This is a genomic window from Nonomuraea sp. NPDC049421 (assembly GCF_040677005.1).
GTDB lineage: Bacteria > Actinomycetota > Actinomycetes > Streptosporangiales > Streptosporangiaceae > Nonomuraea > Nonomuraea salmonea.
Window position 1 is genome coordinate 57,672 of the sequence record NZ_JBFAQA010000023.1, and the last position, 56,988, is coordinate 114,659.

Here is a 56,988-nt window from a genome sequence, read left to right on the forward strand (position 1 = left end):
GTACGCGCCTCAGGCGAACGACCAGGCGTATCCCACGGGCGACACCGCGCCCAACGTCTCGTACCAGGGGCAGAGCGCCTTCGACCAGCAGCAGGGCGGGCAGCCGTTCACCGGCTACTCGGGCCACGAGTTCGCCCAGCCCGCCTACCAGGAGCCCGACCCGCCCGTGGACCCGCGCTCCCAGCAGCTCATGGACGCCTACCAGCAGGCGGACACGTACCAGTCGAACGCCGGTGCCCCGCAGCCCCGCCCGTACGACGACCCGTTCGGCCACCCCCAGGGCGCCGGGTACGAGCCGCAGCAGGGCCAGTACCAGCCCACCCACCAGGCCCCTGCGGGCCAGCAGGGCCAGTGGGAGGGCGCACCTGCGGACTCCACGATGCGGCTGGACCAGTTCCAGCAGGGCGCGTTCGGCGATCAGCGCGGGCCGGGGGACGACCCCATCGACCCGACCGCCATATACACCCCCAACGAGCCACGCAGGTAACGGACCGGCAATGAAGGACTAGAGAGAAGGTGGGCCACGGGCGGGCGTCTTTCCCGCCCTGGTACGGTTCCGACCGCTGAGAGTGTTGCACGAGCCAGGACGACGCCACGCGCACGGTGTCAGTCCGGCTTCGAACATGACATGCCGAGCACACCGGGGCGAGACCTGGTCTTTCCCCGGATACCTGCATGCCGCTTGACGCCGCGTACAGCACACGCGTGTAATTACAACCATGTTGTTACGCCTTCCCGTGGGTGGGTAATAAGGAAGGCGTCCATGGGGGGCTCCATTGCGGGCGGGCGGCAGGGAGGTGTGCAGTGACCGATCCGGTCATCGCACAGGAACAGCTTGACGCTGAAGAACTCGGCTGGCAGGAACGCGCCTTGTGCGCGCAGACGGATCCGGAGGCGTTCTTCCCGGAGAAGGGCGGCTCCACCCGAGAGGCCAAGAAGGTCTGCCGATCGTGCGAGGTGCGTGCCGAGTGCCTGGAATACGCACTCGAGCACGATGAGCGCTTCGGCATCTGGGGTGGGCTGTCCGAGCGGGAGCGCAGACGGATCAAGCGCCAAGCCGTATAGGACGACAAGGGGGGAAGGGGTCACGCGGAACGCCGTGTGACCCTTTTCGCATCTCTTGATCGGCTTGTCACTGTATGGTGGGCGCGCCTGATCATCCCCCCAGGAGCCCCAGCGATGTCACGTCCCTACGTCACCGCGATCGTCGTCGCCCATGACGGCGCGCGCTGGCTGGGGGAGACCCTGCGTTCGCTGATCAACCAGAGCCGCAGGCCGGACCGCGTGGCCGGCGTCGACAACGGCAGCAGGGACGGCTCCGCCGACCTGCTGGCCCAGGCGCTCGGCCCCGGCAACGTGCTCTCCCTGCCCCGTTCGACCGGTTTCGGCGAGGCGGTCGCCGAGGTGGTGGCGAAGCTGCCGCCCGCCGGGCGCGAGGAGTGGATCTGGCTGCTCCACGACGACTGCGCCCCCGACAGGCGCGCGCTGGAACAGCTGCTCACCGCCGCCGCCCAGGATCCGAAGGCCGCCGTGCTCGGCCCCAAGCTGCGCGACTGGCTCGACCGGCGGCGGCTGCTGGAGATCGGCGTGACCGTGGGCCGCACCGGGCGCAGGGACACCGGGCTCGAACCGCTGGAGTTCGACCAGGGGCAGCACGACGGGACGCGGGAGGTGCTGTCGGTCTCCACGGCCGGCATGCTCATCAGACGGGACGTCTGGGAGCGTACCGGCGGGCTCGACCCGTTTTTGCCGATCTTCCGCGACGACCTCGACCTGTGCTGGCGGGTCCGCAACGCCGGGCACAAGGTGCTCAACGTCACCTCCGCCGTCGCCTGGCACGCCGAGGCGGCGGCCCGCAGGCGGCGCCGCATCACGGTCAGCGGCGACCACCCGCGCAGGCTCGACCGGCGCAACGCGATCTTCGTGGTGATGGCCAACCTCCCGTTCCGCGCCATGCTCTGGGCCCTGCTGCGCAACCTGCTCGGCTCGGCCTTCCGCACGCTGCTGTTCATCGTCAGCAAACAACCCGCGAACGCCCTGGACGAGGTGGTCGCGCTCGGCTCGGTGCTGGCGCATCCGTTCCGGCTGATGCGCGCGCGGCGGACCCGCCGAAACGGGCGCAAGAAGGGGTACGGGCGCATCAAACGGCTGATGACGCCCCGTGGCGCCACCTGGCGCCGGCTCACCGACATGGTGCAGAGCTTCCTCGCCGGCCAGGCGCCCGTGGACTCGGCCGGGCGGCACCACGTCGCCGCCGCCGACCCCGATCAGGAGATCGTGCCGCCGCCCGACACCGGGGCCTTCCAACGGTTCATCGGCCGGCCAGGCGTCATCCTCATGGTCGCGCTCACGCTCGTGACGCTGGTGGCCGAGCGCTCGCTGCTCGGCGGCGAACGGCTCGGCGGCGGCGCGCTGGTCCCGGTGATCGGCGGGGCCCGCGACCTCTGGGAGTTCTCCACCGAGGGGTTCCACGACATCGGGCTCGGCTCGACCGCCCCTGCTCCTCCCTACGTGGCCGTGCTCGCCGCCCTGTCCACGCCGGCGTTCGGCAAGACGTGGGTCGCCGTGTCCGTGCTGCTGCTGGGGTCGGTGCCGCTGGCCGGGGCGACGGCGTACCTGGCCACCCGGCACCTCATCCCCGGGGTGCCGGCGCGGGCGTGGGCGGCGGGCACGTACGCGCTGCTGCCCGTCGCCACCGGCGCCATCGCGGCCGGGCGGCTGGGGACGGCGGTGGTGTTCGTGCTCGTCCCCGTGTACGCGTGGCTGCTCGGCATCACCCTGCTCGCCGCCGATCGGCGCAGGGCGCGGCGGGCCGCGTGGGCGCTCGGGTTGTGGCTGGCGGTCGGGACGGCGTTCGTGCCGCTGGTGTATCCGCTGTTCGCGGTGCTGGGCGTGCTCGGCGCCGTGGCCTTCGGCGGCACCGGCCGATCGCCGGCCGGCCGTCAGGTGGGCGGGCGGCTTCGCGGCGGTGCCGGGCCTGACGGCGGTGGGCGCGGGAGTGGGCGCGGTGGTTCTGGGCGTGGCTCCAAGCGCGGCGGTTCTGGTCGGGATGGCTCTGGACGGAATGGCTCTGGCCGGAACGGCTCTGGGCGTGGGCGTTTGGGGCGCGGCTCGGGTGTGCGGGGTGGGATCGCGGTGTCGATGGGCATCGCGCTCGCCGTGCCGCCCGCGCTGCTGCTGCCCTGGCTGGCGAGCCTGGTGACCGACCCCGGCAGGCTGCTGCTGGAGGCGGGGCTGCACGACCCCGCGCTGGTGGACCAGGCGCTCGCCCCCGAGTCGCTGCTGGCCCTCAGCCCCGGAGGTCCCGGACTGCCGCCGTACTGGGTGACGGCCGGGCTCGTCCTGACCGCGCTGGCCGCGCTGCTCATGCGCCGCCAGCGGATGATCGTCGCCATCGGCTGGGCCGTCGCCCTGTACGGCGTGCTGGCCGCCATCCTGGTCAGCCGCATCACCGTCGAAGGGACCCGGGTCTGGCCAGGGGTGCCGCTGGCGTTCGCGGGGACCGGGCTCGTGGTGCTCGTGGGCCTGACCGCGCACCGGCTGCCCGAACTGCGCGCCTCGGGCGGGCTGCGGCGGCTGGGCGCGGGCGCGGTGGCGGCCGTGGCGTTCAGCACGCCGCTGCTGGCCGCCGGGTTCTGGATCACCACCGGCGTACGCGGGCCGCTGGTCGGCGACGCCCCCGACGTCATGCCTGCCCTGGCCGCCGCCCGTACCGTGAACGGCGAGCGCACCCTCGTGCTCAAGGGCTCGTCGTTCACCCTGCTGCACGGGCGCGGCCCGCTGCTCGGCGAGTCCGAGTTACCCGTCGGCTCCCAGGAGCGCGCCCGCGTGGGCAACGCCGTGCGCGGCCTGGTCGGCGGCCGGGGCGGCGACGCGGCCACGCTCGCCCAGCAGGGCATCGGGATGGTCGCCGTCGCGCCGCCCGTACCGGCCGCGCTGGCCGCGACGCTCGACTCGCAACCGTCGCTCGAACGCATGAGCCTGTCGGCGACGGGCGGCGGGTTGTGGCGGCTGGCCGAGCCGGTGACCCGCGTGCCGGCCCAGCCGGTCGGCGTCCTGCACACCATGTACCTGTACGTCCAGGGCGCGATGGTGCTGGTCGTGGCCCTCCTCGCGGCTCCCGGCCGGCGCCGGGAGGAAGGCGCGGAGGCGGGCGCCGTGGCACTGGCGGGGGCGTGATGAAAACGTTCGTGGAGAACAGGTTCGGCCTGCTGACCCTCGTCGTGATCTCGTTGGCCGCCATGTACGGCATCGCGTACGTCACCAGACCCGCGCCCCTCCCGCCCCCGCCCACCGGCCCCACCAAGGTGGCCGTCGAGTCCGTCACCACCGTCTGCCCCGGCGCCAAGGGCCGCCGCGTGGACGTCTACCTGCCCGGCTCCCTCACCACCGAGACCATGGAGAGCGGCGGCCCGTACGTCACCAAGGGCCCAGGCGGCCTGGAGGCCGGCCACCTCACCCGCGCCACCTCAGGCGCCGCCCGCGGCCTGGCCGGAGTCCGGTGCACCGAGCCCGCTCCCGCCACCTGGCTGCTCGGCCCCGGCCCGGCCGACGCCGACGTACGCCTGCACCTCACCAACGCCGACAAGGCGCCCGCCATGGCCGACGTGCAGGTCTACGCCGTAGAAGGGCTCGTCTCCGGCGACGCGGGGATCGGCCTGGAGATCAAGCCGGGCGAGCACCGCGAGATCGACCTCAAGACCCTCGCGCCGTCGGCCGACGTGATGGCGGTCAGCGTCACCACCACGTTCGGGCGGGTGGCCGTGGCCGCCAGGACGGTCCTGGAGCGCGGGGGCGTGGACTGGCTCCCCGCGGCCGGTACGCCCGCCACCCGCGTCGTCGTCCCCGGCATCCCGAAGGGCGGCGGCCTGCGCCGGCTTCTCGTCGCGGCCCCCGGCGAGACGGACGCCGCCGTGCAGATCAGGGCGGTCAGCGAGGACGCCGAGTACGCGATGAAGGGCCGCGAGACCCTCGACGTACCGGCCGGCACCGTCGCGGCCCTCGACGTCACGACCGGCATCGCCGGCTCCGCCGCGGCCCTCGTCCTCACCTCACCGACCCCCATAGTGGCCGGCGTGACGATCATCGGGACGGGCGAGAAGCCGGACGTCGCGTACACGGCCGGCACCCCCTCACTCGCCCTGGGCAGCGCCGTCGCCCGCAACACCACGGGCGCCCGCCTGCTCCTGACCGCGCTGGGCACGCCGGGCAAGGTGCAGGTGCAGGTGGTGGGAGCCAAGGGCAAGGCGGAGTCGCCGTACGAGCTGGAGATCCCAGCGAACAGAACCCGAGACGTCCGCGTGAAGGCGAAGGGCGACTTCGCCGTGGTGCTCACCCCGATCGCCGGCGAGGTCTACGGCAGCCGCCTCCAGGAGGAACGCCACAAATCCGGCACCCTCCTCACCACCCAACCCCTCTTCCCAGCCCGCACCTGGACCATGCTCCCCGCCCTCACGGACAACCCCCGCGTGGTCCTGCCGTAACGGCGCTTCACCTGAAGGGGGCGGGGGGGTCGCCTCGGTGGGAGCAGCTGACGTGCAGTTCGGGGTGGTACGGGACGACCCCGCAGGCCCAGTGGCCGACGGCCGTGTAGTCGGCGTGGGGGATGTTGCGGGTGCTGTAGGTGGGAGGGGTGGTCAGGGGGCCGGCGTCGCCCGGCCACACGCCCCACCACGCGACCCGCCACAGCATCTCGTCGCACACGGTGACGAACCACGCCCGCGATATGCGAAGCCGATCGAGCGGGCGGGCGGGACACTCCCAGCGCCGACCGGGCAACGCCTGTAGGTGCCCGCGGACACCCAGGTCAGCGGCGGTCGTCGTAGCCGGGGTCCACCGTTTCCGGGGCCAGGCCGAGCAAGGTGGCGACCTGTTCGACGACCGTGTCGTGGACCATGGCGCCCAAAGTGTCGCGGTCTCGGGCCCTCGCCTCCAGCGGGCGGCGGTAGATCACGATCGAGGCAGGGGAGTGGCCGGTGGCGGCGTCGGCGCGGCCGAAGGGGATGGGGTCGGAGTCGAGCCCGGGCCCGTCGCCCAGCTCGCTCAGCGGCGGCACCTCCTCCACCGCGAACTCCACCGCCGACAGTTGCCGCTCCCACCGGGGACGCAGCCGGTCGACGGCGTCGAGCACGAGGTCGTCGAAGCGTTCGCTGCGCGACTTGGCCATGGGGACGTGGGAGGGGGCGAGTGGGCCGCGGAGGCCGCGACCGTGGCGATCGCGCCGTCTGGGACCGCGCTTCTGAGTCACGTGTGCCAGTGTACGGGCCCGTTCAGCCGATGCCCGGGAGCGGTCACGTGGTGTCCGAAAGGTGGGGGTGCCAACCGCGACAAAAGCGATCTTCAGTGAAGATCGGAAGGGCGGGATTGGGCTGGTGGCGAGGTGGGGAAAGGCGGGAATGGAAGCGCGGGCGAAGGGCCGGAGGTCTCGGGGCATGTGGGTGGAAACGCTGCGACAGGTGTCCGAATTGTGGCGACACGCTCGTTAAGAGCGCTCAGGTAGTGGCGCCTCGCACTCTTACCAGATACGGTCCCTCCGTGAGCCCCGTCCGCCGCTGTTCCCGCACCGCCTGCAGCCAGCCTGCCGTCTTCACGCTCACGTACGTGTACGCCGACTCGACCGCTGTCCTCGGCCCCCTGGCGACGTACGCGGAGCCACACTGTTATGACCTGTGCGCCGAACACGCCGAGCGACTGACCGCCCCCCGCGGCTGGGAGGTGGTGCGGCTGCCCACCGACGGCGCCTCGCCCAGCTCCGACGATCTCGAAGCGCTGGCCAACGCGGTCAGGGAGGCCGCGCGACCGACGCCGTCGGGCGGTGGCGAGCCGGTCGGTCAGGGCGTCGAGGTCGGCCGGCGCGGGCACCTGCGCGTTCTGAGATCGGCCCAGCAGCACCGTGACCGGTAGGCTCCTTCTGTAAGGCGGAAACGACCTAGGGGCGGAGCTGGAGAGTGGGCGACCTCGCCAAGATCTTCAAAGCGTATGACGTTCGCGGGGTGGTGCCCGACGAGCTTGACGAGCAGACCGCCGAGGCCGTGGGGGCGGCGTTCGTCGAGGTGACCGGGGCCGGCTCGATCGTGGTCGCGCACGACATGCGCGAGTCGTCGCCGGTGCTGGCCGAGGCGTTCATCCGCGGCGCGCGTTCGCGCAGGGCCGACGTCGTGCACGCGGGCCTGGGCTCCACCGACCTGCTCTACTACGCCAGCGGCAGCCTGGGGCTGCCCGGCGTGATGTTCACCGCCAGCCACAACCCGGCCCGCTACAACGGCATGAAGATGTGCCGCGCGGGCGCGGTGCCGATCGGCGGCGACACCGGCCTGACGGAGATCCGCGACAGGGCGTCCGAGCTGCTCGCGACGGTCGCGCAGGACACGAAGGCCGGCTCGGTGATCGAGAAGGACCTGCTGTCCGGCTACGCCCACCACCTGCGCACGCTCGTCGAGCTGAGCGGCATCCGCCCGCTGAAGGTGGTCGTCGACGCGGGCAACGGCATGGGCGGCCACACGGTGCCCGCGGTGTTCGACGGCCTGCCGATCGAGCTGGTGCCCCTCTACTTCGAGCTCGACGGCAGCTTCCCCAACCACGAGGCCAACCCGCTGGAGCCGCAGAACCTGCTCGACCTGCAGCGGGCGGTCGTCGAGAGCGGCGCCGACATCGGGCTCGCCTTCGACGGCGACGCCGACCGCTGCTGGGTGATCGACGAGCGCGGCGCCTCGGTCTCGCCGTCGGCGATCACGGCGCTGGTGGCCGTACGCGAGCTGGCCAAGGACCCCGGCGCGACGATCATCCACAACCTGATCACGTCGCTGGGCGTGCCGGAGATCGTCCGCGAGCACGGCGGCGTGCCGGTGCGCACCCGGGTCGGCCACTCCTTCATCAAGGCCGAGATGGCCCGCACCGGCGCGGTGTTCGGCGGCGAGCACTCCGCCCACTACTACTTCAGGGACTTCTGGTTCGCCGACTCCGGCCTGCTGGCGGCGATGCACGTGCTGGCCGCGCTCGGCGAGCAGGACAGGCCGCTGTCGGAGGTGGCCGCCGCCTACTCCCGCTACCACGCCTCGGGCGAGGTCAACAGCGCGGTGTCCGACCAGGACGAGGCGCTGCGGCGGGTGCGTGCGGCGTTCGCGGACCGGGGCGAGTTCGACGAGGTCGACGGGCTGACCGTGACGGGGTCGGGCTGGTGGTTCAATCTGCGTCCCTCCAACACCGAGCCGCTGCTCAGGCTGAACGCCGAGGCGGCCGACGAGAGCAAGATGACGGCGATCAGGGACGAGGTCCTCGCCATCGTGGGAAAGGTGTCAGAGTGAAGATCGACGACTGGCTGCTGGAGATCCTGGCCTGCCCGGCGTGCAAGGCTCCGCTGCGTGCCGAGCACGAGGCGGAGGAGCTGGCCTGCACGGGCTGCGGGCTGATCTACCCGGTCAGGGACGACATCCCGGTCCTGCTCGTCGACGAGGCCAGGAAGCCGTGACCTGGGAGCCGGAGCGGCTCGACGACCAGGGACACCTCACCGAGGCCGACCCCGGCGGCATGCTTCCGGCGGTGGCCGCGTCCGCGGCCCACATCCGCACCGGCCACCGCGTCGCGATCGAGGCGGGCGTCGAAAGGCTGGCAGGCCATGGGCGTCCTCGGGCCATCGTGGTCGCGGGCATGGGCGCCGCCGGCCTGGCCGGCGACATCCTGGCGGCCGTCGTCGGCAACGGCGCACCGCTGCCGATCGTGACCGTGCGCTCCTACCAGCTCCCCGGCTGGGTGGGGGCCACCGACCTGGTCATCGCCGTCTCCGGCTCAGGCGACACGGAAGAGACGCTGGCCCTGGCCACCCAGGCGGTGCGCCGGGGCTGCTCGCTGCTCGGCGTGGGTCCGGCGGGCTCCCCGCTGGAGGCCGTGGCGCTGCAGGCGTCGGCCGTCTACGTGCCGGTGCCGGTCACCGGGCAGTCGCGGTCCAACCTGTGGCTGCTGAGCGTCCCGCTCATCGTGGCGGCCGCGGCGCTGCGGCTGGTGCAGGCCGACGCCGACCTGTTCGAGGGGGTGTCGAGGTCGCTCGAGGACATCGCGCACCGGTGCCGGCCCTCCAGCGAGTCGTTCATCAACCCCGGCAAGTCGCTGGCGCTCGACCTGGCCGAGACCGTGCCGATGGTCTGGGGGTCGTCGCAGGTGGCGGGGGTGGCGGCGTACCGGATGGTCTGTCAGCTCGCGGCGAGCGCGAAATATCCCGCCGTGCACGGCGAGCTGCCCGAGGCCGGCCATCACCAGGTGGCGGCGCTCGACGGGCCGCTGGCCGAGCGCGACATCTTCGCCGACACCTCGGGCCGCACGCTGAGGCTGGTCGTGCTGCGCGACGTCGAGGAGCATCCGCAGGTGACGCGGCGGCGCGAGGCGGCGCTGCGGCTGGCGGGCGAGCGCGACGTCCCGGTCACCGAACTGGCCGCCGAGGGCGTGCATCCGCTCGAACGTCTGGCCTCTCTCATCGCACTCGGCGACTACGCCAGCACCTATCTGGCGCTGGGATATGACGTCGATCCCGCGGCCGTATCCGCAATCACTGAGGTCAAAGCAAGAATTACCCCATAGGATCCTCTTTCAAGAGTTTGACGTGATCTTATGAGTGGAGAAGATCGGTGAGTGCGAGCGGCGGAACTAAAGCAATCATCGCGGCATTGTCCGCGAACTTGGCGATCGCCGTGGCCAAGTTCGTGGCCGCGGTCTTCACCGGTTCCTCGTCGATGCTGGCCGAGGGCATCCACTCGGTCGCCGACTCGGGCAACCAGGTGCTGCTGCTGGTCGGCGGCAAGCGGGCGGCCAGGGCCAGCACCCGCGAGCATCCCTTCGGCTACGGCCGCGAGCGTTACTTCTACGCGTTCGTGGTGGCCGTGGTGCTGTTCACGATCGGCGCGGCGTTCTCCCTGTACGAAGGCATCCACAAGATCTCCGACCCGCACCAGGTCGAGTCGCCGATCTGGGCGTTCGCGGTGCTGATCTTCGCGATCATCGCCGAGACGCTCTCCTTCCGTACGGCGGTCAAGGAGTCCAACCCGCTGCGCGGAAGCCAGTCCTGGATCAGCTTCATCCGGCGCTCCAAGTCGCCCGAGCTGCCCGTCATCCTGCTCGAAGACCTGGGCGCGCTGCTCGGTCTGATCTTCGCGCTGTTCGGCGTCACGATGGCGGTGGTCACCGGCGACGGCGTCTGGGACGGCATCGGCACCCTCATGATCGGCGTGCTGCTCGCCATCATCGCGGTCGTGCTGGCCATCGAGACCAAGTCGCTGCTCGTCGGCGAGGGCGCGTCCCCCGAGATGGAGACCCGGATCAGGGCCGCACTGGAGAGCGCGCCCGAGGTGGAGCGGGTCATCCACATGCGTACGCTGCACCTCGGCCCCGAGGAGCTGCTGGTGGCCGCCAAGATCGCGGTCGAGCACAACGACACGGCGGCCGAAGTGGCGCGCGGCATCGACGAGGCCGAGCGGCGCATCCGCGACGCGGTGCCGATCGCCCGGGTGATCTACCTCGAGCCCGACCTCGACCGGCTCCGCAGCACGAGCGGCTCCGCCGGCTAGCCGCAGGTCAGCGCCGGGGCCTGGGGCCGAGCAGGCGCAGGGCCTTCTCCTTCTCGAAGTCGAGGGCCCGGCGCGGCGCCTGGATGCGCCCGATCCGCACCCCCAGGTCCCGTACGGCCGCCGCCACCGCGGGCTCGCTCAGCACCCGCAGTGCGAAGGCCAGCTCGGCCGGCGAGACGTCGAACCGTTTCTCCAGCTCCACCCCCTGCGCCACGGCGGCCAGCTCGTCGGGGCCGAACCTTCTGTGCGCCCCCTGCTCCCTGACGGGCGGGAGCAGACCGAGCGCCTCCCGGTATCGGAGCATTCGCGGGGACATGCCGAGCCGCTTGGCCGCTTCGGTGATGCGCATTCTTACATTCTTACGTCAGATTCGGCCTCCTCGGCGTGCATCGGCGTACGAGCGCCGCCTAGACTTGTCGGCGTCAACCATCCTGTGACGCGAGGGGACACCCGATGGACTTCAAGGTCGCCGACCTTTCACTTGCCGACTTCGGCCGTAAGGAAATCCGGCTCGCCGAGCACGAGATGCCCGGTCTCATGGCAGTACGCAAGGAATACGCGGCCTCCCAGCCCCTTCGCGGCGCGAAGATCATGGGCTCGCTGCACATGACGATCCAGACGGCCGTCCTCATCGAGACCCTGGTCGCGCTCGGCGCCGAGGTGCGCTGGGTGAGCTGCAACATCTTCTCCACGCAGGACCACGCCGCCGCCGCCGTGGTGGTCGGCCCCGACGGCACCACCGAGGACCCCAAGGGCGTTCCGGTGTTCGCGTGGAAGGGCGAGACGCTGGAGGAGTACTGGTGGTGCACCGAGCAGGCGCTCACCTGGCCTGACGGCACCGCCCCCAACATGATCCTCGACGACGGCGGCGACGCCACGCTGCTGGTGCACAAGGGCGCCGAGTACGAGAAGGCCGGCGCCGTGCCCCCGGCGACCGCCGACGACCCGGAGGAGTGGCACGTCATCATCGACCTGCTCACCCGCACGGTCGGCGCCGACAAGAAGTGGACGAAGATCGCCGAGAGCATCAAGGGCGTCACCGAGGAGACCACGACCGGCGTGCACCGTCTCTACGAGATGCACAAGAACGGCCAGCTCCTCTTCCCGGCCATCAACGTCAACGACTCGGTCACCAAGTCGAAGTTCGACAACAAGTACGGCTGCCGCCACTCCGTCATCGACGGGCTCAACCGCGCCACCGACGTGCTCATCGGCGGCAAGGTGGCCGTGGTCTGCGGCTACGGTGACGTCGGCAAGGGCTGCGCCGACGCGCTGCGCGGCCAGGGCGCCCGCGTGATCGTCACCGAGATCGACCCGATCTGCGCGCTGCAGGCGGCCATGGACGGCTTCCAGGTCACCACGCTCGACGAGGTCGTCGGCATCGCCGACATCTTCGTCACCTGCACGGGCAACTTCAACATCATCACCGCCGACCACATGGCGCGGATGAAGCACCAGGCGATCGTGTCCAACATCGGCCACTTCGACAACGAGATCGACATGGCCGGCCTGGCCAAGCTGCCCGGCATCGAGAAGCGCAACATCAAGCCGCAGGTCGACGAGTGGGTGTTCGCCGACGGCCACTCGATCATCGTGCTCGCCGAGGGCCGGCTGATGAACCTGGGCTGCGCCACCGGCCACCCCAGCTTCGTCATGTCCAACTCGTTCACCAACCAGGTGATCGCGCAGATCGAGCTGTTCACCAAGACCGAGGACTACCAGCTCGGCGTCTACACGCTGCCCAAGCACCTCGACGAGAAGGTGGCGCGGCTGCACCTCGACGCGCTCGGCGTCAAGCTCACCGAGCTGACCAAGGAGCAGGCGGCCTACATCGGCGTGCACGTCGAGGGGCCGTACAAGTCCGACCACTACCGCTACTGAGCGACCCCTTCTTCCTGAGCTCCGGGAGGTCCCCGCGCCTCCCGGAGCTCCCTGTTTCTTCGCTTCCGAGGCTGGCCATGGATCTCAGTGAAAGCGGCGAGCGGCAGATCTCCTGGGCCGCTCGTTCGATGCCGGTGCTGACCGCGATCGGCGAACGGTTCGCGCTCGAACGGCCGCTCGACGGGCTGAAGATCGCGGCCTGCCTGCACGTCACCGCCGAGACGGCGGTGCTCATGGGAGCGCTGCAGGCCGGCGGGGCGGAGATCGCGCTGGCCGCGTCCAACCCGCTGTCCACGCAGGACGACGTGGCCGCGGCGCTGCGGTCGTACGGGATCGGCGTGCACGCCAGGGCCGGGGTTGACCGGGCGACCTACTACCGGCACATCCACGAGGCCCTCGACGTGGGGCCCGACCTGGTGCTCGACGACGGCTGCGACCTGGTCAACATCCTGCACACCGAGCGGCGCGACCTGCTCGACGGGGTGAGCGGCGGCTGCGAGGAGACCACGACCGGCATCATCCGGCTGCGTCAGATGGCGGCCGAGGACGCGCTGCGCTTCCCCGTGGTCGCGGTGAACGACACCCGGACCAAGCGCATGTTCGACAACCGGTACGGCACCGGGCAGTCCACCTTCGACGGCATCATGCGGGCCACCAACACGATGCTGGCCGGGCGTACGGTCGTGGTCGCCGGGTTCGGGTTCTGCGGGCGCGGGGTCGCCGAGCGGGCCAAGGGGCTCGGTGCTCGGGTGATCGTCACCGAGATCGACGCCGTGAAGGCGCTGGACGCCACCTTGCAGGGGTACGAGGTGCGGCCCATGGCGCAGGCGGCGCTGATCGGGGACGTGTTCGTCACCGTCACCGGCAACCGCGACGTGATCAGGGCCGAGCACCTGTCGGTCATGAAGGACGGGGCGATCCTGGCCAACGCGGGACACTTCGACGTCGAGATCGACGTGCGGGCGCTGGACGAGCTGGCCACCGAGGTGCACCGGGGGGTGCGGCCCAACACCGACGAGTACGTCATGCCCGACGGGCGCCGCCTCCTGCTGCTGGCCGAGGGGCGTCTGGTCAACCTGACGGCGGCCGAGGGGCATCCCGCGGCGGTCATGGACATGTCGTTCTCCGCCCAGGCGCTCGCCGTGGCGTGGCTGGCGGCCGAACGGGCCGGCCTCGCGCCGGGCGTCTACGACGTACCCGAGGAGATCGACCACGAGGTGGCCAGGCTCAAGCTGGCGGCGGCCGGCATCGGCATCGACCTGCTGACAGCCGAACAGGAGGACTACCTCCACAGCTGGCGCGTCGGCTCCTGAGCGCGCCCCCGTCCGGGGCTGGGGTCCTCGTCTGAGGGTGGTTACAGGGCGGCTTGCATTTCCTGCATGCGGCGGATTTCCGCGGCCTGGGTGACGCTGACGTCGCCGGCCAGCTCTTCGATCCTGATGTGGGTGCCGTTTGTCAGGACTTCCTCGGACATTTTGATCGCGCCGAGGTGGTGGTTGATCATGAGTTGCAGGAACTGGCGGTCGAAGTCCTTGCCCTTGGCCGCCTTCAGGGCGTCCATCTGTTCGGGCGTCGCCATCCCGGGCATGCTGTCGTGGGCGGCGTGATGGTCGGGGACCTTCTGCTCCTGCTCGTGCAGCCACGTGGTCATGAACGCGATCTCCGGCCCCTGGGCCGCCTTGATGCGGTCGGCGAGCGCCTTGAGCTTGGCCGAATCGGCGCGGTTGGGGGCGAGCAGGGCCATGTCCACGGCCTGGCGGTGATGGACGACCATGTCCTGGACGTACGTGACGTCCGCCGCGTTGGGGGTGGCGGACGGTACGGCGGTGGCGGCCTCGCCCGGTGAGAGCGTCCTGGCCTGCTCGCCAGGCCGTCCGGGAGCGAGGACCGGCGCCGTCGAGTCAGCCCTGGGGGCCGGTGGGGTGGTGGAGCCGGCGGTGCACCCGGTGAGGGCCGCGATCAGGCCCACGATGACGACGAGCGCAGCGCGCACCCGACCTCCTGACTGATCTGGTCCAGATTGCGCACTCTAGGCGAAAAGTCCCGAGATGAGAAGGGGTCGAAGCGCAATAAAATTTGACATCTTGGACGCTGGTCAGGTCCGGCCCGAAAGGGTGAGGATGACGTAGATTTATGCCCCCTTTATTCGGAGGTTCCTCCGTGTTCTCCCTCCGCAGACCCCTCATCCTGGGTGCGGCGCTGATCGCGCTGGCAGGCGTCGTGGCGCCGGCCCAGGCTGCGGACATCCCGGCTCCCGGCGAGATCGTCATGAGCCCGAACATCAAGCACGTCACGAACGTGCCCAAGCCGGAAGCCCTGGCCGACATCCACACGGACATGGCTTTCCAGGGCGACTACGCCTATGTAGGCAACTACTCCGGCTTCTCCATCTACGACATCAGGAACCCCAAGAAGACGTCGCTGGTCAGCTCCGTGGTCTGTCCCGGCGGCCAGATGGACGTCTCGGTCTACGGAAACCTCCTGTTCGGATCGGTCGACTCCTCGCGGAGCGACGACTCCTGTACCAGCACCGGGCAGAGCGCGACGGTCAAGGAGTCCTGGGAGGGCATCCGCGTCTTCGACATCTCCGACAAGACCAACCCGCAGTACATCAAGTCGGTTGAGACGAACTGCGGCTCCCACACGCACACGCTGGTCCCCGACCGCAAGCGGCAGAACGTCTACCTCTACATCTCCTCCTACAGCCCGAGCGAGACGTTCCCCGACTGCAAGCCGCCGCACGACCTGATCTCGATCATCAAGGTGCCGCTGCGCAACCCGACGGCCGCCTCGGTGATCGCCACGCCCAACCTGTTCCCCGACGGCGGTTTCCCGGGTGTGCCGGGGTCGTACCCCGACGGCAAGTCGGCCACGACCGGCTGCCACGACATCACCGCCTACCCCGAGAAGGGCATCGCGGCGGGCGCGTGCATGGGTGAGGGCGTCCTGCTCGACATCCGCGACCCCGAGCGGCCCCGCGTGACGGCGACCGCCAGGGACGAGACGAACTTCGCGTTCTGGCACTCCGCCACCTTCAACAACGAGGGCACGAAGGTCATCTTCACCGACGAGCTCGGCGGCGGCGGCGCGCCCACGTGCAACGAGGCCATCGGCCCGAACAGAGGCGCCGATGCGTACTACGACATCGTCCGCGGCAAGCTCGTCTTCAGGGGCTACTTCAAGATCGCGCGTCACCAGGACGACACCGAGAACTGCGTCGCCCACAACGGCTCGCTCATCCCGGTCAAGGGCCGCGACATCATGGTCCAGGCGTGGTACCAGGGCGGCATCTCGGTGATCGACTTCACCGACTCCAGCCGGCCGAAGGAGATCGCCTTCTTCGAGCGCGGGCCCGACAACACCGCTCCTGCGCTGTCCGGCGGGTTCTGGTCGGCGTACTACTACAACGGCTACATCTACGGCTCTGACTTCAACCTGGGCCTCGACGTCCTCAAGATCAACGACCCGCGGACCAACAAGGCCAACGGCGTCAAGACGGACCGGCTGAACGCCCAGACGCAGACGTCGTACCCCGAGCGCGGGCACGGCCACGGCTACTGACCCCCTTCAGGCGGCGGGGACCCTCGGCGAGGGGCCCCGCCGCTTCCCCGTTCTCTCCGGTGACCCAGAAATCCCCGTTCAAGGAGGCTCCCGAGTGTCCCTTTCGCGCCGTTCCATCGTGGTGGCGGCAGCGGCCACCGTCTTAGCGCTGGCGGGACTGCCCGCCGCCGCCGCGGACATTCCGCCCGCCGACGCCGTGGTCCACAGCCCGAACGTGACCCACGTGCTGAACATCCCGAAGCCCGACCCCATCGCCGGCACCATCAACACCGACATCGCCTTCCAGGGCAACTACGCCTATGTCGGCAACTACGGTGGCTTCTCCATCTACGACATCAGGAACCCGAAGAAGGCCAGGGCGGTCAGCTCCGTCGTCTGCCCCGGCGCCCAGATGGACGTCAGCGTCTACGGCGACCTGCTGTTCACCGCCGTCGACTCCTCGCGCAACGACGACTCCTGCAACAGCACCGGGCAGAGCGCGACGGTCAAGGAGTCGTGGGAGGGCGTCCGCATCTTCGACGTCTCCGACAAGACCAACCCGCAGTACATCAAGTCGGTCGAGACGAACTGCGGCTCGCACACGCTGACGCTGGTGCCGGGCAAGGGCCGCGACAAGAACAAGAACGTCTACATCTACGTCTCGTCGTACCAGCCGGCCGCGAACTTCCCCGACTGCGCGCCGCCGCACGACAAGATCTCGATCATCAAGGTGCCGCTGCGCGACCCGGCCGCCGCCGAGGTCGCGGCCACGCCCGTCGTCTTCCCCGACGGCGGCAACGAGACGCAGCCCGGCCTGCTGCTGCCCACCAGCGGCTGCCACGACATCACGGTCTACGCCGAGAAGGACATCGCGGCCGGCGCCTGCATGGGTGACGGCGTGCTGTTCGACATCAAGGACCGGCTGAACCCGAAGGTCACCGCCAGGACCACCGACCCGAACTTCGCGTTCTGGCACTCGGCCACGTTCAGCAACGACGCCAGGAAGGTCGTCTTCACCGACGAGCTCGGCGGCGGCGGCGCGCCCACCTGCAACGAGGCCACCGGGCCGAACAGGGGCGCGGACGCCATCTACGAGATCGTCCGGGGCAAGCTCGTCTTCAAGAGCTACTTCAAGATCTCCCGCTACCAGGACGACAGCGAGAACTGCGTCGCCCACAACGGCTCGCTCATCCCCGTCAAGGGCCGCGACATCATGGTCCAGGCGTGGTACATGGGCGGCCTGTCGATCTGGGACTTCACCGACTCCAGGCGGCCCAAGGAGATCGGCTACTTCGAGCGCGGGCCGCGCTCGGACGGCGGCGGTGGCGGCATCTGGTCCGCCTACTACTACAACGGTTACATCTACGGCGCCGACTTCAACGAGGGGCTGGACGTCATCAAGATCGACGACCGGCTCACCGACAGCGCCAAGCACGTACGTTTCGACCGGTTGAACACGCAGACGCAGGAGTCGTACAAGGACGGGCACGGCCATGGGCCCGGACCCGGCCACGGGCACTGATGACGGCCCGTCCCTGACGTCCGCTGATCGCGCTCACTGAGGTGGCGCGAACCCGCCCGGAGTCGCCTGCGGCGGCTCCGGCGCGGGTGGCGGCGGCGGAGGAGACTGCCGCTCGGCCGGCGCCATCGGACCCGGTTGCGGGAACGGTGGCGCGGGCTGCGCCCCGGGCGGCGGCATCGGCTGCGCATATGGCTGCGGCTGCACGGGGCCGGGCTGTGCGTAGGGCGGGCCGGGCTGGGTCGCGTAGGGCGGCTGCGAGGCAGCGTACGGCTGCTGGGCGAGGCCCATGCGTTGTGCGAAGCGTTCCTGCTCCCGCCGCCGGCGCTCGGCCAGGACGGCGCTCAAGTAGGCGTGCGGCGGCACGCCGGCGGGGGCGGCCGGCGAGACGTAGGCCGCCGTCTGAGTGGCGATGCGCACCCCCATCTCATGCTGGACCTGCGGCGACAGGTCGTGCCATCGCGCCAGGTATTGCCGGGCGGCATGCGCCACCTCGTCCGGCAGCTGCGACAGCTCAAGCGTGGCGGCCCAGGCCGCGAGCTGCGGCGGCATCATGACCTGCTGCGCCCGGTCGCGCGGCGGCCGGTCGGAGATCACGATCGTGCCCGCGAAGATGTCGCCGAGCCGCTTGCCCCGCTGCGAGATCAGCGACGAGATCAGCGCGGGCGCCCCCGACAGCAGCCAGAACTCCAGCACCCCCGCCAGCCCCCTGAACAGCGCCTGGCGGAACCGTACGGGACTGCCGTCGTCGCCGACCACCCGCAGCCCGAGTATCAGCTTGCCGATGCTGCGCCCCCTGGTGAGCGTCTCGACGGCCACGGGAAAGCCCACGAGCACCAGTGTCACCAGCGTGATCATGGCGGCGCCGAACATCGCGAAGTCGGTCACCACGGCGAACATGCTCAGCAGCGAGTAGGCGGCGAACAGCAGGAGGACCTGCGTCACCAAGTCGAAGAAGATCGCCAGGGCGCGCGTGGGCATCTGGGCCACGCGTACTTCGACGACGACGGCATCCCCGGTTACGACCTCGGACATATGTGGAGCCTAACGGCTCAGTCGCGGTGATCGAGCGGCCAGAATGGTCGGGTGGACATCGATGCGTTCGTCACGGCACACCGCGCGGTCTGGGACCGGCTCGACCATCTGGTCAAGCACCGCTCGTCCCTGACCGGCACCGAGATCGACGAGCTGGTCGAGCTCTACCAGCGGGTGGCCACGCATCTGTCCATCGTGCGCTCGTCGTCCACCGACGCCATGCTCGTGGGGCGGCTGTCGGCGCTGGTGGCACGGGCCAGGTCCGCGGTGAACGGCGCGCACACCCCTGCCTGGCGCGAGCTGACCCGCTTCTTCACCGTCTCGTTCCCCGTCGTGGCCTACCGGGCGCGGTGGTGGTGGCTGGCGAGCGCGCTGGCGTTCCTGGTGGTCTCGTGGGTGATCGCGGCGTGGGTGGCGGCCAACCCCGAGGTGCAGGCCACGATCGGCAGCCCCGACGAGATCGCCCAGCTGGTCAACGAGGACTTCGCCGACTACTACTCCGAGCACCCCGCCGCCTCGTTCGCGGGCCGGGTGTGGACGAACAACGCCTGGGTCTCGGCCCAAATGATCATGTACGCGCTGGTGCTGGGGCTGCCGATCCCGTACGCGCTCTACGCCAACGCCGAGAACGTCGCCGTCTCCGCCGGGCTCATGGCCTCCCGCGACAAGCTCGACATCTTCTTCGGCCTGATCCTGCCGCACGGCCTGCTGGAGCTGACCGCCGTCTTCCTGGCCGCCGCCGTCGGCATGCGGCTCGGCTGGACCGTCATCGACCCGGGCCCGCGCCGGCGGCTCGACGCGCTGGCCGAGCAGGGCAGGGCCGTGATGAGCGTGGCGCTGGGCCTGGTCGTGGTGCTGTTCGTGTCGGGGCTGATCGAGGCGTTCGTGACGCCGTCAGGGCTGCCCACGTGGGCGCGCGTCGGCATCGGCGTGCTGGCCGAGGTGGCTTTTCTCGCGTACGTGATCGGCTTCGGCCGGCGCGCCGCCCGCCGCGACGAGACGGGCGACATCGAACGCGCACCCGACGTCGCCCCCACCGCCTGACCCTTCCTGACCGCCCGACCCTTCCTAAAGGCGGCCGGCGGCCTTCAGCGCCAGGTAGGCGTCCGCCAGGGCGGGTGCGATGTCGTCCGGTGGCGCGTCCACGACCTCGACCCCGTGCCTGCGCAGCCGGGCCGTGATGCGCCTGCGCCCGAGCCTCGCCTGCTCGGCCGCCGCCGCGTCGTAGACCTGCTCGGCCGTGTCGCGGCGCTCCGCCATGGCCGCCACGCTCGGGTCGGACACCCCGGCCACCAGCACGAGGTGCCGCGAGGAGAGCTGCGGCAGCACCGGCATGAGCCCCTCGTCCATCGCCGCCGGGTTGAGGTCGGTCAGCAGCACGACCAGGCAGCGCCGCTTGGCCCGCGCGAGCACCGCCGCGACCATGCCCTGGGCGTCGGCCTCGACCAGTTCGGCCTCGATCGGCGCCATCACGTTGACCAGCGACGACAGCAGCTCGGTGCGGGACGCGCCGCTCACCCAGGCGCGTACGGCCCGGTCGTAGGCCAGGAAGTCCACCTGGTCACCGGCGCGGGCGGCGAGCGCGGCCAGCAGCAGCGCGGCGTCCATCGACCAGTCGAGGCGCGGCCAGCCGGGCGCGGGCGGTACGTCGGGGCGTACCAGCAGGCCGCCGCCGCCCGGCTGCTCCCCGGCCAGCGGCACGGGGGCGGCGCCCACCCGGCCCGCCGAGGTGCGTCCCGTGTCGAGCACGATGAGCACGCGCCGGTCGCGTTCTGGCCGCCACGTCCGTACGACGACGTCGTGCCGGCGCGCGGTGGCCCGCCAGTCGATCGAGCGCACGTCGTCGCCCACCACGTATTCGCGCAGGGAGTCGAACTCCGTGCCCTGGCCGCGGACGAGGGCCGGGTGCTGCCCGTCGAGCTCGCGCAGCCGGGCCAGGCGGGAGGGCAGGTGCTTGCGCGACAGGAACGGCGGCAGCACGCGTACGGTCCAGGGGGACTGGTGGTTGCCCTGGCGGGCGGCCAGCCCCAGCGGGCCGACCGAGCGCACGGTCACCGCCACCGACGACCGGTCGCCGCGCCTGGAGGGGGAGAGCGTGATGGTGATCTTGCGGCGTTCGCCGGCCGGCACGTCGAGGGGCACCACTCTGGGAGCGGCGCCCGCGGAGGGCGGCCAGGCGTCCCTGAGCGCGCCGCGGACCCGCCGGCCGCCCGGGTTCTCCACCACCAGCTCCACGGTGGCCCGCTGGCCGAGCCGCAGCAGCGTGTCGCCCGAGCGGTGGAAGCGCAGCGGGCGTACGGAGCCGGCGAAGGCCAGGTCGATCACGATCCCGGCGGCCAGCAGCAGGCACACCCCGGCCAGCGCGGCCCCCGGCTGCGGCGCGAACAGCACCACCACGATCCCGATCGCCGCCAGCAGCCCGGCACGTCCGGTCAACGCCATCGGCACACCCGCCCTGCGGGTCCGGTGGCCGGCATCAGCGCGGGACCGGGACGGAGGCGAGGATGCCGTCGAGCAGGCCGTCGGCGGTCGCGCCCTCCAGCTCCGCCTCGGGGCGCAGCTGCACGCGGTGCCGCAGCGCGGGCCTGGCCAGCGCCTTGACGTCGTCGGGCGTGACGTACGCGCGGCCTGACAGCCACGCCCACGCCCGCGAGGCCGCCAGCAGCGCCGTCGCGCCTCGGGGTGAGACGCCGAGCTGCAGCGAAGGGGAGCTCCTGGTGGCGCGGGCGACGTCCACGATGTAGCCGAGCACCTCGGGCGCCACGTGCACGGCGGCCACCGCCTCGCGCCCCGCCGCCAGGTCGGCGGCCGACGCCACGGCCTTGACCTGCGACAGGTCGCGCGGGTCGAAGCCGAGCGCGTGGCGTTCGAGCACCGTGATCTCCTGCTCGCGCGGCGGCAGCGGCACGGTCAGCTTCAGCAGGAACCGGTCGAGCTGGGCCTCGGGAAGCTGGTACGTGCCCTCGTACTCGACGGGGTTCTGCGTCGCGCACACCACGAACGGGTCGGGCAGCTCGCGCGCCGCGCCCTCCACGCTGACCTGCCGCTCCTCCATCGACTCCAGCAGCGCCGCCTGCGTCTTCGGCGGCGTACGGTTGATCTCGTCGGCGAGCAGCAGGTTCGTGAACACCGGCCCTTCACGAAACTCGAACCGCGCGGTCTTCGTGTCGTAAATCAGCGACCCGGTCACGTCGCCCGGCATCAGGTCGGGGGTGAACTGCACGCGCTTGAAGTCGAGCGCCAGGGCGGCGGCCAGCGTACGGACCATCAGCGTCTTCGCCACGCCGGGCACGCCTTCCAGCAGCACGTGCCCCCGGCACAGCAGCGCGATGACCATCCCCGTCACCACCGCGTCCTGGCCGACCACCGCCTTGGACACCTCGGCGCGCAGCGCGCTCAGCGCCTCCCTGGCCGAGTCGCCGCCCTGCTGTGGCGCGCGGTATGTGCTGTCAAAGCTCACTGACGGTCCTTTCGATGGAGTCCAGATAGCGGGCCAGCGCCACCAGCCCCGTGTCGTCCTTCGGCGGCGGGCCGTAGAGCGCGTCGCCCACCACATGGGCGTCCTCGCCCGTACGGGCCGCGAGCGCGGCCACCACCTCGTGCCTGCCCGCGCCCGATGCGAGCCCCAGCCGGGGCGTCAGCCGGTCGATCGTGCCCGCGCGCAGGGCGTCCGCCGCGCGTTCTCGGGCGCGCCTGGCGCGGTAGAGCCGGCCCCTGCCCTCCACGGTCTCAGCGGCCCTGACCACGACGGGCAGCTTCTCCGCCACCACCGGGCCGAGGCGGCGGCCCCGCCAGAACGCGGTGACCAGCACCGCGATGACCGCCATGGAGATGGCCCAGCGGATGCTGCCCGGCATCAGGTCGTACATCGAGGCGCCGCGCTCGCCCGGCAGGGCGGACGGGGGCGGGGTCTCCGGGCGGACGACCCAGATGACCGGCTTGCCGGTGCCGACCAGGTTGAGCGCCAGCGCGGCGTTGCCGTCCTCGGCCAGGCGCTGGTTGGTCATGAACGAGCCGTCGCCGACGACGGTGATCGTGCCGCCGCCGTACGGGTAGCGCACCAGCGCGTGCCCGTCGTCGGCCGGGTAGCAGGCGGTCGCGCCCGAGGGGCCGCGCAGCCGGAGGCCGCCCAGGTAGGCGCTGCCCGCCGCGGTCGCCGCCGGCAACTCGCACTCGGGCTCGCGCGACCTGGTGCGGGCCGCTTGGCCTGGCTCGATCCGGATCCCAGGGGCGAGCGCGCTCAGGCCGGGCACGGCGCCGACGATCACCCGGTCGCCTGGGACCCTGGCCAGGGCGTACTGGTCGATGTAGGTGGTGTCGGTGACCAGCAGCAGCCGGTCGCCCGCCGCCCCCTTGGCGGCCGCGGCCTCCGCGGTGTCGACCCGCTCGACGGTCACCCCCTGCTCGCGCAGCAGTTCGGCCAGCGCCTTGGAGCCGGAGAGCGAGGTGTCGTCGGGGTCCAGCGGCCGTGACGGGCCCGAGTCGCCGGACAGCAGCACGGACAGCACCCCGAAGAGCACCGCGATGACGCCGAGCAGCACGAACAGCCGTCCGGCCCGCCAGGCGGAGCGCGCGGTCGGCGAGGTGGAGTAGGACGTCGCCGTGGTGGTGAGGCTCACGGGCGAGCCCCCGTCGGTCCGGCGGGGCCCTCAGGGCCGGTGGGACCCACGGGGCCAGAGCCGCTGGGGCCCATGGGGCCAGGGCCGGTGGGGCCGGTGGTGGCCATGGCGAGGGGGACCGGGCGGGCTTGGCGGAGGCGGTCGTCCAGGCTCGCCATCGTCTCGTACGCCTCCCTGGTGCCCGCCACCCCGCCGTAGGTCACGTCGTCGAACGAGCGGGCCGCGGCGGCGAGTTCCCCGGCGAGGTCAGGAAGCGCCTGGGCCGCTTCAGCCGCGAGCTCGTCGGCCGTGCGCCCGGGCAGGCCGTCGACTAGCGCGCGTTCCTCCAGGTCGCGGGCGATGGCGCGGAGCCGTTCCTGCAGAGCCTCCGTCCAGCGGCCCTCCGCGGCGAGGCGCTCGGCGGCCTGGCGGTGCTGGACCGCCGTCATGGCCTGCGCGCCGAACAGGGCGCCGTCAGGCGCCGCGTTGCGGCGGGCGGACCTGCGCAGCCGCCAGCCGATCAGCGTGATCGCGCCGAGGATGATCGCCGTGATCACGATGGCCGCGATGACGCCGCCCGTCGTGCCGCCGCCGGTGGCGACGTCGATGATGTCGCCGAGGAACTGCGTGACCCGCCGGTAGATCAGGTCGAGCAGCGGCTCCCTCGCGTAGTCGGGGTGGAGGAGCTCTTCCGCGGCCCGCCGCGCGGCCTCGTCCCGATCGATCGGGCTCACGACCGCGCGGAGTTGCTCGGGTGCCACAGCTCGTCGGCCGAGTCGTGCACCCAGCCCTGGCGCTGCTGCTCGATGGCCGCCGTCTGCAGCACGAGGTCGAACGCCTCACTGCGCATGCGGCGGTCGGCGTACAGCAGGCCGGACACGCCGGCTTCGAACGGGTAGGTCAGCATCGAGCCGAGCATGGTGCCGAGCGCCAGCAGCACGGCGCTCAGGACGGTGGTGGCGATCGAGTCGGCGCCGAGCATGCCGAACAGGGTGCCGGCCATCGTGAACGGCACGGTCAGGATGCCCGCCACGAGCCCGACCAGCAGGGTCGTGAGCAGCAGGATGCCGAACACCCGCCAGAAGTCGCCGGTGACGAGCTGCCACGAGCGGCGCATGGCGTCGATGGGCCCCCGGCCCTCCAGCACCACGGCGGGCGAGGCGAGCGCGAAGCGGGTCCTGAAGAACAGGTAGTAGCCGACGTACAGGATGAGGAACAGGATCGTCGCCCCGAACAGCCACCCGAGGTCGGACGCGCTGGCGTTGAGCGCGAGCGCCACCATGATCAGGGTGAAGACGATCAGCGGCACGAGCATGATGACGGCCATCAGTCCCACCACGCCGAACAGCGCGGGCACCCGGCCCTTGACGAGCCGCCATGCCTCGCCGGCGCTGAGGTTGCCGCCGAAGACGGCCCGGCCGAGTATGCGGGTCAGCACGCCGGTCAGCAGCGTGACCACGACGAACTGCACGGCGTAGGAGATGAGCGTGCCGCCGTATTGGCCGATGACGCCGTAGACGCTGTTGAGCTGGGCCTCGGCGGCGCCGGTCGGGTCGTCGAGCGCGACGCGGGTGGCGTCGATCACGAACGCCTGCCCCACGGCCAGCGGGACGGCGGCGATCAGGGCGGCGATGGCCGACAGGCCGAGCACCGCCTTGGGGTTGGACCTGATCAGCTTGATCGTGCCGTCGAGGATGTCGCCGAGCCCGAGCGGGCGCAGCGGGATGATGCCGGGCCGCAGCGCCGGCGGGTGCGGCATGGGAGGGCCGTAGGGCGGCTGCTGCCCGTACTGCTGCCCGTACTGCTGCCCGTACTGCTGCCCGTACTGCTGCCCGTGCTGCTGGTACGGCGGGGGCGGCGGGTAGGGGGCGTGCGGCCCTTGCGGCGCCTGCTGGTGCGGCGGGCCTCCATGGGGCCCCTGTTGCGGCGAACCGGGCGCGGTCCAAGGGGAGGCCGGCGGGGCGCTGTAGGGCGGGGGCTGTTCGGCCGACCAGCCTGATGGCGTCTCGGGCGTGGGACCGTGACCGTCTGACATATCCCAATCCTGGCACGCTGGGCCGAGGGTTGCGTCACGGAGCGGAATCGCCGCCTCATCTTGACCACATTGGTTGACGAATCGGGGCAAGGTTCGCGTCCAGGGATGGCCGAAAGTCGCCTTGTTACCGCAGACTGAGATTGCGGTCGCGGGGGCGGACCTAAAATTCGCCTTATGTAGGGCTCAGGTCACACTCATGGGCCGACCAAGGGTAACCTTCAGCGATCGTGCGGGTATGTCCCACAATGCGTAGAACGAATGAGGGGCCATGAAAGGTCGCGTGCTGGTCGTCGACGACGACGCCGCTCTCGCCGAGATGCTGGGGATCGTGCTGCGAGGGGAAGGCTTCGAGCCGTCATTTGTCTCCGATGGCGACAAGGCCCTCGACGCGTTCCGGGATACACGCCCGGACCTGGTGCTGCTCGACCTGATGCTGCCGGGAGCCGACGGCATCGATGTCGCGCGCAGGATCAGGGCGGAGTCGGGGGTTCCGATCGTCATGCTCACGGCGAAGAGCGACACGATCGATGTGGTGCTCGGCCTCGAGTCGGGCGCCGATGACTACATCGTCAAGCCGTTCAAGCCGAAGGAGCTGGTCGCCAGGGTGCGGGCGCGGCTGCGCCGTACCGATGAGCCGACCCCCGAGATCCTGCAGATCGGCGACATCACCATCGACGTGGCGGGCCACTCGGTCAAGCGCGGCGAGGAGACCATCAACCTCACGCCGCTGGAGTTCGACCTGCTGGTGGCGCTGGCCCGCAAGCCGCGCCAGGTCTTCACCCGCGAAGTGCTGCTCGAGCAGGTGTGGGGCTACCGCCACGCCGCCGACACCCGGCTGGTCAACGTCCACGTGCAGCGGCTCAGGGCCAAGATCGAGAAGGACCCCGAGCACCCCGAGATCGTCGTGACGGTCCGTGGCGTGGGCTACAAAGCCGGCCCGGCCTGACCCTCGTTCCGCTCCGCCATGCCCCCGACGACGAGACGTAAAACCCGCAGACGGACGCTTCGCCAGATCCTCGGCGGCGTCCGCCGGCGGGTTCGGCGTGCGGCGGGCAGGACGCGCAGCGTCTGGCGGCGCTCGCTCCAGCTCCAGGTGGTCACCAGCACGCTGGTGATCTCGGTGATCGTCGTGGTGGTGCTCGGCACCTTCCTGTACGGCCAGATCTACCGCTCTGTGGTCGACAGCAGCACCCAGTCGGCCACCAACGAGGCGTTCACCGACCGGCTGCAGATCGCCGACGCGCTGGCCCCCGAGACCGACGACCCCGCCCAGTCCACCGACACCGGCAAGCAGGGCGTGGTCAACCGGCTCGACGAGGTCATGAACACCGTCGCCGGCACCGGCGAGGACGGCTCGGGCAAGCGCTACGACGTGCTGATACTCAACCTGACGACCCCGGGGGAGTCGCGGGCGTCCGGCAACGTCGTGCCCGCCAACGTGCCTGAGGGGCTCAAGCAGAGCCTGCGGCGCAACATCAAGAACCACCGCTTCGACAAGACGGTCGCCTCGATCCAGACGATCAAGTTCTCCGGCGAGAGCCAGCCGAGGCTCACGTTCGTGGTGGTCGGCGCCGTGCACCAGCCGGACGGCCGCAACTACGAGGTCTACCACTTCTTCCCGATGACCGAGGAAGAAGAGATGCTCTCCAACGTCCGGCTGGCCATCGTCGTGGTGGGGCTCGGGCTGGTGATGCTGCTCGCCGCCATCGCGTACCTGGTGGCCAGGCAGGTCGTCACCCCCGTACGCCTGGCCCGCCAGGCCGCCGAGCGCCTCGCCGCCGGCAAGCTGGACGAACGGCTCAAAGTACGCGGCGAGGACGACCTGGCCAGGCTCGCGAACTCGTTCAACGAAATGGCCGCCAACCTCGCGCTCAAGATCCACCAGCTCGAAGAGCTCTCCCAGGTGCAGCGGCAGTTCGTCTCCGACGTCTCCCACGAGCTGCGCACCCCGCTCACCACCGTCCGCATGGCCGCCGACCTGCTCTACGACGCCCGCGAGGACTTCGACCCCATGGCCTCGCGCTCGGCCGAGCTGATGCAGGCCCAGCTCGAACGCTTCGAGTCGATGCTGGCCGACCTGCTGGAGATCAGCCGCTACGACGCCGGCGCCGCCACCCTCGACCTCGACCCCGTCGACGTCCGCGACGTCGTGCTGCGCGCCATCGGCGACTCCGAAGCCCTCGCCGAGCGCCACTCCACCCGCTTCGAGCTGCGGCTGCCCAACGAGCCCTGCATGGCCGAGATCGACAACAGGCGGGTCGAGCGCATCCTGCGCAACCTGCTGTTCAACGCCATCGAGCACGGCGAGGGCCGCGACATCGTGGTCACCGTCGGCGCCGACCGCGACGCCGTCGCCGTCGCCGTACGCGACCACGGCATCGGCCTCAAGACCGGCGAGGAGACGATGGTGTTCGACCGGTTCTGGCGGGCCGACCCGTCGCGGGCCCGCACCATCGGCGGCACCGGGCTCGGCCTGGCCATCTCCCGCGAGGACGCCACCCTGCACGGCGGCTGGCTCCAGGCGTGGGGCCAGCCCGGCGAGGGCTCCCAGTTCCGGCTCACGCTGCCGCGCACGGCCGGGGCCGACCTCAAGGGCTCGCCGCTGTCGCTGGTGCCGCCCGAGATCGAGATGCGGCGTACGTGGCGGACCTCCATGACGCCCGTGCTCCTGCCCGCCTCCGCAGACGGGGCCGGTCATGACGAGGACTAGACGGCTGGCCACGACGGCCCTGCTCGCGGTGGTCGCCGTGCTGGCGGGCTCCGGGTGCTCGGTCATCCCGCCGAGCGCGCCGTACACGGTGAACGACGAGGGCGCCGGCGACCCGCTGACCAAGCCGTTCCAGCGCATGATCGCCATCGGGCCGCAGCGCGCGTGGGGGCCCATGGAGACGTTCAGGGGCCTGCAGAGCGCGATGGCCGCCTACCCCGAGGACCCTGCCGTCCTGCAGCAGTACCTGACGCCGCAGGCGCGGCAGAAGTGGAGCGCCGCGGGGCCCGTGACGGTCATCGAGGACCTGTACGAGGTCGTGCCGCCCGCCTCGATGGACGGCACCGAGCCCGCCATGAAGATCACCGTCAAGGGCCGGTGGGTGGCGCAGATCAACGAGGACGACTCGTACAAGCCGACCGCCGGGCCGTGGTCGCAGGACTTCGAGCTGGTCAGGGACCCCAACGGCGGCTTCCGGGTCAACAGCCTGCCCCAGGGGCTGCTGCTGACCGCCGCCGACGTCGCCCGCGCGTACCGGCCGACCAACCTCTACTACCTCGGACGCGACGGGCAGCCGCCCCTGGTCGTCGACCGCGTACGCCTGCGGCTCAAGACCACCGAGACCTATGCGCAGACCGTGCTCAAGCGGCTGCTCAAGCCGCCGACCGAGGCCCTGCGCGGCGCGGTCACCACCGGTTTCCCGCCCGGCAGCGCGATCGAGTCGATCCGCTCGGGCGAGGAACGCGTCGTGATCAACCTCTCGGGCGACTTCGACGTGCTCGACCTGAGCGCCGAGGACGCCCTGCGCGCCCAGATCAGGCACAGCCTCAACAACAACGAGATCGCCAAGGGCCGCATCATCGAGGTCCAGGTGGACGGCGAGCCGTACATCACCGACCGCCCCAACACCGAGGACAGCTGGCTCGGCGACGGCGGCGAGCGGGCCTACTACGTCAGCCGCGGCGCCCTGCACTACCTCGGCCAGGACGGCGCCGCCGGCGCCGTGGCGGGGGCGGCGGGCGAGCAGCGCGACGGCTACTCCCACTTCGCCGTCTCCAAGGACGCCGGCGGCGTCTCGGTCGCCGCGCGCACCTCCACCGGCGTCTCGGTCGCCGGGCTCAGCCCCGACGGGCGCTGGCAGCAGGTCATCCAGGGCGGTGACCTCACGCCGCCGACCTGGCGCAGAGACGGCACCCTATGGACGTACGACCGCAAGAACGCCAACCTGCTGCGCTACGACCCCAAGAGCGGCCGCGGCCCCGACGTCGTCCCCACGCCCAAGCAGCTCGTCGGCCTGAACATCACCGGGCTGCGCATCGCCAGGGACGGCGTGCGGGTGGTGGTCACCATCGACGACGAGACCGTCCAGATCGGGGCGCTCATCGGCGAGGGCGGCGGGGTCGAGCTGGGCAACCTGCAGTCCCTGACCACCACCGAGGGCAGCGACCAGATCACCGACGTGGCCTGGGCCGACGACCTGCGGCTGCTGGTGCTGGTGGAGAGCAAGGCCGGGCAGATACTCAACGAGATCAACGTGGGCGACGGGCAGACCAGCGGCGTGCCGCTCAAGGACCGCGTCACCTCGCTGGCCGCCCTGAACGATCGCATCCTGGCGGCGGTCGGCAGCGGCGGCGACGCCAAGATCCTTGAGCTCAACCCGGACCGCCAGACCTGGACCGCCAAGATCGAGTCCGACGCCGCCGAGCCCCTGTTCCCCCTGGGCTGACGACGCGCTCTCCGCCGCGGAATTGTCGGTGGCGGGCGGCATGCTGGGCCGCGTGCTGAGCGACGTACTCGATCTGGTGTTGCCCGCCTCCTGCGTGGGGTGCGGGGCGAAGGGGGCGTCGTGCTGTGCCCGCTGCCAGGGCGCGCTCACCGTCGCGCCCGCCCGGCGGATCCCCGTGCCGGCGCCGGCCGGCCTGCCCGACTGCTGGTCGGCGGCGCCGTACGACGGGGTGGTCCGCAGGATGATCCTGGCCTACAAGGAGCGGGGAGCGGTCGCGGTGGCCGGGGCGCTTGCGGACGCGATCGCGCTCACGGCCGTGATGGCGCTCGGGCGGGTGCAGGGCGGCTTCGCGGTGGTGCCCGTGCCCGGTTCACGGCGGGTGCGCAGGGGGAGGGGGCACGACCCCGTGGGGCGGCTGGCGGTGCTGGTGGCGGCCCGCCTGCGGGCGTCCGGGCTGGCGGCCGAGGTGTGGACGGGCCTGGGGCAGGCGCGCGGCGTGACCGACCAGGCGGCCCTGAGCGGCACGGAGAGGGCCGCCAACCTGGCGGGGTCCCTTGAGGTCATACGCGCCGCGAAAACCCCTCCAGGAGCCTTTGCGCTGCTCGTGGACGACATCGTCACCACGGGGGCCACGCTCGCCGAGGCGGCGCGGGCATTACGAGCGGCGGGCGTGCGGGCGCCACTGGCCGTGACCGCCGCCGCGACACGCCGAAGATCTTGAGGATTATTACGGTCACCGTCCGTGAGAAAAGATCGTTTTCACCAACTGCCCACGAGGTCACATGTCTCTGTCCTGTCACCCCTGTGCTCCACTCCGGACACACCGGACCTGCTTCCGCACAAGGGATCCCGACCGGTTGGCCCCTGCATCGCACGTCGCTTACCCACCCAGGGGAAATCACGGAAAGTGATCCTTCGGGCAGGGCTCCGGCTGACATTCGTGCGGGATGCGGATAGCGTTCTGACATGGCACCCGTTCGGGTCCGTGGTTGCGCAGGGTCGGGGTCCCCGGCTCTGCTAGCCGATGCCAGCCGCAGGCAAAACGGTCCACGTAAGGCGACTCTTTGTCGACCGATCACGGTGCGGCTTAGGGGTAAGTCCTGCCTTCCCGGGGGTCCAGATGTCCCCCGTCAGAAGAGAAGGGCAGTAGTGGCGACAGCGCTGCGAGACCCTCAGCAGGCGAATGTGGGGTCGAAGACCAGGTCGGCCGGGCGGGTGCCGCCCGAGAACCCGGTGACGCGACGACGGAAAGGGGAACGGTGAGAGAAAGGCGAACAGTGCACCCCGTCCGGCGCACCCGTCGTCGGGCGCTCTTGCTCAGTCGTTAGACCGAAGGGGGGCTGTTGCATGGACATCATCGTCAAGGGCCGGCACACAGGAGTGAGTGAACGGTTCCGCGACCACGTGACGACCAAGCTGGCCAGGATCGAACGTCTGGACAACAAACTCATCAGGGTCGATGTGGAGGTGTCGAAGGAACGCAACCCGCGTCTCGCCGGACAGCGCGAGCGCGTGGAGCTCACCATTCACTCGCGAGGGCCCGCGATCCGCGCCGAGGCGTCGGCCGACGATCGCTTCGCCGCCCTCGACCTAGCCCTCGACAAGCTGGAAGGCCGCCTCAGGAGGCTCGCCGACCGGCGCAAAGTCCATCACGGCAACCACTGCCCGCCCTCCGTGGCGGAGATCACCAGGACGCTCCCAGGCGCCGTCGAGCCGGCGCCGCGCGCCCAGACCGCCGTCCCCCAGCAGGCCGAGGCCGAAGAGGACGAGCGGCAGGAGAAAAGCGACCAGCTCTACGACGACATCGTCCCGATCGAGATGGACGGCGACGGGCCGCTCATCGTCCGCGAGAAGTTCCACCGAGCCGAACCCATGACCATCGACCAGGCCCTCCTGGAAATGGAGCTGGTAGGACACGATTTCTACCTGTTCCGTGACAAGGAGAGCGGGCAGCCGTGCGTCGTCTACAACAGACGCGGGTACAACTACGGCGTGCTGCGGCTCGTAGAGCCCTGATCGCGCGCTGAAAGATCTTCTCGACCACCCGAGAACCGCCGGGTACATGCCATCATGGCGGTTCAACGGCTCTGGCCCCCCGACGAGGAGGAGACGTGAGCGAGCTCAGTCAGGCGCAGGTGAGCGAGCGAAACGAGGGAATGTCAGGCGCGAGGCGGATCAAGGAGGCCTCGTGACCGAGTCTGGCGAGTCCCGCACACAGGCGAGCGAGCCGATCCGCGTGCTGATCGTGGACGATCACGAGCTGATCAGGCGGAGCCTGGCACTGGCGCTGGCCGCGGAGCCTGACATCGAGGTGGTCGGTGAGGCGAGCGACGGGCAGGAGGCGGTCGAACTGGCCGATCGCCTCATGCCTGACGTCGCGCTCATGGACGTGCGCATGCCCCGGCAGGACGGCATCGAGGCCACGAAGGGCATCAAGGCCTCCGTCCCGAGCACCCGGATCATCATGCTCACGGTGAGCGACGAGGAAGAGGACCTCTTCGAGGCCATCAAGGCGGGAGCCACCGGCTACCTGCTCAAGGACGTCCAGATCAACGACGTACCCGCCGCGGTGCGGGGCGTGCACGAGGGTCAGTCGTTAATCAACCCGGCGATGGCGGCCAAGCTGATCAGCGAGTTCGCCAACATGAGCCGCAAGGAGGCCGAACGCCCGCCCCAGCTGCCCGTCCCCCGGCTGACCGACCGGGAGATGGAAGTGCTGCGGCTCGTCGCCAAGGGCATGAACAACCGGGAGATCGCCAAGCAGCTGTTCATCTCCGAGAACACGGTGAAGAACCACGTCCGCAACATCCTCGACAAACTGCAATTGCACTCGCGGATGGAAGCCGTGGTCTACGCGGTACGCGAACGCATGCTGGAAATCACCTGACCCCACTTGCCCCCCATCCCGCCCCCAGCGACCAGACCGCCGGCCGGCGGCGCCTGCCTCTCCAGCATCCGTACGCACCGCAGGCCGCTTTCCGTCGGGCACCGCACCCGGCCGAGTGCGTGACGTAACGCCGCCTCAGGAGTCCGTCGCTCACCTTGCCATGCCCGGTGGCGCAGCCGAGTCCCTGAGGTGTGGCTGTGTGGTCCCCGGGCATACGGCCGTACCCGTGGCGCGCCACAGGGCTCGGCGGGTGGGGTTAGGGCGTGTTGAGGAGTGAAAGGAGTTCTGGGTCGGCGCGTTCGACGCGTACGTCGTCGCAGCCGACCCATGAGGCCGCTGACCACAGGGCCTCGCGCATGGCGTCGGCCCACTTGCCTGCCGAGAGGCCCGGTTCGAGGCTGAGCTGGCGAGCCACCAGGGTCGAGCCCTCCCGTGCGGGGTCGACCCGGCCGATGAGGCGGCCGCCGGCCAGCACGGGCATGGTGAAGTAGCCGTGGACGCGCTTGTGCTTGGGGACGTACAGCTCAAGGGTGTAGTTGAAGCCGAAGACCCGCTCGGTGCGGCCTCGATGCCAGATCAGGGAGTCGAACGGCGACACCAGCGTGGTGCGGTGGCGGCCGCGGGGCTCGGCGGCCAGGGCGGCGGGGTCGGCCCAGGCGTTGGGCCGCCCGCGCTTGCCCGGCCAGCCGGCGACCGTCACCGGCACGAGCCCGGCCGCACCGCTGTGGAGGGCCTCGTCGAGGATCTCGCCGAAGCGGCCCTTGACGCGGATGAAGTCGGTGAGGTCGGTGCGGTTGGCGACGCCGAGGCTGCGGCCCGCGATGGCGGTCAGGCGGGTGATGCACTCTTCGTCGGACGGCTCCTCGGCCAGCAGCTCCGGCGGGACGGCGCGTTCGGCCAGGTCGTAGACGCGGCGCCAGCCGACGCGCCGGGTGCAGACCAGCTCGCCGATGTCGAGCAGCCACTCCAGGCCGATCTTGGAGTCGGACCAGTCCCACCACGGGCCGCCGTTCTTGGCGCCGCCCACGTCGGACGTGGTCAGCGGGCCGAACTCGCGGGCCTGGTCGAGCAGCTTCTCGACCCCGTCGGGGACCTCGTGCCAGCGCTGCTTCCGCGCGCGGTAGGCCCGGCGGCGGAACGAGTAGAGGGGCCAGTGCTCGATGGGCAGGAGGCAGGCGGCGTGGCACCAGTATTCGAAGCTGAGCGCCGGGTCGTGCCAGTAGGCGCGCTCGACCGCGGGCCGGCCGACCGCGCCGAGCCTGGCGTAGGCGACCAGCTCGTGGGAGCGGGCGAGCACCGAGATGGTGTCGAGCTGCACGGCGCCCAGCCTGCGCAGCATGGCGTGCACCCCGCCCTTGCGCGCGTCGGCGCCGATCAGGCCCTGCGCGCGGAGGATGATGCGGCGGGCCTCGTCGGGGGTGAGGTCGGTGACGTCGCTCATGGCTGCGGGTCCGTACGGCGATGCATGCGAGCAATCTAGCGGCGCCCACCGACAAAACCGCCCGCCCCTGCCCGCCTGGCCCCACGGCCAGGCCCTGGCTCGGGCGGCAGACGTCCACACAAGGCCAGGGTTGTGAGGGGCATAGCCTCCGCGCTTGCCGGTCGACCGCCTGAGGAGAACGGAACCAGCTCGCTCGCCGGATCACCCCCTACGAGGGCTGGAGCATGCATCGGGCGATCCTTCCGGCGACGCCTGGGCGAGTGCCGCTGGGTGCCGCAGGTGGAGCGAGGTCGGACAGCGCAGGTTGATGACACGCCGGAAGCGTCGTCGGGGGAAATGGGGTGGTTTGTGCCGGGGGACACGCCCGGGTGTAGACGTAAAGGTCAGGATATGGAAACGGCGGGCGGCCCGGTGATCGGGCGCCCGCCGGTCGATGCCTGCGTCAGCGGTGATCCTCGGCGCGCATCCCCACCCGGGGCGCGTCGATCACCGATGCCTGCGTCAGCGGTGATCCTCGGCGCGCATCCCCACCCGGGGCGCGTCGATCACGACGTCGGTGAAGATGTCGAAGACGAGGGCGAGGATTCCGCCGACGACGAACACACCGGCACCGATCCAGACGACCGTCCAGTTGTCGGCCGTCAAGCCGAAGCCGGCGACGACCGTTCCCACCAGCATCACGGTCACCGCGAGCCACGAGGACGCGCGCCCGCCGTGGCTGCCGAGATGCTCGGTTTGCTCCGACTTCTTCCCCTCAACCATGACTAATCCTTCCTTTGCCGGAAATCCCGCAATTGGTGCGAGCCGGCTCTCCACCGGCATACCCTCTGCCTTCCCCCCATTCTCCCAGACCCGTTCCGTGCCCTCGTCGGCACGGTGGCTGTGTCTGGTTGCGGAACCGCCTACGATGGCAGGCGGGGAAGTTTGTCTCGGCCTCTCCTCCTGGCGGCGCCGCCGGGGTAGACCTGCGAGGAGCTTTACATAAAGTGGCAGCCATTCTCGACAAGATCCTACGTGCCGGCGAAGGCAAGATCCTGCGCAAGCTCAAGCGGATCGCAGACCAGGTCAACTCCATCGAGGACGACTTCACGAGCCTGTCCGACGCGGAGTTGCGCGCACTGACGGACGAGTTCCGCCAGCGCCACGCGGACGGCGAGAGTCTCGACGACCTCCTGCCCGAGGCGTTCGCCACCGTGCGCGAGGCGGCTCGCCGCGTGCTCGGCCAGCGGCCCTACGACGTGCAGATCATGGGCGGCGCCAACCTTCACATGGGCAACATCTCCGAGATGAAGACCGGTGAGGGCAAGACGCTGACCTGTACGCTGCCGTCCTACCTCAACGCGATCGCGGGCAAGGGCGTCCACGTCATCACGGTCAACGACTACCTGGCCAAGCGTGACGCCGAGACCATGGGCCGCGTCCACCGCTTCCTCGGCCTCGAGGTCGGCTGCATCGTCTCCGGCCAGCAGCCCGACGAGCGGCGCAAGCAGTACGAAGCCGACATCACTTATGGCACCAACAACGAGTTCGGCTTCGACTACCTGCGCGACAACATGGCCTGGACGCTCGACGAGTGCGTGCAGCGCGGCCACTTCTTCGCCATCGTCGACGAGGTCGACTCGATCCTCATCGACGAGGCCCGCACCCCGCTGATCATCTCCGGCCCCGGCGAGCAGTCGGGCAAGTGGTACCAGGAGTTCGCCAAGATCGTGCCCCGCCTGCGCAGGGGCGTCGAGGCGAAGAACCCTGGCGAGGAGAGCACCGGCGACTACATCGTCGACGAGAAGAAGCGCACGGTCGGCATCCTGGAGTCGGGCGTCGAGAAGGTCGAGGACTGGCTCGGCATCGACAATCTCTACAAGCCGGAGCACACCCACCTGGTCGGCTTCCTGAACAACGCGCTCAAGGCGAAAGAGCTGTTCAAGAAGGACAAGGACTACATCGTCGCCGACGGCGAGGTGCTCATCGTCGACGAGTTCACCGGCCGCATCCTGCACGGCCGCCGCTACAACGAGGGCATGCACCAGGCCATCGAGGCCAAAGAGGGCGTGAAGATCAAGGACGAGAACCAGACGCTCGCCACGGTCACCCTCCAGAACTACTTCCGCCTCTACGAGAAGCTCGCCGGCATGACCGGTACGGCGACCACCGAGGCCAACGAGTTCCACCAGACGTACAAGCTCGGCGTCGTCCCGATCCCGACCAACCGGCCGATGATCCGCAAGGACCAGCCCGACGTGGTCTACAAGACCGAGGACGCCAAGTTCAACGCGGTGGTCGAGGACATCAAGCAGCGCTACGAGGCCGGCCAGCCGGTGCTCGTCGGCACCACCTCGGTCGAGAAGTCCGAGCGGCTGTCCAAGGCGCTCAAGCGGCGCGGCGTGCCGCACGAGGTGCTCAACGCGAAGAACCACGCGCGTGAGGCGTCGATCATCGCCGAGGCGGGCCGCAAGGGCGCCGTCACGGTCGCCACCAACATGGCCGGTCGAGGCACCGACATCATGCTCGGCGGCAACTCCGAGTTCCGCGCCGACCTGGAGCTGCGCCAGCGCGGGCTCGACCCGGTCGACACGCCGGAGGAGTACGAGAAGGCGTACGCCGAGGCGCTGGAGAAGGCGCGGGCGGCGGTCAAGGCCGAGCACGACGAGGTCACCAAGCTCGGCGGCCTCTACGTCCTCGGCACCGAGCGCCACGAGTCGCGCCGCATCGACAACCAGCTCCGCGGTCGTTCCGGCCGTCAGGGCGACCCCGGTGAGTCGCGCTTCTACCTGTCGCTCGGCGACGACCTCATGCGCCTGTTCAACTCGGCCAGGGTCGAGATGATCATGACCCGGCTCAACATCCCCGACGACCAGCCGATCGAGTCCGGCATCGTCTCCAAGGCCATCGCCTCCGCCCAGCACCAGGTCGAGCAGCAGAACTTCGAGATCCGCAAGGACGTTCTGAAGTACGACGAGGTCATGGACCGCCAGCGCAAGGTCATCTACGCCGAGCGCCGCCGCGTCCTCGAGGGCGCCGACCTGCACGAGCAGGTGCGGGGCTTCATCGGCGAGGTGATCGAGGGCTACGTCCAGGGCGCCACCGCCGAGGGCTTCGCCGAGGAGTGGGACCTCGAGAAGCTGTGGAAGGCGTTCGGCGAGCTCTACCCGGTGGGCGTCCGCATCGACGACCTCGTCGAGGAGGCCGGCAACCGCGAGGAGCTGACCGCCGAGCTGATCAGCGAGCGGATCAAGGCCGACGCGCTGGCCGCCTACGACCGGCGGGAGGAGGAGTTCGGCCCCGACACCATGCGCGACCTCGAGCGCCGGGTGATCCTGTCCGTCCTCGACCGCAAGTGGCGCGAGCACCTCTACGAGATGGACTACCTGCGCGAGGGCATCGGCATGCGGGCCTACGCGCAGAAGGACCCCAAGATCGAGTACGCCCGCGAGGGCTTCGAGATGTTCTCCGCCATGCTGGAGGGCATCAAGGAGGACTCCGTCGGCTTCCTGTTCAACCTCGAGGTCGAGGTCCAGGAGAACCCGATCGTCGAGGAGGAGGACGCCGCCATCGCGGAGACGCGTTCGATCATCGCGCGTGGGCTGCGCGGTCCGCAGCGGCCGGCCGAGCTCGAGTACACGGCGCCGGGTGAGCAGGGCGACGTCGAGCACGTGAAGGTGCGCACCACCTCCGAGGAGCGGGCGGCGTACGGCAACGTCGAGCGCAACGCGCCCTGCCCCTGCGGGTCGGGCAAGAAGTACAAGCGCTGCCACGGCGACCCGAAGAACGCCGCCTGAGCCGACAAGGCGACTGCAGAACCCCCGCTCTTGCGAGAGCGGGGGTTCTCGCGTTCTCAGGCGGTTTCGACGTCGGTGCAGATCCACTGCATGCCGCGGCGTTCCAGGCGGAGGGCGAGGACGTGGTCGCGGGTGGTGCAGTGGATGACCGTGCACAGTTCGAGAGCGCCGTCGCGGGGTTCGGTCAGGTGGACGCGGCCGGCGAACGGCGGGCGGTCGCTGTTGTACATGCGGCCCGCCTTCACCAGGCCGCGATAGGCGCTGTCGGTGAGCCGGTCGGCGACGCTCTCGGGCGGGCGGCGGCCGGCCAGCACCTCGGCCACGGCCTGGCTGAGGTGGCGCAACCGGCGCTCGTCGGGCGGCGTGCCCGCCGGGCCCCACACCATCGGAGGGCGGTCGAGGGCCAGGGAGCCGTGGGTGCTGGGGCCCTCGTCGTACGGCGCTGCGGCGATGGGGCTGAGGGCCATGCGAAACCTCCAACTCAACGGCGAAGAAAGAATCGTTATAAGGAGTTTTCGGTCCGGCCGAAGAATACAAACGGCACCAACTTCGGCGGGTGGGGGCGAGGTATGTCCGCCGATGCGGCGGAAGTCGGCAGCAAGTTGGAGTGGTCTTGGGGTGGGCTTGATCATTTGCGGGCGGAGACGTCGGCGTCATGAGAGCGTCCTAAAAGGTTTGGGGCCCGCAGGTCAGGGAGTTTGCGCGGTGTCCTTATCCGGGGTATCCGGTTCGCGGCCGGGAGTCGGCAGGTCGAGGCGGCGGATGAGGACCGCGAAGAGGGCGTAGTAAAGGACGAAGTAGAGCACGCCGAACGCCAGGATCAGCGGCACGCCGTGGGTGTTGGACTTGGTGGCGTTCAGGGCCAGGTCGATGGCGCCGCCGGAGAACGTGAAGCCGAGCCTCGCGCCCAGCTCGGCCATCAGCGCCATCGACAGGCCGGTCAGCAGCGCGTGCAGGACGAACAGCACGGGCGCGACGAAGATGAACGCGAACTCCAGCGGCTCGGTAATGCCGGTGACGAACGCCGTCAGCCCGGCCGACAGCATGATGCCGCCGACCGCCTTGCGGCGATGGGGTGGCGCGGCCCGCCACATCGCGATGGCCGCGCCCAGCAGGCCGAACATCATGACGGGGAAGAAGCCGGTCATGAAGATCCCGGCGCCCTGCTCCCCGGCGAAATAGCAGTTGAGGTCGCCGGCCGCGTCCCTGGTGGCGCCGCGCACGCCGGCGTGGCACTCGGGGAGGGTGAACCAGACGATGGTGTTGAGGAAGTGGTGCAGGCCGATGGGGATGAGCAGGCGGTTGGCGACGCCGTAGATGCCGGTGCCGGCCGTGCCGTTCGCCGACAGCCAGTCGCCGACGTGCGAGAGCCCGTCGCCGATCGGGCGCCACACCAGGCCGAACGCGACGCCGATGAGCAGCGCGGCGACGGCGGTGATGATCGGTACGGCCCTGCGTCCGCCGAAGAAGGCCAGCCAGGATGGCGGCTTGACGCGGTGGAAGCGCTGCCAGAGCAGGGCGGCGGTGAGGCCGATGACGATGCCGCCGAGGACGCCGGTCGGGTTCTGGACGCCCAGGTCGAGCGCGGGGGTACCGTCGTGCAGGGTGACGGCGACCTTGGTGTAGACGGCGCCGTGGCCGGCCTCGAAGAACAGGGTCTTGGTCACCCGGTCGAAAACCAGGTAGCCGACCAGGGCCGCGAGGGCCGTGGAGCCGTCCGACCTGCGGGCGAACCCGATGGCGACGCCGACGGCGAACAGCAGCGGCAGGTTCTCGAACAGGGCGCCGCCGGCCGCCGCCAGCACGCCGGCCACGGGGAGGAGCCAGGGCAGGGTGCCGCCGAGCCCGTCCGCGCCGAGCAGGTCGGGCTGGCCGAAGCGGAACAGCAGTCCCGCGGCCGGCAGGACCGCGATGGGCATCATGAGCGAGCGGCCGATGCGCTGCAGCACCGCGAACGCCGCGGACGTCCAGGCGGGCGGCACGGTCGTCGATCACCCCTCTTCCCGCGCCGGCCTCACACGCCCGGCTCGCGTCGCGGGGGATCGCCGGTTTCCTGCCCTGGGGGAGAACGGGGGAAACGCCGTCAGGTCCCGCCCGGGCGCGGGGGTGCCGGGCAAGGCCGACAGGTCCCGCCGGGGTCGGGCCGGCGGCGCGGAGGGACGCCGTCAGGTTTCGCCGGAGTCGACGTCGGGCTCTGGTTCGCGGCCGGGGGTCTGGATGTTGAGGCGGCGGATGAGGAACGTGAAGACGGCGTAGTAGAGGACGCCGTAGACCGCGCCGATCGCCAGGATGCCCGCTAAGTTCTCGGTGTTCGACTTGCTGGCGTTCAACAGCAGGTCGAGCAGGCCGGCGGAGAAGCCGAAGCCGAGCTGGCCGCCGATCAGGGTGGTCACCGCCATCGCCAGCCCGGTCAGTACGGCGTGGACGACCAGCAGCAGCGGCGCCACGAAGATGAACGCGAACTCGATCGGCTCGGTGATGCCGGTGACGAACGAGGCGAGCGCCGCCGACAGCATGATGCCGCCCACGGTGGCGCGCCGGTGCTTGGGCGCCGCCCGCCACATGGCGAGCGCGGCGGCCGGGAGGGCGAACATCATGATGGGGAAGAACCCGGCCATGAACTCGCCGGAGTGCGGGTCGCCGCCGAAGTAGCAGTTCCAGTCGCCGCCGAGGACGCGGCCGTTCACCTCGCACTGCGGCACGACGTACCAGACGACGGAGTTGGCGAAGTGGTGCAGGCCCAGGGGGATGAGCAGGCGGTTGATGAGGCCGTAGACGCCGGTGCCGACGGGGCCGATGGAGGCGAGCGCCTCGCCGGCGTGGCTGATCCACTCGCCGATCACCGGCCACAGCCAGCCGAAGAGCACGCCGATGAGCAGCGCCGCGATGGAGGTGACGATCGGGACGAAACGCCGCCCGCCGAAGAACGCCAGCCACGCCGGCAGCTTGATGCGGTGGAAGCGTTGCCAGAGCAGCGCCGCGAGCAGCCCGATGACGATGCCGCCGAGCACCCTGGTGGGGTTCTGGAGGCCGTAGTTGATCATCTCTTTGATGCCGTCGGGCTGGACCTCCTTGATCAGGACGGTCTCCTTGATGTCCGAGCCGGCGAACATCACCTTCGTCACCCGGTCGAAGACGAGGTAGCCGACGACGGCGGCGAGCGCGGTGGAGCCGTCGGACTTGCGGGCGAACCCGATGGCGACGCCGACGGCGAACAGCAGCGGCAGGTTCTCGAACAGGGCCGCCCCGGCGGCCTCCAGCACCTCGGCGACCTGGCTCATCCAGGCCAGCCCCGCCACGTCGGCCAGACCGCCCGGCTCGGCGCCGTTGGCGCCGAGCATGTCGGGCTGGCCGAAGCGCTGCAGCAGGGCTGAGGCGGGCAGGGCGGCGATGGGCAGCATCAGGGAGCGGCCCAGCCGCTGGAGCACGCTCATCGTGCGGGCGAACGGCGATGGCCGGGCGGCGGTGGTCTCGTTCACCGGGCGTTCCTCCGGAGGCATCTCTGCCGGGGACTGGGGGGTCGTACGGCGCGGCGAACCCGGGCCGGCGTCAGCCCCGGCGGGCCGGCCCCTCCAGGAGGGTGCGCAACTGGTAGCGGTCGGCCCGGTAGGTGGACACGCCCAGCTCAGCGCACACCCCGCCGGAGAACGACCGGCGCTGCAGCAGCAGGACGGCGCCGCCCCGGGGGAGCTTCAGCAGGTCGGCGTCGCTGGGATCGGCCAGGCCGCCGTCGATGGTGAGCTCGCCGGCGTCCATGACGAGCCCGTAGCGGCGCTCCAGCAGCTCGTACAGTGATTTATCCGACAGATCGTAGTCTGCCAGGTCGGGTGCGAGCTTGACCGGGATGTGCGCCCGCTCGATGGACAGCGGCTCGCCGTCGGCCGTCCGCAGCCGCTCGATGAAGTGCACCTCCTCGCCCGGCTGGATGCCCAGCTCCTTGGCCAGGTGGGCGCTGGCGCGCACCACGCGGCGGTCGAGGTCGCGCGAGCCGGGGATCATGCCGCGGGCCCGCATGTCGTCGGTGAACGAGGTGAGCTGCAGGGCCAGCTCGATCTTCGGCCGGGCGACGAACGTGCCCTTGCCCGGCACCCGGTGCAGCCGGCCCTCGGAGACGAGGTGGTCGACGGCCTGGCGTACGGTCATCCTGGACAGGCCGAAGCGCTGGCAGAGCTCGCGCTCGGACGGGATGGCCGCGCCGATGCCGAACTCGTCGCTGTCGATGAGGTCCAGCAGGATCTCGCGAAGCTGGAAGTATTTGGGCACCGGGCTGTCCGGATCGATGTGCGCCACGGATCCTCCCCTCGTCTCTGTCTGGGCTATGAGCTATGGTTCGTACTGGTCTAGTCCGGACTAGACCACCATAAGACGCAAAAGACGGTCAAGTCTGAAACCGCATGAGTTGAGGGAAGAGCGCGAGATGACCACCAAGATGCGCAGCGAGATCGCCGAGCAGCCGACCGCGTTGCGGAACACATTGGACTCCCTGCTCCCCAAGGCCGGCGAGATCAAGGCTCTGGGCGAGCAGACCCGCCAGCTGCTGTTCATCGCGCGCGGCACTTCCGACAACGCCGCAGTCTATGGGCGCTACCTTGTCGAGGCGCACGCCGGGCGGCTGGCGGCGCTGGCCGCGCCGTCGATCGCGACGACGTACAAGCGCCGGCTCGACCTCGACGGGGTGCTGGCCGTCGCGATCTCGCAGTCGGGACGCACCGAGGAGATCGTCGAGACGCTGAGCTGGGCCAAGGACTGCGGGGCCAGGACCGTCGCCGTGACGAACGGCGGTGACCGGAGCCCGCTCGCGCAGGCCGCCGACGTGGCCCTGTGCACCGTGGCCGGCGAGGAGAAGGCGGTGCCGGCGACCAAGACGTACACGACGCAGCTCGCCGCCCTCGCGGTGCTCGCCATCGGGCTGGGCGCCGACGTGGACATGGACGACCTGCGGCGGGTGCCCGAGGCCGTGGAGAAGCTCATCGCGGAGCCCGGCGACCTGGACGCCGTCGTCGAGGGGCTGCTGGACAAGCCGGGCGTGGTCGTCTCCGGGCGCGGCCTGGCCTTCTCCACGGCGCTGGAGACCGCGCTCAAGCTCAAGGAGGCCTGCTACCTGCACGCCATGGGCCTGTCGTACGCCGACCTGCTGCATGGCCCCATCGCGGTCGTGGACGAGGACACCCCGGCGCTGCTGGTCGCCTCCGAGAACAGCCCGACCCTCCAGGGCACCGTGGCGCTGGCCGAGCGGGTGGTGGCCGCGGGCGCGGCGGCGTACACGATCGGCGGCGGCGGCGCGCTGGCGCAGGCGGGCACGGCCGCGCTCAACGGCCCCGACCTGCCCGAGTGGGTGGCCCCGATGGGCCTCATCGTGCCGGGACAGCTGCTCACCGAGGCGCTGGCCCGCCGGCTCGGCGTCGACCCCGACGCGCCGCGCGGCTTGAACAAGGTCACCCAGACCGACTGATCTAGCCTGGTCGGAGAGGTGACCCGAGGGAGGACCTGATGGCGGCGGACGTGAACGCGATCATCGCCGCGCTGGGCGGCGCCGGCAACATCATCGACATCGAGCCCTGCATCACCCGCCTGCGTACGGAGGTGCACGACGCCTCGAAGGTGGACCAGGCGGCGCTCAAGGCCGCCGGCGCGCACGGCGTGATGGCCACGGGGAACGTGGTCCAGGTCGTCGTCGGGCCGGAGGCGGACACCATGGCCAGCGACATCGAGGACATCATCGGCTAAGGGCGAGATCATGACGACTGTTCTCGCCCCGGTCGAGGGGGAGGCCGTGGGGCTGGCAGCCGTGCCCGACCCGGTGTTCTCGGCGGGCATGGTCGGCCCGGGAACGGCGATCGACCCATTCAGGGGGCCGGGCGAGGCCCTGGCCCCCATAGCCGGAAAAATCATGAAACTGCATCCGCACGCGTACGTCATCGTCGGCGACGACGGCAAGGGCGTGCTCGTGCACCTGGGCATCGACACCGTGCAGCTCAAGGGCGAGGGTTTCGAGCTGCTGGCGTCGGAGGGCGATCGGGTCGCGGCCGGTCAGCCCGTGGTGGCCTGGGACCCCGCGGTCGTCGAGGCGGGCGGCCGGTCGCCGGTCTGCCCGGTCGTCGCCCTCGACGCGCTGTCCGGCGCGGTCACCGGGGTCACGCTGGGGGCGGTGCACGCCGGTGACCAGCTCTTCGAATGGGCCTGAGCGCGCGGTTTCCGACTTTAAGCGCAGTTTCGTGCCCAATGGGGGAATAAGAGCGGTCCGGGGGAGATGAACGGTCGTCGGCGGGGTCGCCGGACCCGTCACAATATTGTCGGTCGTCCGTTTTGGTGGCGATCGTACGAGGGTCCGGCTGGTCTGGACCGGCACAGAAGGAGGAACGACGACAATGGGTGAACGCAAGGTCACCGTGGCGGCGGAGGTAGGGCTGCACGCCCGGCCCGCGGCGACGTTCGTCCAGCGGGCCAAGCAGGCGCCGATGGACATCACGGTCGAGAAGCCGCACGGTGGCGGGCCGGTCAACGGCAAGAGCATTCTCGCGATCATGGCCCTCGACGTCAGGCAGGGCGAGACCGTGGTGATCTCCGCCGAGGGCGAGGGGTCGGAAGAGGTGCTCGACGAGCTGGCCGCGATCGCCAGTACGCCATGAACCTGAGGGGGGTGGGGGTCAGCCCGGGCATCGGGCACGGACCCTCTTTCGTTCTGACCGTCTCCGTGCCCGAACCCCCCGAGGGCGCCACCTACACCGGTGAGGCGGAACAGGAGAAGGAGCGTGCCATGGTCGCGCTCCAGCAGGTCGCGGGCGAGCTGGAGGCCCGCGGCAACCAGGCGGGCGGCGAGGCCGAGGAGATACTCAAGGCCCAGGCGCTGATGGCCGAGGACCCCGGGCTGGTCGTGAAGGTGCGCACACTGATCGACCGCGGCCTGGCCGCCCCCAGAGCGGTCTTCGAGGCCTTCTCGAAATACCGGGACGTGCTCGCGGGGTCCGGTGGATACCTGGGCGAGCGGGCCGCCGACCTGAGCGACATCAGGGATCGCGTGATCGCGCTGCTCTACGGGCAGGCGCTGCCCGGGCTGCCGGTGGCGCCGGAGGAGCCGTACGTGCTGGTCGCCAGGGACCTCGCGCCCGCCGACACGGCGCTGCTGTCCAGGGACGACGTGGTCGCGTTCGTCACCGAGGAGGGCGGCCCGACCAGCCACACCGCCATCATGGCCAGGTCGATCGGAGTGCCGGCGGTCGTCGCCTGCCCCGGCGCGACCCGCATCCCGCCGGACGTCGAGGTGATGGTGGACGGCACCTCGGGCGAGGTCCGCGTGGCGCCGGAAGAGGCGGACGTGGCCGACGCGGTCGGCGCCGCCTCCGCCCGCCAGGCCGCGCTCGCGACCTGGACCGGTCCAGGCGCCACCGCCGACGGTCACCCCGTGCCGCTGCTGGCCAACATCGGCGGCCCGGCCGAGATCGACGCCGCGCTGGCCGCGGGGGCCGAGGGCATCGGCCTCTACCGCACCGAGTTCCTCTTCCTCGACCGCGCCGAGCCGCCGTCGATCGAGGAGCAGGAGCGGGCCTACCGGGCCGCGCTCGACGCCTTCCCCGGCGGCAGGGTCGTGGTGCGCACGCTCGACGGCGGCGCGGACAAGCCGCTGCGCTTCCTGCCCACGCCGGCCGAGCAGAACCCGGCGCTCGGGGAGCGGGGCCTGCGCCTGTTCAGGCGCGCGCCCGAGGTGATGGACGTCCAGCTCCGCGCCCTGGCCTCGGTCGCCGTCCCCGAGCTGCAGGTGATGGCGCCGATGGTGGCCACGGCCGAGGAGGCCACCTGGTTCGCCAGGGAGTGCGCCGACAAGGGCCTGCTCGACGTCGGCGTGATGATCGAGATCCCGTCGGCCGCGCTGCGCGCCGCCGACGTGATCTCCCAGGTCGACTTCGTCTCCGTCGGCACCAACGACCTCAGCCAGTACGCCTTCGCAGCCGACCGCGGTCTGGGCGCCGTCAGCGGGCTGCATGACCCCTGGCAGCCGGGGCTGCTCGACCTCGTCGCGCTGGTCGCCGAGGCGGCCTCGCAGGCGGGCAAGCCGTGCGGCGTGTGCGGGGAGGCGGCCGCCGACGCGGCGCTGGCCTGTGTACTGGCCGGGCTGGGGGCCTCGACGCTGTCCATGGCGCCGTCGGCGCTGTCCGGCGTACGCGCCGGGCTGGCCGCGCACACGCTGGAGCAGTGCCGTACGGCGGCGCAGGCGGCCAGGGCGCAGCCGTCGGCGGCCGACGCCCGCGCGGCGGCCCGCGTGCACCTGCCGGGGCTCGCCAGGCTCGGGTTGTAGCTGCGCTGAGAGCGAGCGCGGGGTCCGGGCGCGTCGTCGGATGGATACCTTTGGAGTCATGCTTCGACGGATCGGTACGACAGGGCTCCTGGTGATCGCGCTCACCGCGTGCGGCGGTGGCGGCGGAACGGCGGGGGCCGAGCCGACCGGAGGCAAGGCCGCCCCGCCCGCGCGCACCACGTCCGCGGTCCCGTCGGCGGCCCCGACGCCCGCTCAGAGCGAGGTTCAGCGCGTGCTGGCGCGGCTGACCACCGAGGAAAAGGTCGGCCAGCTCTTCATGCCCGTCCTCTACGGCACCACGGCCGCCTCCGCCTCGGGCGAGAACCAGGCGCGCTACTCCGCGCGCACCCCGGCCAAGGTGATCGCGAAATACCACCTGGGCGGCGTGATCCTCTTCCCCCACAACGTCAAGAGCACGAGCCAGGTCGTCGGCCTGACCAACGGCCTGCAGCGCGCCTCGGCGAAGGTGCCGCTGATCATCGGCACCGACCAGGAAAACGGTCTGGTGTCGCGCATGTCGGCGCTGATGACGAAGTTCCCCGGCGCGGGCGACATCGGCGACACCAAGGACACGGGCCTCGCCCGCCAGGTGGCCAAGGCGACCGGCGAGGAGCTGCGGGCGCTCGGGGTCAACCTCGACTTCGCGCCCGTCGCCGACGTCAACGTCAACCCGCGCAACCCCGTCATCGGCCGCCGCGCCTACGACGACGACCCCAAGCGGGCGGCCAAGATGGTCGCGGCGGCGGTCAAGGGCTTCGGCGAGGCGAAGATCGCGGCCACCGCCAAACACTTCCCCGGCCACGGCGACACCAGCGTCGACAGCCACACCGGGCTGCCGATCATCAAGCACACCAAGGCGCAGTGGGAGCGCCTCGACGCGCCGCCGTTCAAGGCCGCGATCGACGCGGGCGTCGACGCGGTGATGAGCGCCCACATCGTCTTCCCCAAGCTCGACCCGTCGGGCGACCCTGCCACGCTGTCCAAGCCGATCCTGACCGGCCTGCTGCGCGAGAAGCTCGGCTTCAAGGGCGTGATCTCCACCGACGCGCTCAACATGGCGGGGGCGCGCAAGAAGTACGACGACGGCGAGGTCGCCGTGCGGGCCGTGCTGGCCGGGGCCGACCTGCTGCTCATGCCCAACGACCTGCCCAAGGCCTACAAGGCGGTGCTGGCGGCGGTGAAGTCGGGCCGCATCTCCGAGCAGCGCCTCGACCAGTCGGTCACCCGGCTGCTGACGCTCAGGCACAAGCGCGGCTTCCTGACCGAGGCGCCGGTGGCCTCGGCGGCGAAGGCGTCCGACGTGCTGCGCTCGTCCGCGCACCGCAAGCTGGCCGCCAAGGCAGGCTGACCGGAGTTATCGGGCTTTTCCGGACGCTCTACCCTAGAACGATGGTTACGGGTGTGCTCATCGACTGGGGTGGGGTGCTGACCACCAGCCTGTCCGACTCCATCGCGCGCTGGATCGCCGCCGACCGCATCGACGCCGACCGCTACCACACGGTGATGCGCGAGCTGATCGACCACGCCTACCGTGGCGGAAACGGCGACAACGTCGTCCACGCCCTCGAAAGGGGCGAGATCGACGGCGCCGCCTTCGAGCGCGACCTGGCCGCCCGGCTGCTCACCGTCGACGGCGTGCCGCCGGTCGCGGAAGGGCTGCTGGAGCGCATGTTCGCGGGCTTCGACCGGGTCGAGGCCATGTACGACATGCTTCGCGACGCCCGCGGCAACGGCGTGAAGACCTGCCTGCTGTCCAACTCGTGGGCCAACACCTACCCCCGCGACGGCTGGGACGACCTCTTCGACGCGGTCGTCATCTCCGGCGAGGTCGGCATGCGCAAGCCGGAGGAGCGCATCTTCCGCCACGCGCTCGACCTCATCGGCCTGACCGGCGCCGACTGCGTGTTCATCGACGACATCGAGGCCAACATCACCGCCGCCGGTGCGCTCGGCATCAACGGCATCCACCACCGCGACGCCGCCACCACCATCGGGCAGCTGGAGGGCCTGCTGCGTCTCACCTTGCGGAAGTAACCCATCACCACCGTTGTGACCAGGGACCATGAGTAAGGTGGCGATCGGGCTCCCGCCTGAGCGAGCCCCGCACGTTTGGAAAGGTTCGTCATGCGCGTCTATCTGCCGTGTACTCTCCCGGCGCTGGCCTCGGTGCTGAAGGCAGGAGAGGTGGGCCCGGCCCCGCTGACCGGCTACGCGGTGACCCCCGCGCTGATCGAGTGGTACGCATCGGGCGACACCGAGGAGCTCGAGTACGTCGCGCTCACCGAGGCCGCCCGCGCCTCGCTGCGGATGCTGGCCGCCGACCGCGCCGACGGCGTCGACGCCCCCGCCCGGCGCGTGGTGATCGCCGCCGAGGTGCCCGAGGGCGCCGCCTCGGCGGGCGCCGCTCTGGAGGAGCGCGGGCGTGTACGCCTCGCGGGGCCGGTGCCGATGGCCAAGGTGGCCGCCGTGCACATCGACGACCACGACGCGGAGCCCGACATCGAGGCGGCCATCGCCGCGCTGCCCGCCTCCGACGCGGGCGACGACGACGCCCGTTTCACCGTGGACGGCGCCGAGGCGCACGAGCTCATGTGGTACGCGACCCAGGAGATTCCCGACCTTCTCGGTTGATAACGGAGAGATCACGGCTCGTGCGGCTCGCGGCTATGTGTCGTCACATCACGCTAAGGTCACGACGCAGCACAGTATGTCGCACTGAAGGAGTCGGTTCTACGTGAAGCGTCGAGTCTTGGCGGTCGCCATCGGGGCGCTGGCCGTCCTGGCCAGCTCACCCGCAGCAGCCCAGGCAGCGTCCTACGACCACAAGGACCCGTACAAGTCCGGGTGCGGCAGCACGGCGCGCGCCGTCCGCTCGGCCAAGATCGTCAGCCGGGCCAACGGCGAGGTGGGCACGATCAAGCTCATGTGGTCCAGCAGGTGCCAGACCAACTGGACGGAGGTCAAGACCGGCACGTCCATGACCGGCACCGTCAAGGTCTACACCGCCGACGGCCGCACCGACTCCTTCCGCTTCAAGAAGGGCAACGGCGGCCGCCACTGGGGCAACATGCTCAAGGCCAGGGGCATCTGCGCCTGGGGCAGCGTGAGCGTCCAGTGGAACGGCGGCAGGGGCGGCCAGAACGCCCAGGGCACGACCAGCAAGGCCTGCGGCTGACCTGGGGCTTACCTGCGGGACGCGCGGCTGACCGGCGAAACGCCGGGCTGACCGGCAGGACACCCGGCTGATCGGCAGGACAATCGGCTGATCGGCAGGACGCCGAGCTGACCGGCAGGGCCGGTCGCTGACCCGCTTGCTTCGCCCGTACGGGCCGGGCGGTGCTTCCCTTCGGAGGCGCGGCCCGCCCCGCGCGGGCGCCGCCGTTTCTGGGAGGGGCCGCCATCGGAATGTCATAGCGGGCATTTAGGCTTGGGTCCGACATGACACAGCACATCATCTGGGACTGGAACGGCACCCTTTTTCACGACATCGACGCCGTCGTAGGGGCCACCAACGAGGTCTTCAAGCCGTACGCGCTGCCCGCACTCACCGCCGACGGCTTCCGCGCGGTCTACACCCGCCCCATCTGGGTCGCCTACGAGCGCATGCTCGGCCGCCCGCTCACCGAAGGCGAGTGGGAGCGGCTCGACCAGGGTTTCCACGAGCACTACTTCCGGCTGGCCGAGGTGTGCCGGCTGGCCTCCGGCGCCGAGACGATGCTGGCGGCCTGGACCGGCACCCAGTCGCTCTGCTCGATGGCCCCGCACGCCCATCTGGTGCCCAAGGTGGACTCGTTCGGCATCACCCGGCACTTCACCAGGATCGACGGTCTGAACGGCGCCACCGGCGGTGAGAAGGCCGCGCACATGGAGGAGCACATCAGGGCGCTGGACGTCGATCCCGCCCAGGTCCTCGTGATCGGCGACAGTGTGGACGACGGGCTGGCCGCCCGCCACGTCGGCGCCAGGGCAGTCCTCTACACCGGCGGCATGACGACCAGGCAGGAGCTGGAGAGCACCGGGTTCCCGGTCGTGGACCGGCTCGCCGACGCGCTCGACCACATCTGACGGCCCGTCCCTGAAGGCTGGCCGGCTTCGGCGGGCGGTCATGCCGGAATCGACGTGGTGAGGATGCCGGAGGCCGCGATGGCCTACTCTGCTGCAGAGATCCTTCAGGAGGCCGCCATCAATCGCCTTGTGCTGTGGAACGTCGACCTGACGCTGGTCGACGTCGCCATCGTGACCAGAGACGCCTATGCCGAGGCGTTCCGCGTCGTGACCGGGCGTCCGCTCGTCAAGCTCGTCCCTCCGCTCGGCCGCCCCGACTCCGAGATCGTCTTCGAGACGCTCGCCGTCAACGGGATCGTGGCCGAGGACGACCATCTGCCCAGGTTCCTGGCGGCGCTGGCCACCGCCTTCGCCGACCGGCGCGGGCGGCTGGCGAAGGAGGGGCGCATGATGGCCGGGGCCAAGGCCGCGCTCAAGGCCGTCTCCAGGCTCGACGGCGTGGCCCAGACCGTGCTCACCGGCACGATCAAGAGCAACGCCGTGCTCAAGCTCGAGGCGTTCGGGCTCGACAAGCACATCGACTTCGAGCTGGGCGGCTACGGCGAGGAGGTCTATCCCAAGGCGACGCTGCTCCAGGTCGCCCAGTCGCGGGCCAAGCAGCGGCTCGGCACGCCGTTCACCGCGGCCAACACCGTCGTGATCGGCGACTCCACGCGTGACGTGCAGGCCGCCAAGATCGGCGGGGCGGCGATGATCGGCGTCACGTCGGGCCGGTCGATGGCGTCCGAGCTGCGCGAGGCCGGGGCCGACGTGGTGCTGCCCGACCTGTCCGACGCCTCCGAGGTGGTGGCGGCGGTCGCGGCCCTGACCGCGCCCCTGGACAGCCGCGCGGTCTGAGCCTTTCACGGCACGGGAAGACCGGCTGCCCTGCGACCGGCGGGGTGCGCCCCAAAAGGTCCGTGCGTCCAAAGGTCCGTGCGCCCCAAGAGGTCCGTGCGTGCCGGGGTCAGCCGAGGGCTTTGAGGAAGCGGGCGGCGATCGGGGCGGCGACCGCTGAGCCGGCGCCGCCGCCCTCCACGATCACCGAGAACGCCACGTCCCCCTTGTAGCCGATGAACCACGAGTGCGCGGGCGGCTCCTTGCCCGAGCCGTACTCCGCGGTGCCGGTCTTGCCCGCCGTCCCCGACGGGAAGCTGACGCCGTGCGCGGTGCCGTCGGTGACCACGGCGGGCATGAGGGCGCGCAGCGCGTTCACGACGCCCTTCTCCAGCAGGCGCGGCGTGTCGGGCTGCCGGCCTGGGATGCGCTCGCCGGTGACCAGCCGGGGCGGGATCCACCTGCCCGAGGCGATCGCGGCGGCCACCGAGGCCATGTTGAGCGGGCTGGCCAGCACCCTGCCCTGCCCGATGGCGGCGGAGGCGAGGTCGGTGTCGTCCTTGGGGTCGGGGAACTCGGCGCGTACGGCGGGCACGCCCGGCGTGATCGGCGTGCCGAAGCCGAAGCTCCTGGCCACCTCGGCGAGCCGGCCGCCGTTCAGCCGGTCCACGCTGAGCTGCCCGAACGTGGTGTTGCAGGAGTGCGCGAACGCGTTCTGGAAGGTCAGCGTCCCGAAGTCCTCGTAGCCGGCGTTGTGGAACGGGAAGCCGCCGATGTTCTGCTCGGCCGGGCAGGTGACCCGCTGCCCCGGCTCGATGCCGCCCGCGACCAGCGCGGACGCGGTGACCACCTTGAACGTCGAGCCGGGCGGATACTTGCCCATGAGCGCCCTGTTGAACCCGCCGGGCGCGTTGACCACGGCCAGGATCTCCCCGGTCGAGGCCCGCAGAGCCACCAGCGAGACGGGCTTGTCCACGTCCTTGAGCGCCTGCGCGCCGGCCCGGTGCACCTTGAGGTCGAGCGTGGTCTGGATCGGCCGCTCGCCGTCCGTCTCCCCGGCCACGTCCCGCAGCAGCTCATCGCCCCGGTAGAGCCCGATGACGGTGGTCCCGCCCGCCGTGAACCGGTCGGGGAAGGTCTGCTTCATGCCCTCGACGAGCTGCTGCACGGAGCCGGGCGCCGACGGGTCGTTGACCTGGGTGCCGTCGGCGGCGAGCACGCGTACCGGCTCGGCGTCGCGCTTGACGGCCCGCAGCGACAGGCCCTTGCGAAGCTGCGGATGCATGGTGGCGGGCGTCCAGGCCACCTTCCACGTACGGTCGCGCTCGACCAGGCGCAGCCGCCCGGTGTAGGCGAGGTCGCGCGGCCCGGACAGCGCGGCGCGGAAGTCGATGACCTCCTTGTCCTCGCTCAGGCCGCGGCGCTCGAAGTGCGCGGCGGTCAGCTTCAGTCCGGTGCGGAAGTCGCGGTGGGCGCGCTCGAAGTCGGCGGGCGGGTCGGCGACCAGGGTGCGCATGGTGGCGTAGTCCTGGGCGCTCCAGGCCGCCAGGTAGTGGTCGGCGGTCTCCTCGGGCGAGCCCTGGGTGCGCATCACCCAGACGACGCCGCCCGCCACGACGACCGGGACCAGCAGCCCGGCCACGATCCAGGGCCATCGCCTGCGGCGACGCCTGCCGTAGATTCTCCCCGTTTGCGGTGCCATGCCGCAGAGAACACCAGATGGTGAGTAACGGTGTCCAATATTGATATGAGGGACACGTGGATATAAAAGTGGATATATTGGCTGGTCATGGACCTCGTCCGGCACCTGCGCTACTTCATCGTGGTGGCGGAGGAACTGCACTTCGGCAACGCGGCGATCCGGCTCGGCATGGCCCAGCCGCCGCTCAGCCAGCGCATCAAGCGGCTGGAGGAGGAGCTCGGCGTACGGCTGTTCGACCGCTCGGCCCGCCAGGTACGCCTCACCGAGCAGGGCAGGCTGCTGCTGGGTGAGGCCCGCGCGATCGTCACCCGCGTCGACCGGCTGCACGAGCTGGCCAGGCAGGGCGGCGGCACCGTGCTCAAGGTCGGCGTGCCGCCCGACCTGGCCGCGTCCGTGCTGGCCGCCCTGATCGCCGCCTTCCGCGCGGCCAGCCCCGACGTACGCGTCGCGCCCGCCGAGATCTGGACCGCCGACCAGGTGGCGGCCCTGGCCGACGGCACGATCGACGTCGGGCTCGTCCGCCATCCGATCACCGCGCCAGGTCTGCGCTTCGGGCAGGTGCTCGTGCAGCCCCACGGCGTGCTGCTGGCCGACAGCGACCCGCTGGCCGCCGTCGGCGAGGTGCACCTGGCCGACCTGGCGGGCCGCGAGCTGCTGCTGCCGCCCCAGGAGGGCGAGCCCGGCTGGCGGGGCGAGGTGCTGGCCGAGTGCCGCCGCCACGGGTACGTGCCCGCCCAGGTCCATGACGGCGCCGGACTCGGGCTGGTGCTGGCAGGGGCGGCGGTGGCGTTCGGGCCGAAGGTGGAGCTCCCGGGGCTGGCCTGGCGGCCGCTGCTAGGCTCGCCGATCGCGAGCCGGGTCTCCACGGCCTGGCGCACGGCGACGGCCGCCACCACCGACTTCGCGGCCGTGGCCGTACGGACGTTGAAGGAGAGCGCCGGGATGACCGAGCAGGGCGCCGCGCCCCAGCGGCGGGTCAGCCGCAGACCGGGGATGCTGGCATGACCCCGCCCGACTTCGACGCCCTGTTCACCCGCGCCGGGGTGACCGGCTGGCTGTGCGCCGCCGACGTCGACACCGGCCAGGAGCTCGGCCACGGGCCCGACGAGTTGCTGCCGACGGCGTCCATGTTCAAGGTGCCGCTGCTGGTGGAGTTCTGCCGGCAGGCCGACGCCGGGCGGCTCGACCCTGCCACTCAGGTCACGGTGCCCGCTGAAGGGCGCACCCCCGGGCCCACCGGGATCGCCGCGATGCTCGACGACGTGACGATCTCGCTGCGCGACCTGGCGTACCTGATGATCGCGGTCAGCGACAACACCTCGGCCGACACGCTGCTCGACCTGATCGGGTGCGACGCGGTCAACGCCATGCTGGACGCACTCGGGCTGAGGCGGACCAGGGTCGTGCAGGGGGCGGGGGAGGGCAACGCGCGCATGCGGGACGACGCCGGGCACGGGTGGCCGTACCTCGATCCCGAGGACATCGCCCGGCTCAGTGTGCTCGACCCGGCGCACACCAACCGCAGCACGCCGCGCGAGATGGTCCGGCTGTTCGAGCTGATCTGGCGCGACGAGGCCGCCTCCGCCGAGTCGTGCGCGTGGATGCGCAGCGTGCTCAACATGCAGGTGTGGCCGCACCGGCTGGCCTCCGGCTTCCCGTACGACGACGTCGCCGTCAGCGGCAAGACCGGCACCTACCCGACGCTGCGCTGCGAGTCGGGCGTCGTGGAGTACCCCGACGGCCATCGGTACGCGGTGTCGGTCTTCACCCGGTCGTTCAGCACGGCCCTGATCCAGCCGCGCGCCGACGCGGTGATCGGCACGGCCGCGCGTATGGCGGTGGACCACCTACGGAGGTAGCAAGTTATAGGGAACGCCGGGTATGACATTCCTCCGTACGGGCGACAGGATGATGACATGGTTGCTGAGGGCGAGCTTCTCTGGGAGCCGGGCGACGAGGTGGTCGCGTCGGCCAGGCTGACCCGCTATCTGAGGTGGCTGGGCAGGTCAGGCGGTTACGAGGACGCGTGGCGGTGGTCGGTCGAGCACCCCGGCGCGTTCTGGACGTCGATCTGGGACTACTTCGAGGTGATCGGCGAGCGCGGCGACGGCCCCGTGCTGTCGGGCACGATGCCCGGGGTGACCTGGTTCGAGGGCGCCTCGCTCAACTACGCCGAGAACGCCCTGCGCCACGACGAGGGCCCCGGCCTGATCTTCGTCAGCGAGGACGGCGGCCGGCAGGAGCTCAGCAGGGCCGAGCTGCGCGAGGAGGTCGCGCGGGTGCGGGCCGGGCTGGTCAGGCTCGGCGTCGGCCGTGGCGACCGGGTGGCCGGCTACCTGCCCAACATCCCGCAGGCGCTGATCGCGTTCCTCGCCACCGCCTCGCTGGGCGCCATCTGGTCGGCGGGCTCGCCCGACTTCGGCGTGCCGTCCATCGTCGACCGGTTCAAGCAGATCGAGCCGAAGGTGCTCATCGCCGTCGACGGCTACCACTACAACGGCAAGAGCTTCGACCGCTCGGCCGCGGTCAACGAGATCGCCGCCGCGCTGCCCTCGCTGCGCGCCACCGTGTGGATCCCTTACCTGGCCGCCGCCGAGGAGGGCAGGGCTCCGCAGCAGGCCGAACCCATCGGCGGTCATGCCGCCGAGGTGCCGCACGGCCAGGTGATCGGCTGGGAGGGGCTACGGGCCGAGGAGGGGCCGCTGGAGTTCGAACGGGTGCCGTTCGGCCATCCGCTGTGGATCCTCTACTCCAGCGGCACGACCGGGCTGCCCAAGCCGATCGTGCACGGGCACGGCGGCGTGGTGCTGGAGCACCTCAAGGCGCTCACCTTTCACCAGGACCTCGGCCCCGGTGACGTGTTCTTCTGGTACACCACCACGGGCTGGATGATGTGGAACTACCTCATCGGCGCGCTGCTGGTGGGGGCCACGCCCGTGCTCTACGACGGCTCGGCCACGCATCCGTCGCCGGCCGCCCTGTGGCGCATCGCCGCCTCGGAGGACGTGACGTACTTCGGGGTGGGGGCGCCGTACATCATGGCCTCGCTGAAGGCTGGGCTGCAGCTGGAAGGGCTTGAGCGGCTGCGCGGAGCCGGCTCGACCGGCTCGCCGCTGCCGCCCGAGGGCTTCGCCTGGCTGGCCGGGCAGCTTCCCGGCACGCCGCTGGGGTCGTTCTCCGGCGGCACGGACGTGTGCACGGGGTTCGTCGGCGCCACGCTGCTGCACCCCATCAGGGCCGGCATCATCCCCTGCCGGTCGCTGGGGGCGAAGGTGGAGGCGTACGATCCGGCCGGCAAGCCGGTGATCGGCGAGGTGGGGGAGCTGGTGCTGACCCAGCCGATGCCGTCGATGCCGGTCCGCTTCTGGAACGACCCCGAGGGGCGGCGCTACGCCGAGAGCTACTTCGACGTCTACCCCGGCGTCTGGCGGCACGGCGACTGGATCAAGATCAACCAGGACGGCGGCTGCGTCATCTACGGACGCTCCGACTCCACGCTCAACCGGGGCGGCGTCCGCATGGGCACCAGCGAGTTCTACCGGGTGGTCGAGCGCTTCGAGGAGATCGCAGACAGTCTCGTCATCGACACCGGCCAGCTCGGGCAGGAGGGCCGGCTGCTGCTCTACGTCACGCTCGCGGAAGGCGCCGAGCTGACCGAGCCGCTCGAACGCGAGCTGCGCGCCGCCCTGCGCAAGGAGCTGTCGCCGCGCCACGTGCCCGACGAGATCAGGGTGGTGCCCGGCATCCCGCGGACGCTGTCGGGCAAGAAGCTGGAGGTGCCGGTACGCAAGATCCTCCTCGGCACGCCCGTCGAGCAGGCCGCCAACCCCGACGCCATGGCCAACCCCGAGGTACTGCGCCACTTCACCGGCTCTTGAGGCCGAACAGGGGCAGGCACGCCTCCAGGTCGTGGAGCTCGAAACCGGGCTCCTCCCGCCATTCCTCCCTGTCCATGCGGAAGCGGCGGGTGACGACCGGCTCGCCCTTGCGGTTGTGCAGGGTCGTGCCGTCCTCCCAGTAGCCGAGCTTGCGCGTGACGGCCAGCGAGGAAGGGTTGTCCTCGAACGCCTCCGTCACCGCCGACCTCGCGCCCAGACCGGCGAAGGCGAAGTGCAGCACGGCCTTGCGCATCTCGGTGCCCACGCCCTGCCCCTGGAAGCGCCTGCCCAGCCAGGAGCCGGTCTTGACCTCGCCGAGCACGGGGAAGTCGGAGGCCATGACGCCCTGGGTGCCGATGACCTGGCCCTCGCGGACGACGACGAACTCGATCGCCCAGTCGTTCTCGCTGAAGCGGCTCCACGTGCCGAAGTGGAACTGGATCGTGCGCCTGGCCCGCTCGGCCGGCTCGCCCTCGGTCCACGGGAAGAGGAACGGCATCTGCCCCTCGTCGTGGACGCCCTCTGCGGCGCGGTCG

53 protein-coding genes (2 of these 53 running past the window's edge) are annotated in these 56,988 nt (G+C 70.9%); 35 read left to right on the forward strand and 18 right to left on the reverse strand.

What is annotated here, in order from left to right; genetic code table 11:
• From AB0K18_RS32985 to AB0K18_RS33000, 4 genes are all read left to right on the forward strand, one after another.
• Positions 1–487: the final stretch of a hypothetical protein gene (locus AB0K18_RS32985; RefSeq protein ID WP_364922218.1), read on the forward strand. 1,403 nt of this gene lie to the left of the window's left edge; the window shows 487 of its 1,890 coding nt (coding positions 1,404–1,890); the start codon falls outside the window, past its left edge; its stop codon occupies positions 485–487.
• Positions 488–804: 317 nt separating this feature from the next.
• The gene (locus AB0K18_RS32990; protein WP_176903063.1) at positions 805–1,065 is read left to right on the forward strand and encodes a WhiB family transcriptional regulator; all 261 of its coding nucleotides are present in this window, start codon (positions 805–807) and stop codon (positions 1,063–1,065) included.
• A gap of 114 nt (positions 1,066–1,179) precedes the next feature.
• On the forward strand, positions 1,180–4,179 hold the full coding sequence (locus AB0K18_RS32995; RefSeq protein WP_364922221.1) for a glycosyltransferase family 2 protein: 3,000 nt from the start codon (positions 1,180–1,182) through the stop codon (positions 4,177–4,179).
• Positions 4,179–5,483: a DUF5719 family protein gene (locus tag AB0K18_RS33000; RefSeq protein ID WP_364922223.1), complete on the forward strand. Its 1,305-nt coding sequence runs from the start codon at positions 4,179–4,181 to the stop codon at positions 5,481–5,483. Before AB0K18_RS32995 ends, AB0K18_RS33000 begins: the two co-directional genes overlap by 1 nt.
• Before the next feature lie 7 nt (positions 5,484–5,490).
• Here the strand turns inward: AB0K18_RS33000 and AB0K18_RS33005 are convergent, their stop codons facing one another.
• Entirely contained in the window at positions 5,491–5,703 is a 213-nt protein-coding gene (locus AB0K18_RS33005) for a hypothetical protein (RefSeq protein WP_364922226.1), read from the reverse strand.
• A 103-nt stretch (positions 5,704–5,806) separates the two neighbouring features.
• On the reverse strand, positions 5,807–6,247 hold the full coding sequence (locus tag AB0K18_RS33010; protein WP_364922228.1) for a metallopeptidase family protein: 441 nt from the start codon (positions 6,245–6,247) through the stop codon (positions 5,807–5,809).
• Between the two features lie 287 nt (positions 6,248–6,534).
• On the opposite strand from AB0K18_RS33010, the gene AB0K18_RS33015 reads away from it, so the two are divergent.
• Genes AB0K18_RS33015 through AB0K18_RS33035 form a run of 5 tightly spaced genes read left to right on the forward strand, consistent with a single transcriptional unit; the run spans position 6,535 to position 10,553 of the window.
• Complete coding sequence (locus AB0K18_RS33015; protein WP_106236645.1) at positions 6,535–6,903, forward strand: DUF3499 domain-containing protein; 369 nt, start codon at positions 6,535–6,537, stop codon at positions 6,901–6,903.
• A 44-nt stretch (positions 6,904–6,947) separates the two neighbouring features.
• Entirely contained in the window at positions 6,948–8,303 is a 1,356-nt protein-coding gene (locus AB0K18_RS33020) for a phosphomannomutase/phosphoglucomutase (RefSeq protein WP_364922230.1), read from the forward strand.
• Positions 8,300–8,467: a Trm112 family protein gene (locus AB0K18_RS33025; protein ID WP_345396568.1), complete on the forward strand. Its 168-nt coding sequence runs from the start codon at positions 8,300–8,302 to the stop codon at positions 8,465–8,467. Before AB0K18_RS33020 ends, AB0K18_RS33025 begins: the two co-directional genes overlap by 4 nt.
• Positions 8,464–9,570 carry an SIS domain-containing protein gene (locus tag AB0K18_RS33030; RefSeq protein WP_364922232.1) on the forward strand — a complete coding sequence of 369 codons (1,107 nt, stop codon included), beginning with the start codon at positions 8,464–8,466 and terminating at the stop codon, positions 9,568–9,570. Before AB0K18_RS33025 ends, AB0K18_RS33030 begins: the two co-directional genes overlap by 4 nt.
• A gap of 47 nt (positions 9,571–9,617) precedes the next feature.
• Entirely contained in the window at positions 9,618–10,553 is a 936-nt protein-coding gene (locus tag AB0K18_RS33035; protein WP_364922234.1) for a cation diffusion facilitator family transporter, read from the forward strand.
• A gap of 7 nt (positions 10,554–10,560) precedes the next feature.
• Here AB0K18_RS33035 and AB0K18_RS33040 read toward each other — a convergent pair whose 3' ends face one another.
• A complete protein-coding gene (locus AB0K18_RS33040; protein ID WP_364365278.1) occupies positions 10,561–10,902 on the reverse strand; it encodes a MerR family DNA-binding transcriptional regulator in 342 nt (113 codons plus the stop codon).
• Between the two features lie 104 nt (positions 10,903–11,006).
• Here AB0K18_RS33040 and ahcY point away from each other — a divergent pair, with 104 nt between their 5' ends.
• Together ahcY and AB0K18_RS33050 are read left to right on the forward strand one after the other, a co-directional pair.
• Positions 11,007–12,434 (forward strand): adenosylhomocysteinase, encoded by a 1,428-nt coding sequence (gene ahcY, locus AB0K18_RS33045; RefSeq protein ID WP_364922237.1) that lies wholly within the window; start codon positions 11,007–11,009, stop codon positions 12,432–12,434.
• 77 nt (positions 12,435–12,511) lie between these two features.
• Positions 12,512–13,747, forward strand: coding sequence for an adenosylhomocysteinase (locus AB0K18_RS33050; RefSeq protein ID WP_364365284.1), 1,236 nt, complete (start codon positions 12,512–12,514; stop codon positions 13,745–13,747).
• 41 nt (positions 13,748–13,788) lie between these two features.
• Here the strand turns inward: AB0K18_RS33050 and AB0K18_RS33055 are convergent, their stop codons facing one another.
• Positions 13,789–14,427: a DUF305 domain-containing protein gene (locus AB0K18_RS33055; protein ID WP_364922239.1), complete on the reverse strand. Its 639-nt coding sequence runs from the start codon at positions 14,425–14,427 to the stop codon at positions 13,789–13,791.
• Between the two features lie 167 nt (positions 14,428–14,594).
• Here AB0K18_RS33055 and AB0K18_RS33060 point away from each other — a divergent pair, with 167 nt between their 5' ends.
• Both AB0K18_RS33060 and AB0K18_RS33065 read left to right on the forward strand, forming a co-directional pair.
• On the forward strand, positions 14,595–15,995 hold the full coding sequence (locus AB0K18_RS33060) for a hypothetical protein (protein WP_364922242.1): 1,401 nt from the start codon (positions 14,595–14,597) through the stop codon (positions 15,993–15,995).
• 94 nt (positions 15,996–16,089) lie between these two features.
• Positions 16,090–17,496: a hypothetical protein gene (locus AB0K18_RS33065; RefSeq protein WP_364922244.1), complete on the forward strand. Its 1,407-nt coding sequence runs from the start codon at positions 16,090–16,092 to the stop codon at positions 17,494–17,496.
• A 33-nt stretch (positions 17,497–17,529) separates the two neighbouring features.
• Here AB0K18_RS33065 and AB0K18_RS33070 read toward each other — a convergent pair whose 3' ends face one another.
• Positions 17,530–18,528, reverse strand: coding sequence for an RDD family protein (locus AB0K18_RS33070; RefSeq protein ID WP_364922247.1), 999 nt, complete (start codon positions 18,526–18,528; stop codon positions 17,530–17,532).
• 51 nt (positions 18,529–18,579) lie between these two features.
• On the opposite strand from AB0K18_RS33070, the gene AB0K18_RS33075 reads away from it, so the two are divergent.
• Positions 18,580–19,572 carry a stage II sporulation protein M gene (locus AB0K18_RS33075; RefSeq protein WP_364922250.1) on the forward strand — a complete coding sequence of 331 codons (993 nt, stop codon included), beginning with the start codon at positions 18,580–18,582 and terminating at the stop codon, positions 19,570–19,572.
• A 24-nt stretch (positions 19,573–19,596) separates the two neighbouring features.
• On the opposite strand, the gene AB0K18_RS33080 is transcribed toward AB0K18_RS33075, so the two are convergent.
• The 5 genes from AB0K18_RS33080 to AB0K18_RS33100 are packed head-to-tail and all read right to left on the reverse strand — an operon-like array spanning position 19,597 to position 25,161.
• Complete coding sequence (locus AB0K18_RS33080; RefSeq protein WP_364922253.1) at positions 19,597–20,970, reverse strand: DUF58 domain-containing protein; 1,374 nt, start codon at positions 20,968–20,970, stop codon at positions 19,597–19,599.
• A 34-nt stretch (positions 20,971–21,004) separates the two neighbouring features.
• Positions 21,005–21,988 carry a MoxR family ATPase gene (locus AB0K18_RS33085; RefSeq protein WP_364922256.1) on the reverse strand — a complete coding sequence of 328 codons (984 nt, stop codon included), beginning with the start codon at positions 21,986–21,988 and terminating at the stop codon, positions 21,005–21,007.
• Positions 21,978–23,147 (reverse strand): DUF4350 domain-containing protein, encoded by a 1,170-nt coding sequence (locus AB0K18_RS33090; protein WP_364922259.1) that lies wholly within the window; start codon positions 23,145–23,147, stop codon positions 21,978–21,980. Before AB0K18_RS33090 ends, AB0K18_RS33085 begins: the two co-directional genes overlap by 11 nt.
• Complete coding sequence (locus AB0K18_RS33095) at positions 23,144–23,860, reverse strand: DUF4129 domain-containing protein (RefSeq protein WP_364922261.1); 717 nt, start codon at positions 23,858–23,860, stop codon at positions 23,144–23,146. The genes AB0K18_RS33090 and AB0K18_RS33095 overlap by 4 nt, the downstream gene beginning before the upstream one ends.
• The gene (locus AB0K18_RS33100; RefSeq protein ID WP_364922263.1) at positions 23,857–25,161 is read right to left on the reverse strand and encodes a glycerophosphoryl diester phosphodiesterase membrane domain-containing protein; all 1,305 of its coding nucleotides are present in this window, start codon (positions 25,159–25,161) and stop codon (positions 23,857–23,859) included. The genes AB0K18_RS33095 and AB0K18_RS33100 overlap by 4 nt, the downstream gene beginning before the upstream one ends.
• 268 nt (positions 25,162–25,429) lie before the next feature.
• On the opposite strand from AB0K18_RS33100, the gene mtrA reads away from it, so the two are divergent.
• The 6 genes from mtrA (at position 25,430) to AB0K18_RS33130 (ending at position 32,481) form a co-directional block, all read left to right on the forward strand.
• Positions 25,430–26,107 (forward strand): MtrAB system response regulator MtrA, encoded by a 678-nt coding sequence (gene mtrA, locus AB0K18_RS33105; RefSeq protein WP_043620615.1) that lies wholly within the window; start codon positions 25,430–25,432, stop codon positions 26,105–26,107.
• A gap of 18 nt (positions 26,108–26,125) precedes the next feature.
• Positions 26,126–27,871, forward strand: a complete 1,746-nt coding sequence (gene mtrB / locus AB0K18_RS33110; protein WP_364922267.1) for an MtrAB system histidine kinase MtrB — start codon at positions 26,126–26,128, stop codon at positions 27,869–27,871.
• Positions 27,858–29,594, forward strand: coding sequence for an LpqB family beta-propeller domain-containing protein (locus AB0K18_RS33115; protein ID WP_364922269.1), 1,737 nt, complete (start codon positions 27,858–27,860; stop codon positions 29,592–29,594). The genes mtrB and AB0K18_RS33115 overlap by 14 nt, the downstream gene beginning before the upstream one ends.
• Before the next feature lie 52 nt (positions 29,595–29,646).
• Positions 29,647–30,315: a phosphoribosyltransferase family protein gene (locus AB0K18_RS33120; RefSeq protein ID WP_364922272.1), complete on the forward strand. Its 669-nt coding sequence runs from the start codon at positions 29,647–29,649 to the stop codon at positions 30,313–30,315.
• A 626-nt stretch (positions 30,316–30,941) separates the two neighbouring features.
• The gene (gene raiA / locus AB0K18_RS33125) at positions 30,942–31,610 is read left to right on the forward strand and encodes a ribosome-associated translation inhibitor RaiA (protein WP_364555142.1); all 669 of its coding nucleotides are present in this window, start codon (positions 30,942–30,944) and stop codon (positions 31,608–31,610) included.
• Positions 31,611–31,782: 172 nt separating this feature from the next.
• Positions 31,783–32,481 (forward strand): response regulator transcription factor, encoded by a 699-nt coding sequence (locus AB0K18_RS33130; protein WP_364365329.1) that lies wholly within the window; start codon positions 31,783–31,785, stop codon positions 32,479–32,481.
• A 256-nt stretch (positions 32,482–32,737) separates the two neighbouring features.
• Here AB0K18_RS33130 and AB0K18_RS33135 read toward each other — a convergent pair whose 3' ends face one another.
• Positions 32,738–33,922, reverse strand: a complete 1,185-nt coding sequence (locus AB0K18_RS33135) for a crosslink repair DNA glycosylase YcaQ family protein (RefSeq protein WP_364922276.1) — start codon at positions 33,920–33,922, stop codon at positions 32,738–32,740.
• 501 nt (positions 33,923–34,423) lie between these two features.
• On the reverse strand, positions 34,424–34,684 hold the full coding sequence (locus AB0K18_RS33140; protein ID WP_345396606.1) for an HGxxPAAW family protein: 261 nt from the start codon (positions 34,682–34,684) through the stop codon (positions 34,424–34,426).
• A 224-nt stretch (positions 34,685–34,908) separates the two neighbouring features.
• Between AB0K18_RS33140 and secA the strand changes: the two genes are divergently transcribed.
• The gene (gene secA / locus AB0K18_RS33145; protein ID WP_364922279.1) at positions 34,909–37,698 is read left to right on the forward strand and encodes a preprotein translocase subunit SecA; all 2,790 of its coding nucleotides are present in this window, start codon (positions 34,909–34,911) and stop codon (positions 37,696–37,698) included.
• Between the two features lie 56 nt (positions 37,699–37,754).
• Here secA and AB0K18_RS33150 read toward each other — a convergent pair whose 3' ends face one another.
• The 4 genes from AB0K18_RS33150 to AB0K18_RS33165 form a co-directional block, all read right to left on the reverse strand.
• Positions 37,755–38,165 carry an Rv3235 family protein gene (locus tag AB0K18_RS33150; RefSeq protein WP_345396612.1) on the reverse strand — a complete coding sequence of 137 codons (411 nt, stop codon included), beginning with the start codon at positions 38,163–38,165 and terminating at the stop codon, positions 37,755–37,757.
• 222 nt (positions 38,166–38,387) lie between these two features.
• The gene (locus tag AB0K18_RS33155) at positions 38,388–39,680 is read right to left on the reverse strand and encodes a PTS transporter subunit EIIC (RefSeq protein WP_364922283.1); all 1,293 of its coding nucleotides are present in this window, start codon (positions 39,678–39,680) and stop codon (positions 38,388–38,390) included.
• Between the two features lie 183 nt (positions 39,681–39,863).
• Positions 39,864–41,177: a PTS transporter subunit EIIC gene (locus AB0K18_RS33160; RefSeq protein ID WP_364922286.1), complete on the reverse strand. Its 1,314-nt coding sequence runs from the start codon at positions 41,175–41,177 to the stop codon at positions 39,864–39,866.
• Positions 41,178–41,247: 70 nt separating this feature from the next.
• A complete protein-coding gene (locus tag AB0K18_RS33165) occupies positions 41,248–41,988 on the reverse strand; it encodes a GntR family transcriptional regulator (protein ID WP_345396618.1) in 741 nt (246 codons plus the stop codon).
• A gap of 127 nt (positions 41,989–42,115) precedes the next feature.
• Between AB0K18_RS33165 and AB0K18_RS33170 the strand changes: the two genes are divergently transcribed.
• The 11 genes from AB0K18_RS33170 to AB0K18_RS33220 all read left to right on the forward strand — a co-directional run bounded on the left by AB0K18_RS33170 (position 42,116) and on the right by AB0K18_RS33220 (position 50,893).
• Positions 42,116–43,150 (forward strand): SIS domain-containing protein, encoded by a 1,035-nt coding sequence (locus AB0K18_RS33170; RefSeq protein WP_364922289.1) that lies wholly within the window; start codon positions 42,116–42,118, stop codon positions 43,148–43,150.
• A gap of 38 nt (positions 43,151–43,188) precedes the next feature.
• Positions 43,189–43,425 carry a PTS glucose/sucrose transporter subunit IIB gene (locus AB0K18_RS33175; RefSeq protein WP_345396624.1) on the forward strand — a complete coding sequence of 79 codons (237 nt, stop codon included), beginning with the start codon at positions 43,189–43,191 and terminating at the stop codon, positions 43,423–43,425.
• A gap of 10 nt (positions 43,426–43,435) precedes the next feature.
• On the forward strand, positions 43,436–43,882 hold the full coding sequence (locus AB0K18_RS33180; RefSeq protein ID WP_364922292.1) for a PTS glucose transporter subunit IIA: 447 nt from the start codon (positions 43,436–43,438) through the stop codon (positions 43,880–43,882).
• A 184-nt stretch (positions 43,883–44,066) separates the two neighbouring features.
• Entirely contained in the window at positions 44,067–44,327 is a 261-nt protein-coding gene (locus tag AB0K18_RS33185; RefSeq protein ID WP_355411421.1) for an HPr family phosphocarrier protein, read from the forward strand.
• A complete protein-coding gene (gene ptsP, locus AB0K18_RS33190) occupies positions 44,324–45,991 on the forward strand; it encodes a phosphoenolpyruvate--protein phosphotransferase (protein ID WP_364922295.1) in 1,668 nt (555 codons plus the stop codon). Before AB0K18_RS33185 ends, ptsP begins: the two co-directional genes overlap by 4 nt.
• Before the next feature lie 58 nt (positions 45,992–46,049).
• The gene (gene nagZ / locus AB0K18_RS33195) at positions 46,050–47,339 is read left to right on the forward strand and encodes a beta-N-acetylhexosaminidase (protein ID WP_364922298.1); all 1,290 of its coding nucleotides are present in this window, start codon (positions 46,050–46,052) and stop codon (positions 47,337–47,339) included.
• A gap of 41 nt (positions 47,340–47,380) precedes the next feature.
• Positions 47,381–48,025 (forward strand): HAD family phosphatase, encoded by a 645-nt coding sequence (locus AB0K18_RS33200; protein ID WP_364922301.1) that lies wholly within the window; start codon positions 47,381–47,383, stop codon positions 48,023–48,025.
• Positions 48,026–48,115: 90 nt separating this feature from the next.
• On the forward strand, positions 48,116–48,622 hold the full coding sequence (locus tag AB0K18_RS33205) for a hypothetical protein (protein ID WP_364922304.1): 507 nt from the start codon (positions 48,116–48,118) through the stop codon (positions 48,620–48,622).
• Positions 48,623–48,725: 103 nt separating this feature from the next.
• Entirely contained in the window at positions 48,726–49,166 is a 441-nt protein-coding gene (locus AB0K18_RS33210) for a DUF2690 domain-containing protein (protein ID WP_364922306.1), read from the forward strand.
• Between the two features lie 263 nt (positions 49,167–49,429).
• Positions 49,430–50,056, forward strand: a complete 627-nt coding sequence (locus AB0K18_RS33215) for an HAD family hydrolase (RefSeq protein WP_364922309.1) — start codon at positions 49,430–49,432, stop codon at positions 50,054–50,056.
• Between the two features lie 78 nt (positions 50,057–50,134).
• On the forward strand, positions 50,135–50,893 hold the full coding sequence (locus AB0K18_RS33220; RefSeq protein WP_364922312.1) for a haloacid dehalogenase-like hydrolase: 759 nt from the start codon (positions 50,135–50,137) through the stop codon (positions 50,891–50,893).
• Positions 50,894–51,002: 109 nt separating this feature from the next.
• Here the strand turns inward: AB0K18_RS33220 and AB0K18_RS33225 are convergent, their stop codons facing one another.
• Complete coding sequence (locus AB0K18_RS33225) at positions 51,003–52,574, reverse strand: penicillin-binding transpeptidase domain-containing protein (protein WP_364922314.1); 1,572 nt, start codon at positions 52,572–52,574, stop codon at positions 51,003–51,005.
• Positions 52,575–52,661: 87 nt separating this feature from the next.
• Here AB0K18_RS33225 and AB0K18_RS33230 point away from each other — a divergent pair, with 87 nt between their 5' ends.
• Genes AB0K18_RS33230 through AB0K18_RS33240 form a run of 3 tightly spaced genes read left to right on the forward strand, consistent with a single transcriptional unit; the run spans position 52,662 to position 56,452 of the window.
• Positions 52,662–53,579, forward strand: a complete 918-nt coding sequence (locus tag AB0K18_RS33230; RefSeq protein WP_364922316.1) for a LysR substrate-binding domain-containing protein — start codon at positions 52,662–52,664, stop codon at positions 53,577–53,579.
• Positions 53,576–54,433, forward strand: a complete 858-nt coding sequence (locus AB0K18_RS33235) for a serine hydrolase (protein WP_364922318.1) — start codon at positions 53,576–53,578, stop codon at positions 54,431–54,433. Before AB0K18_RS33230 ends, AB0K18_RS33235 begins: the two co-directional genes overlap by 4 nt.
• Before the next feature lie 57 nt (positions 54,434–54,490).
• Positions 54,491–56,452 (forward strand): acetoacetate--CoA ligase, encoded by a 1,962-nt coding sequence (locus AB0K18_RS33240; protein ID WP_364922320.1) that lies wholly within the window; start codon positions 54,491–54,493, stop codon positions 56,450–56,452.
• Here the strand turns inward: AB0K18_RS33240 and AB0K18_RS33245 are convergent.
• Positions 56,439–56,988 carry the 3' portion of a GNAT family protein gene (locus AB0K18_RS33245; protein WP_364922323.1) on the reverse strand. Its footprint extends 89 nt past the window's final position, so only the last 550 of its 639 coding nucleotides appear in the window; its start codon lies beyond the right edge, outside the window — the gene reads right to left on this strand; its stop codon occupies positions 56,439–56,441. The two genes, AB0K18_RS33240 and AB0K18_RS33245, sit on opposite strands and share 14 nt — an antisense overlap.

What these genes read in the sequence shown, in the direction of transcription:
- ptsP (WP_364922295.1), top strand. Translation starts at nt 44,324, where the DNA reads ATGAACCTGAGGGGGGTGGGGGTCAGCCCGGGCATCGGGCACGGACCC.
- mtrB (WP_364922267.1), top strand. Translation starts at nt 26,126, where the DNA reads ATGCCCCCGACGACGAGACGTAAAACCCGCAGACGGACGCTTCGCCAG.
- AB0K18_RS33240 (WP_364922320.1), top strand. Translation starts at nt 54,491, where the DNA reads ATGGTTGCTGAGGGCGAGCTTCTCTGGGAGCCGGGCGACGAGGTGGTC.
- AB0K18_RS33100 (WP_364922263.1), bottom strand. Translation starts at nt 25,161, where the DNA reads ATGTCAGACGGTCACGGTCCCACGCCCGAGACGCCATCAGGCTGGTCG.
- AB0K18_RS32995 (WP_364922221.1), top strand. Translation starts at nt 1,180, where the DNA reads ATGTCACGTCCCTACGTCACCGCGATCGTCGTCGCCCATGACGGCGCG.
- AB0K18_RS33230 (WP_364922316.1), top strand. Translation starts at nt 52,662, where the DNA reads ATGGACCTCGTCCGGCACCTGCGCTACTTCATCGTGGTGGCGGAGGAA.
- AB0K18_RS33215 (WP_364922309.1), top strand. Translation starts at nt 49,430, where the DNA reads ATGACACAGCACATCATCTGGGACTGGAACGGCACCCTTTTTCACGAC.
- AB0K18_RS33050 (WP_364365284.1), top strand. Translation starts at nt 12,512, where the DNA reads ATGGATCTCAGTGAAAGCGGCGAGCGGCAGATCTCCTGGGCCGCTCGT.
- AB0K18_RS33070 (WP_364922247.1), bottom strand. Translation starts at nt 18,528, where the DNA reads ATGTCCGAGGTCGTAACCGGGGATGCCGTCGTCGTCGAAGTACGCGTG.
- AB0K18_RS33040 (WP_364365278.1), bottom strand. Translation starts at nt 10,902, where the DNA reads ATGCGCATCACCGAAGCGGCCAAGCGGCTCGGCATGTCCCCGCGAATG.
- AB0K18_RS33170 (WP_364922289.1), top strand. Translation starts at nt 42,116, where the DNA reads ATGACCACCAAGATGCGCAGCGAGATCGCCGAGCAGCCGACCGCGTTG.
- AB0K18_RS33180 (WP_364922292.1), top strand. Translation starts at nt 43,436, where the DNA reads ATGACGACTGTTCTCGCCCCGGTCGAGGGGGAGGCCGTGGGGCTGGCA.
- AB0K18_RS33225 (WP_364922314.1), bottom strand. Translation starts at nt 52,574, where the DNA reads ATGGCACCGCAAACGGGGAGAATCTACGGCAGGCGTCGCCGCAGGCGA.
- AB0K18_RS33080 (WP_364922253.1), bottom strand. Translation starts at nt 20,970, where the DNA reads ATGGCGTTGACCGGACGTGCCGGGCTGCTGGCGGCGATCGGGATCGTG.
- ahcY (WP_364922237.1), top strand. Translation starts at nt 11,007, where the DNA reads ATGGACTTCAAGGTCGCCGACCTTTCACTTGCCGACTTCGGCCGTAAG.
- AB0K18_RS33200 (WP_364922301.1), top strand. Translation starts at nt 47,381, where the DNA reads ATGGTTACGGGTGTGCTCATCGACTGGGGTGGGGTGCTGACCACCAGC.
- nagZ (WP_364922298.1), top strand. Translation starts at nt 46,050, where the DNA reads ATGCTTCGACGGATCGGTACGACAGGGCTCCTGGTGATCGCGCTCACC.
- mtrA (WP_043620615.1), top strand. Translation starts at nt 25,430, where the DNA reads ATGAAAGGTCGCGTGCTGGTCGTCGACGACGACGCCGCTCTCGCCGAG.
- AB0K18_RS33220 (WP_364922312.1), top strand. Translation starts at nt 50,135, where the DNA reads ATGGCCTACTCTGCTGCAGAGATCCTTCAGGAGGCCGCCATCAATCGC.
- AB0K18_RS33150 (WP_345396612.1), bottom strand. Translation starts at nt 38,165, where the DNA reads ATGGCCCTCAGCCCCATCGCCGCAGCGCCGTACGACGAGGGCCCCAGC.
- AB0K18_RS33185 (WP_355411421.1), top strand. Translation starts at nt 44,067, where the DNA reads ATGGGTGAACGCAAGGTCACCGTGGCGGCGGAGGTAGGGCTGCACGCC.
- AB0K18_RS33000 (WP_364922223.1), top strand. Translation starts at nt 4,179, where the DNA reads ATGAAAACGTTCGTGGAGAACAGGTTCGGCCTGCTGACCCTCGTCGTG.
- AB0K18_RS33235 (WP_364922318.1), top strand. Translation starts at nt 53,576, where the DNA reads ATGACCCCGCCCGACTTCGACGCCCTGTTCACCCGCGCCGGGGTGACC.
- AB0K18_RS33205 (WP_364922304.1), top strand. Translation starts at nt 48,116, where the DNA reads ATGCGCGTCTATCTGCCGTGTACTCTCCCGGCGCTGGCCTCGGTGCTG.
- raiA (WP_364555142.1), top strand. Translation starts at nt 30,942, where the DNA reads ATGGACATCATCGTCAAGGGCCGGCACACAGGAGTGAGTGAACGGTTC.
- AB0K18_RS33115 (WP_364922269.1), top strand. Translation starts at nt 27,858, where the DNA reads ATGACGAGGACTAGACGGCTGGCCACGACGGCCCTGCTCGCGGTGGTC.
- AB0K18_RS33140 (WP_345396606.1), bottom strand. Translation starts at nt 34,684, where the DNA reads ATGGTTGAGGGGAAGAAGTCGGAGCAAACCGAGCATCTCGGCAGCCAC.
- AB0K18_RS33135 (WP_364922276.1), bottom strand. Translation starts at nt 33,922, where the DNA reads ATGAGCGACGTCACCGACCTCACCCCCGACGAGGCCCGCCGCATCATC.
- AB0K18_RS33175 (WP_345396624.1), top strand. Translation starts at nt 43,189, where the DNA reads ATGGCGGCGGACGTGAACGCGATCATCGCCGCGCTGGGCGGCGCCGGC.